A 55,721-nucleotide genomic window follows, 5' to 3' on the forward strand; every position below is an offset into this window, starting at 1 on the left:
ACGCCGGCGAGCAGGTCGTCGAGCTGCTCCATCGTGCGCGGCCCGAGCAGCGCGCTGGTCACGCCCGGATGGGCGATCGCGAACGCCATCGCGAGGTGGGTCATCGGCAGGCCCGCCTCTTCTGCGAGCGGGACGAGCCGTTCGACGACGTCGAGCCGGCGCTCATCGCTGAAGCTCGTGAGCATGGCGGCGCGGCGGAGGTCGGTCTGCCGGCCCTTACGGATCCGCCCGGTGAGCATCCCCTTCGCGAGCGGGCTCCAGACCAGCGTGCCCATCCCGTAGCGCTGGGCGACGGGCAGCACCTCGGCCTCGATGCCACGGCTGAGGATCGAGTAGGTCGGCTGCTCGGCACGGAACCGTTCCAGGCCGCGCCGCTCGGCTGCCCACCGGGCCTCGACGATGTCGGAGACGGGCATCGCGGACGACCCGATCACCCGGACCTTGCCGCTGTGGATCAGGTCCGAGAGCGCGGACAGCGTCTCCTCGATGTCGGTGTCGGGGTCGGGCCGGTGGATCTGGTAGAGGTCGATGTGGTCGGTCCGCAGGCGACGCAGCGAGCTCTCGACCGCGGTCATGATCCAGCGCCTGGAGTTGCCTCGCTGGTTGGGGCCATCACCCATCGGGAGATGCAGCTTGGTCGCGAGGACGACGTCGTCGCGACGCCCCTTGAGCGCCTTGCCCACGATCTCCTCGGACTCGCCGCGGGAGTAGGCGTCGGCGGTGTCGACGAAATTGATCCCCGCGTCCAGCGCCTTGTGGATGATGCGGATCGAGTCGTCCGTCTTCCGCCACGAAGTCGACGCGTGCGCAGCAGCCGCCTCCGCCCTCTCGGACCGGTACGAGCCGATCGAGGCCCTCGCCCGGTGGCTGCACCGCTTCGCGCACTTCGTCGCCACCAAACGCGGGCTCAAGACCGCCCTGCACTCCGGCGACCCCGCCTACGAGAACCTGCCCGCCTACTTCGAGCAGCGCTTCGTCCCCGTCGTGGCGGAGCTGCTGGACGCCGCCGCCGCGTCCGGCGGCATCCGCTCCGGCGTCGTCCCGTACGACCTGCTGCGCGCCATCAGCAGCATCGTCGAACCGGACGACGAGGCCTACACCCGGCGCATGATCGACCTGCTCGTCGACGGCCTCCGATACCAGACCGGGTGAGCTGCGCCGCCGCACAACAGGTGGTTGTGCGTCCGGCCGGATCGGTTGTTTGATCTCGCCGCCCACTTGTCGCTTTGATGCTTGCGGTTGTTCGGGGCGGGGCGGCGGGAGGCGGGTCGGGTATGACGGGCGGCAGGCGGGGGCTGGGGCGGCGGTTCGGGTGGTTGTGGGCGGCTTTTGCGGTCAGCTCGTACGGCACAAGCCTCGGGTTCGGGGCGTTCTCCTTCATCGCGGTCCTCGTGCTGCACTCGGGTCCGGCCGAGGTGTCGGCGCTGTCCGCCGCGGGGCTGGCGGTGGGGGCGGTGGTCGCGATACCGCTCGGACCATGGGTGGAGTTCCGCCGTAAGCGGTCGGTGATGGTGGCGATGGACCTGACCCGGTTCGCGGCGTTGATGAGCATTCCCATCGCGTTCGCGCTCGGCCTGCTCAGCTTCGTCCAGCTCCTCGTCGTCTCCGTGGTCGTCGCCGCTGCCAAGATCGCGTTCAACGCGGCCGGCGGGGCGTACCTGAAGGCGCTCGTGCCACCGGCGGACCTGCTCGTCGCCAACAGCCGGTTCGAGTCCACGACGTGGACCGCGACCGTCGTCGGGCCGCCGCTCGGCGGGGCCGCGATCGGGATGTTCGGCCCGGTGACGACGGTGGTGGCCGACGCGGTCAGCTACCTGCTGTCGGCACTGGGCGTCCGCGCGATCGGCGGACGCGAGCCGCGGCCTGAGCGAGCCGGCGGGCCGCGGCTGCGCGCCGGCGACCTGCTCGAAGGGTGGCGCGCCATCCTGGCCCACCGGGCGCTGCGCCGGCTGTTCTGCAACACCATTCTGTGCAACGGCCTGCTCCTGGCGACCGAGCCGCTGCTCGCCGTGCTCCTGCTGGGCAGCCTCGGGTTCGCACCCTGGCAGTACGGACTCGCGTTCGCCCTCCCGTGCGTCGGCGGCCTGATCGGGGCACGGCTGGCGCGCCGGCTCGTGGCGCGGTTCGGGCAGCACAAGGTGATGCTCGCCGCCGGGACGCTGCGCGCGTGCTGGCCGGTCGGCCTGGCGTTCGTCCAGCCCGGCGTCCCCGGGATCGTGCTCGTCATCGTCGTCCAGTTCGGCCTGGTGACCTGCATCGGCGTCTTCAACCCGGTGCTGGCCACCTACCGGCTCGCCCACACCGACCCCGGCCGGGTGGCCCGCACCTTGTCCGCGTGGGCGGTCAGCAGCAGCGCCACCACCGCGGCCCTGACCGCCGTATGGGGTCTGCTGGCCGCCGTCACCAGCCCCCGCGCCGCGATCGCGATCGCCGGAGTCCTCTTCCTGGCCACCCCGTTCCTGCTCCCGCGCCGCGAGAACGCGCCGCGGGTCGCGGGGGAACCCGCCGTGAGCCACCCCTGAGAGGGTGGACGGCGGGAGGTAGCCGGGTACGTAACGCGCGACAGGGACGAGCGGCGGCAGACACCGCGTCGATCTCACCGAGGAGCAGCGATGACGCAGACCGCATTCGACCGGATGCTCGCGGAGCTGGCCGATCGCCGTGCGGAGTTCCACGTCCAGGGCTACGTCTCCAAGGACTTCGTCGGCAAGCTCAAGGCGCTCGGCCTCTACAGGTCCGCGACGCCCGAGCAGTTCGGCGGCGAGACGATGCCTCCCGCCGTCTTCCTCGACAAGATCGAACGGATCTCGGCCGTCGACGGCTCGACCGGCTGGGTGGCCAGCTTCGGCTCCCAGCTGGTCTACCTCGGCTCGCTGCCCCTGGAAACCCAGGCCAAGCTGTACGCCGACGGTCCCGACGTGGTGTTCGCGGGCGCGCTCTTCCCGGTGCAGCAGGCCGCCCCGACCGAGCGCGGATTCCTGGTCAACGGCCGGTGGAAGTTCGCCAGCGGGTGCATGGCCGCCGACATCGTCTGCGTCGGCATCCCAGGGGACGACTCCACCCTCGGTAAGCCGCGTGGCGCGCTGATCCGCCCGGAGCGCCTGGAGATCGTGCCGGACTGGGACGTCGTGGGCATGCGCGGCACGGGCTCGTTCGACCTGGTCGCGACGGACGTCGAGGTCGAACGCGAGTGGACCTTCATCCGCGGCGGCGAGCCGGTCGTCGACGAGCCGCTCTACCGCTACCCCGCGATCACGTACGCCGCCCAGGCCCTCTCCGTCGTCTCGGCGGGGGTGGCGAGGGCCGCCCTCACCTTCGCCAAGGAGATCGGCAGCGGCCGGGCGAGCATCACCGGCGCTCCGAAGCTCGCCGACCGTGCCTACTACCGGGCCGGCATCGCCGAGGCCGAAGCCACGTTGAGATCCGCCCGCGCCTACTTCTACGAGGCCGCCGACGACGCCTGGCAGTCACTCGTCGCGGGCCGCCCGATCCTAGGAACGGTCAGCGACGAGCAGAACGCGCATCTGCGGCTCTCCGCCGCCTATCTGGCCCGGACGTCGGCGGACGTGGTGCACAAGGTCGTCTCGCTCTCCGGCACCGCCGCCATCTACCGCGATCATCCGCTGCAGGCGCTGCTCGCCGACGCGCTCGTGCCGCAGGAGCACGCTTTTCTCAGCCCGGCGATGTACGACGCCGCCGGAGCCGTGCTCATGGGCCAGCCGCCGACCGTCCCCGCCTTCCGCTGACGACCGATGCCCGGATCGGGCGGCTCCCACCCCGGCATGCCCGGCCGCCGGTCAGAGGTTGTGCCATTGCCGGACCGCGTCCAGGTGTTCACGGCGGCCGATGGCCACGAGATTGGAGCGGTAGAGGCCGATCGCGTCAGGGGCGTCGAGGTCGGCTCGCGTGCACGGACGCAGGACGTTGTTCAGCTCGTCCACCAGGAAGACCCAGCGGTAGTGGGCGAAGACGAGGTCGAGCAGGTCGCCCGCGTCTCCGCCGCAGTTCGCCTGGAGCTCGGGATGCAGCTCGAACAGCAGCGTCGGCGCGGAGGCGAGGGCCTGGGCCGCCCCCTGCAGCACGAAGCCCTCGTACCCCTCGACGTCGATCTTGACGACGTCGGGCGGGCCGAGGTCGTTGCCATCGAGGTAGGCGTCGATCGACGTCATGGGCACGGTGACGGCGCCGGCGGAGGTGCCCACGTTCGCCGCGGCGGCCGAGTGTTTGCCGGACTGCTCGCCTGACAGGTGGATGGTCAGCTCGCCGGACGCGGCTCCGACGGCCATCTGCTCCACGGTCACGCGGCCGCCGAGCTGGTTGTCCGCCACGTTGCGCCGCAGGTAGGCGACGTTCTCGGGCACCGGCTCGAAGGCGATCAGCCTGCCGTCCTGCGGCAGCCGCGCAGCGCCCGTGCAGGCATAGGCGCCGATGTTCGCTCCGACGTCGACGATCGAACGGCTCACCGAGGCCAGCCGCTCGAAAACCCGGACCTCGAACTCCTCGTAGTATCCCGCCGAGATCGACGGCATGATCGTCGCGTCCCACACCGGACCGGTCAGCACCACACCCCGGTATCGCGCCTGCACGTCTCGATCGCCGGCGGCGACGCCCAGCCGGAACACCGTGTGGTAGAGCCGGTTGACCAGCGGGAACCGCCGGACGCTACGGCCTCTCAGCACGGTGCGGACGAGCGGGCTCCTGTTCGCCGCCCTGGCCGCGCGCATCAGCCCGATGGCGAGGGTCTGCCGTAGTCGCTTCATAGAAGTGGGCATGGTCAGCTTCTCGATCGTCAACATAAAGGACTGAGCTTGCAGCTCCTCGCCGTCGATGGTTTCGACGGTCTGGTCCGCGTCAGGCGGCGTGACTCACTGCCCAGCCCGTCTCACCGCGCGCGGCGATGTTGCGGGCTGCCCCGGCCACCGACCAGATCGACACCGTCCGCGCGTCGATCTGCCAGGACAGGCAGCGGTCGTCGAACGGCTGGGCGGCGTCGGCGCGGAAGGTGATCGGCGTGGATTCGGCCCGCACCCGGCGGGCGGACCCCACCCTGCCCAGGATCCCGGCCCGGATGCTGGCGTGCAGGTGGTGGGCCTGTCGGGAGACCTGGCAGGCGGCCGCGTTGACCGCGCGCAGGGTCGCCTGCAGCGCCGCCGCCTGCTTGGGCGTCGGCAGGAGCTTCACCTGCACCGCTAGCTTCATCATCGAACATATATCATTCGGTCCATCTCGCCGCGACGGGAACCTGATTCCAGCATTTGTCGGGGTAACGCCCGGGTCGCCGTGGCCAGCTGGGGTCGGGATCACCGGCACCGAGGACCTCGCCCTGCTCGAACGGCTGCTCTCCGGAGGCTCGGCCACCGAGCTGGTCGTCAACGCCTGGAACGGCGGCGTCTCCCTCGCGAGCTCCCTGATCCTCCTGGCGCCCACACTGAGCTGGGTCGTCGTCGCCGTCGCGCTGGCCTTCCGGATCTTCCGCTGGGAGCCGGCACCCTGAGATCAAGGACGCGTATGAATGGCCGACGTACGCGTCAGAAAGGCGTTGCGACAGCGCTCGCCGGCCGCCGCGCGGCGCGATAGTGGGAGTGCGGTTCTCAGGAGGAGACATGGCACTGAGCACGGGTGATTCCGCCGACCCTTCGAATGCCGGGCGCTACTTCGACAGCGGCATGGAGCAATTCCATCACCCGCGTCCTGTCCGCACCGGCCCGGCTCCGACCCCGCAGCGGCTGCGGCTGATGGCCGGGCTGAGCGGGCGGATCCTGGAGATCGGAGCGGGCGACGGCTCCTGCGACGCCGTGGTGTGCTCGCTGGTGCTGTGCTGCGCCACGCGCGCCCAGGAAACCCTGGGAGAGGTACGCCGGGTGCTGACGCCCGGCGGCGAGCTGCGTTTCTACGAGCACCAGCGCTCAGGCAACCCGGCGGTGACGCTGGCGGAGAGCCTGGTGACGCCGTTCTGGTCGCGGGCCACCGGCGGCTGCCATCCCGCCCGGGACACCGTGGCCGCCATCCGGCAGGCCGGCTTCGACGTCGAGATCGTGGACCGCTTCACCTTCCGCCACTTCAACCACGTCCTCGGGGTCGCGCGCCGCCCCTGACCTGCGTAGCCCTTGCGGCGGCCAGGCCCGCAGCGGAGGCTCCGCCACCCTCCAGGCGACCTCGCCACCAGCCTGATCGACGCGATCGCCGGAATGTGGCAGGCCCCGCTGAAGGCGTCTCCCGCGCCGCGAGCGCCGGAATGAGCAACCCGCCTGCCGACATAAGATCTTTTCATCGCATATTGCCCGATTGTCGGAAGGCTTCCATGACCCACCCCCTCAGCCGGAGGTCCGCCCTGCTGGGCGCCGCGGTCGTGGCCGGCCTGGCCATGTGCGACAGGCCAGCCGCGGCGTCGAACGCGGCGACCGGCGCCGCCGCGTTCGACGCCGCGCGTGAGCGATGGGTGAGCCTGCTGGCCGGTGGGTCGTACGACGCCGCCTACACCGCCAAGACGCAGGCGGTCGAGGGCTCGGCGAACGCGGTGCTGCGCAAGCTGAACCCCGTCCCCGGCCGCCCGAGCCTGTGGCCCGACCTGCCGCTGGGTAACCCCGCGACGGGCAACTTCAACCGCTCCTACAACCGCATGCGCACACTGGCGCTGGGCTGGGCCACGCCGGGCACCGCCATGTACCGGAACGCGCAGGTCGCCGCGACCGCGGCCGGCGCGCTGGACTTCCTGTACGAGCACACCTACCACGAAGGGCTCGACCGGCAGGGCAGCAACTGGTTCTGGTGGGAGATCGGCGTCCCCCGGGCGCTGACCGACACCTGCGCCCTCCTGTACGACGGCCTGCCCAGGGACCGCCTCGACCGCTGGCTGCGCCCGTTGCGCCGCTGGTGCCCCGATCCGGAACGCCGCGTCAGCCACCCCGGCGTCGTCGAGACCGGCGCCAACCGGGCGGCCAAGGCCATGGCGGTGGCGATGCGCGGACTGCTCACCCACGACGCCCGCCTGCTCAAACGGGCCAGGGACGCGGTCTCCGACCTCCTGCGGCCGACCAAGGGCCCGGGCGACGGCTTCTACCGCGACGGGTCGTTCATCCAGCACGACGTCTACCCCTACACCGGCAGCTACGGCGTGGACTACCTGGAGCACGTGGCCAAGCTGATCGCCATGCTCGCGAAGTCGCCGTGGGAGATCACCGGCATCGAGAACGTCTACGACATCGTGGACCGCTCCTTCACGCCGTTCATCTTCGACGGGCTGATGATGGACTGCGTACGCGGCCGGCAGATCTCGGTGCAGGGCCATCGCGACTACCACTCGGGGCAGAAGTCGATCGAGGCCATCCTCACCCTGCTGGAGGCGGCGCCCGAGCGCTATGCCGTGCGCTGGCGGCCGCTGGTCAAGGGCTGGCTCACCCGCAACCAGGCCGTCCCGTACGACACGCTCGCGCCGCTGGCGAGCATCGCACGGGCCAGGGCCCTGCTGGCGGACCCGTCGGTGCCGGTCGGCCCGCGCACGACGGGCACGTACGTCTTCGCCGACATGGACCGGGTCGTGCACCGCCGTCCCACCTGGGCCTACGCGATCTCGATGAGCTCGGAGCGCATCGGCGCGGCCGAGGCCATGAACGAGGAGAACCTGCGCGGCTGGTACACCGGCGACGGCATGACCTACCTCTATACCGGTGACCTCACCCACTGGAACGACGAGCTGTGGCCGACGATCGACCCGTACCGGCTGCCGGGCACGACGGTCGACACCCGCAGGCGCGCAAAGCTCCGGCACGGCAAGCGCCGGCTGCCGCCCACCCCGTGGGCGGGCGGCGTGGCACTCGACGGCGAGTACGGCGTGGCGGCCATGAAGCTGATCGCCGACGGCTCCTCGCTGCGGGCCAGGAAGGCGTGGTTCCTCCTCGATGACGCGGTGATCGCCCTCGGCACCGGCATCGCCGCCTCCGACGGCCGCCGCATCGAGACCATCGTGGAGAACCGCAACACCCACGACGCGCATCCGCCCCTGACCAAGGGCGACGGCTGGGTCCATCTGTCCGGCGTGGCCGGTTACGCGCTGCTCGACGGCGTCGATCCGAAGGTGATCCGCAAGAAGCGCACCGGCCGCTGGCGGGACATCGACACCGGCGCCACCACCGGAGGCGACAAGACCAGCGTCACCAGGCACTACACGACGATCCTGATCGACCACGGCGTCGATCCGCGCAAGGGGCGCTACGCCTACGCCGTGCTGCCCGACGCCTCCGTCGCGCAGACCGCGGCGTACCGGGGGCGGATCGAGATCCTCGCCAACTCCCGGGCGGTGCAGGCCCTCACCCGCGACAACCTGTTCGCCGCCGTCTTCTGGCGCGCGGGGACCGTCGAGACCGCGGACGGGCCGCTCGCCGCCGACGGCCCGTGCACGCTGCTGATCCGCCGCGACCAGCAGCGGGTACGGCTCGCGGTCTCCGACCCGTCCAGGACCGCCGGCGAGGTGAAGATCACGCTGCCCTGGCCGGTGAGATCGGTCGCGGAGAGCGACCGCGGCGTGCGCAAGTCCAAGAGGGCGGTCAAGGTGGAGCTCGGCGGCAGCCGCGGGCACGCCCGCACCGCGGTGGTGCACGTCTGAGAGCCGCACCCGGCCCTGGTCCGGCAAGCCCCGGTCCGGCAAGCCCCGGTCCGGCAGGCCCCGGTCCGGCAAGCCCTGGTCCGGCAGGCCGCGGGACGGCGGCCTGCCGGGCCGGATGACGTCAGGAGACGGGCTCGATCCACACGTTGCGGAAACGGGGATTCTCGCCGGGATCGCCGTGGTCCTGAAGGCGGATCCCGCCCGACGCCGCGTTCTCCGGGATGTGGTCGCCGGTGCCGCCGTCGATGGCCACGTCGTCGTGCACCACCACGCCGTTCCAGGTGACCGTCACCCGTGCGTTGTCGGTCTTCACCCCCGCGCCGGTGTAGCGGGCCGCGCGGAAGGCGATCTCGTAGGTCTGCCACGTTCCCGGGGCCGTGGCCATGTTGCGGTCGGGCGCGCGCTTGGAGTAGATCGAGCCCGCCTCGTTGGCGGCCGGCGTGGTGTCACCGTACGACTCCAGGACCTGCAACTCGTAGCGTTCCTGGAGGAAGATGCCGCTGTTGCCGCGCTGCTGCCCGGTCACGTCCGGCGGGTAGTCCGGCTCGTACCATTCGACGTGCAGCCTGAAGTCGCCGAACGTCTGCCGGGTGCGGATGTCGCCGCCGTACGCCTCCACCGAGCCGTTCGCGATCGGCCAGGTCGCCGCCCCGCCGGCCCGTTTCTCCCAGGCCGCCAGGCTGGACCCGTCGAACAGCGTGATCCGCTCGGCCTTCGAGAGGGTGATGTGGTCGAGGCTGAGCTGCCCGGTGTCGCCGGAGTCGTACCGGTAGGCGATGCTGTTCGAGCCCCGCCTCAGGGTGAGCGCCTCGGTCTGGACGGCCCAGGAGTCCCAGCCGCCGGTGCCGGCCAGCCGCACCTGCCTGACCTTGGTCCCGTTGACGTACACGCTCACCGACGTGCCGGCCTCGGCCGCGTAGCGGAGCCCGACGTTGTGCGTGCCGGGGGAGTCCGTCCGTACGGTGAACGACGTGCTCGCGCCCGGGGCCGTGTAGCCGCTGACGAAGCCCGTGCCGGTGTGGCCCTGATGGTCCGTGCCGACCTTCGCGCCACCGCGCAGCACGGCGTTCTCCGCCTCCAGCACCGGTCGTGCGGACACGGTGATGGCGTCCAGGTTGACGTGGCCCGCGTCGCCGCTGTCGTAGGTGTAGGCGATGGTGTTGGCGCCGGCCTTCAGCACGAGTGGTTCGAGCCGGGTGGCCCACAGGTCCCATGTGTCCGTGGTGGGCAGCGGCACCTGCCTGACCTTGGTCCCGTTGACGTACACGCTCAGCGACTTGAGGCCGGGCGCGGGGTGCGGGCCGTTGGAGTAGCGCAGGCCCACGTGGTACGTGCCGGCCTCGGCCGCCTGTACGGCGAACTGCGTGGCCGCCCCCGGGGTCCCGTAGCCGGCGACGAAGCCGGCGCCCGAGTAGCCCAGATGGTCGGTGTCCATCCCGGTGCCGCCGCTGTGTGACGCGCTCTCCGCCTCGTAAAGGGTGTCCGTCGCCGGGGCGCCGACCAGCGAGTTGAGCGTGTACCAGGCTTCGGTGCTCCACAGCGGCGACCCCGAGGCCGAGCTGAACGGACGCGGTGACCGCAGATGCACCACGCGCCCCGCCTTCAGCCCCGCGATCTTGAGCGTGACCTTCTTCCCGCCGGAGCTCAGCTTCGCGGAGGTGACGGGCAGCGGCTCCTCGTCCACCTTGGGGCCGCCGTAGGTGGAGGCCGCGACGTACCGCCACTGGGTTGCCTGGTACTTGGCCGCCAGCGACGCGGCGGTCTCCGCCGACAGCGGCTGGGTGTACTCCAGCTCGAAGCCGCCCTCGATCGCGCGCATCTTCAGGATGTCGAACGCGTCGCTGCCGCTCAGGGTCAGCTTCTGCAGGCCGTAGGTGAGTTTGCCCGGCTGGCCCCAGTTTCCGCCGGCGCCCAGACCGCCGGCGTAGATGGCGCCGTCGGGCCCCAGGGTGATCCGGTTGATCCCCGCCTCCAGCCCCTGGGTGAAGCGGAAGACCGCGCCCTGGTACTCGCCGTTGACCTTCTCGAGGTAGGCCCGCTGGATCCCGCCGTAGGTGACGTCGCCGAACAGCATCTGCCCCGCGAACCTGCCCCGCCTCATGAGGAGCGGGGTGCTGGGGGAGTTGGCGATCTCGTTGTGCGGCAGCCACAGCACGGGCCGGCTCACCAGGTTGCCGTCGAACGGGCCGTCAGGGTTGGTGTAGTGGTTGAAGAACCGGTCCTTCTTGATGTGCACCAGTTTCGAGGCGGGCAGCCAGCCGCCCTGGTTGTCCGTGACGAACAGCTCACCTTCAGGACCCCAGCCGAGCCCGTTGGGCGTGCGCAGGCCGCCGGCGAGGTACTCGACCTTCCCGGTGGCCTTGTCGACCTTGATGGTCGTGCCCCTGTCCCGCGCCGGTTGCGGGTCGGTGGTGGCGCCGCCGTAGTTGATGGCGACGGAGAGGTTGATGTAGAAGTGGCCGCCGCGATAGAGCAGCCCGAACGCGAACTCGTGGAAGTTGCCGCCGAAGGGCCAGCTCGCCACGGTCCTGAGGTTGTCGGCGACCTCGTCGCCGTCGGTGTCGTTCAGCTCCACCAGCCGGGACTTCTCCGAGACGTAGAGCTTGCCGTCCACGTACTTGATGCCCATGGGCTCCTGCAGCCCGCTGGCGATCTTCTTGGCGGTCACCTGCGCGGGTGAGGTCGTGCCGGTGACGTGGTCGAGCAGGTAGACCTCGCCGAGCTTGGTCTCAGAACCGCCCCACGTGGCGATCGCCAGCCGGTCGTCCGGCAGCCAGTCCATCGCGGTGACCTGCGGCTCGAACCCGGCCGGGCGCAGGTCGGTGAGCGTGAGGTCAGGGTGCGCCGACGTCAGCGGCAGCCCGTCGCCGGGGGAGTCGGCGCCGCTCTCGCACTCCTTGCGCCCGGGGGCGGTGACCCGCACCACGCCCGCGTCCGTGCTCAGCACCGAGGTCGGCACGAGGACGAAGTCGGCGGATCCCGGCGGTTTCCATTCCAGCTTGAGCTGCTGGCCGTACAGGTGCTCGAAGTGGTCGACGCGCAGCGCGTGGTAGCCGGCGGTCAACGTGATCGTGCCGGCCACGGCGATCGGCGCGTGCCGCCCGTCGTTGGTGATCACCACGGTGTCGTCGATGCGCAGCCGGGAGCCGTCGTCGCTGGTGAGCCGGAACTCGTACGTGCCTGCGGCGGGGATGGCGATGTTGCCGACGGCCTCGGTGACGAACATGTCGGTCAGGCCGAAGTCGGCGTCGGAGGCCCAGTCGATCGTGGGCATCAGCTTGTCCACGTTGGGAGTCTGACCGGACTTGAGCGTGCAGAGCTTGGACAGCTCGACCTGGACGTCGTAGGTGCGCAGGGTGATGCCCGGCTCCTGCGGCGGCACGGCCGCGTGTGCTGGAGCGGGTGCGGCGAGGGAGGAGAGTGCGGTGATCAGTAAGACGGATAACAGGGGTAATTTCCGCATGACCTGTCCCATCTCGGCGAGGGGCCGCGTTCGGCGTGGCTGGGTACGGCATCCGCCGGGGCGGCTTGCGACCCATCGGCGGATGCCGGTCTCATTCGCTGGAACGTGCAGGGCTATTGCTGCTCTGCGCCGTAATATAAGGCGAGATCTTCAGCTTGCCCATAGCCTTTTGCCGAAAATCGGAGAAAGTCACGACATGTCGGGCGGAAGGGTCACGCCGCCTCGGGCGTCCACCCGGGGTCGCGGCCCGCGAAGCCGAGCGCACGGTCGAACGGCGGCGCGTCGTCGGCGACCTCCACCGCCGGTCCGAAAAGCCCCTCCCGCTGAGCCGCCTGTTCCGGCCGCGCCGCCGCGCTGGTGAACTCCAGGACGGCCGCCGTGTCGGCCAGACTGCACGTGAACGGCTGGCCGGTCGCGCGGGCCAGGTCCCAGCCGTGCAGGACCAGCTCGTCCAGCGCGACCACGGCCATCTGCCCGGCGGGCATCGTCACGCCGCCGGCCTCGGTCGTCCCCTCCCAGGCCTTCGGGTCCCGCCAGGACTCCACCAGTTCATCGAGCCGCTGCGGGAGCAGCGTGCGCCACTGCGGATCGAGTTGCGCGGCGGCCGTCGTCCCCGGCCCGCCGCCGGGCGGGGTCGTCTTGCGGGCCGCCCAGGTGAACGCCAGCGACAAGCCCATCAGGTGGTCGAGCAGCGCGGCGACCGGGGTGTCGGCGCACGGCGTCGGATCGTCCAGCCGGTCCTCGGTCACGCCGTCCAGCAGGCGTACCACCTCGTGGGCGGCGGACTCCAGATCGATCTCGGGCATGGCGGTTCCTCTCTGTCGTGCCTGACTAATCACTCCACCGTGCTGACTCCCCAGGATTGGGAAAGTAATCGCGGCTCCGGGAATCTCCGGTGCGCGCGGCCCGCCGGACAAATCCGGGCGACACCGCCTACGCTGGGGTCGTGCCCGACGATGACGGAGACCGGCCCGCCCGCGTCGAGGACGTGCACGAGCTGGCGCTGACGATGCCGCACGTGACCGTCGAGCACGGGACCGGCGACAATCCGATCTACCAGGTGGGCGGGAAGTCGTTCGTCTTCTTCCGCAACCCGAGGCCGGACGCGGCCGACCCGGACACCGGGGAGCGCTACGCGGACGTGATCGTCTTCTGGGTCGACTCGCAGGCGGACAAACAGGCGCTGGTCCAGGACGAGTCGTCCCCGTTCTTCACCACCGCCCACTTCAACGGCCACCCGTCGGTCCTGCTGCGGGCCGGCCGGATCGGCGAGCTCACCCGGCACGAACTGGCCGAGGTGATCCAGGACGCGTGGCTGTCCCGCGCGTCAGCGCGCAGAGCGGCGACCTGGCTCGCCGCACATCCCTCGTCGTGATCCGCGGCGGCCATCCGCCGCCAAAGCGACCCCGCGAGCAGGTGCCCGCCGGGTCGCGGGCCGCCGGTGGATGGGGTCGCGCTCCTCGTGGCCGCTCCGGATCAGCCCGGCGAGCCGCCGATTTCAGGGAACCGCTCGACCGGGAACGTCTCCACCTGCGGGCTGCGCTGCTGGACGAGGAGCCCGCCGTCCACCACGAGCGTGGCACCGGTGACGTAGGCGGATTCGTCGCCGGCGAGGAAGAGCGCCGGGCCGACCAGGTCCTGGGCCGCGCCGCTCCGGCCGAGAGGCACGGTCTCGTCCCGCAACCGGAGGGCCGCGGGCTCGAAGTGGGGCGGCCTCGTCGCGATCAGCCCGGGCACGAGGGCGTTCACCCGGATCCCGTACGGGGCGAGGTCGAGCGCCATCGAACGGGTGAGTCCCTCCACGCCCGCCTTGGACGCGTCATAGGCGACCATCCCCCGGTGCGCCCGGGTGGCCCCGCCGCTGGACATGTTGATGATGCATCCCGCCCGCCGGGGCGCCATCACGGCGGCGGCCCGGCGGCCGCACAGGTACTGGCTCTTGAGGTTGGTGTCCAGGAAGTGGTCCCACCACTGCTCGTCGGAGTCCAGGAAGTGCCGCTGGATGGTCACCTCGCCCGCGTTGTTGACCAGGATGTCGACGGTGCCGTGGCTCGAAAGCACCGTGTCGAAGAGCCGGTCCACGTCCGCCGAACGGCTGACGTCCGCGCCGACGCCGATCGCCGCCCCGCCTTCGGAGACGATCTCGCCGGCGGCCTTCTCCGCCGCGGCGCCGTCGATGTCCGCGATGACGACGCGGGCCCCCTCGTCGGCGAAGCCGACGGCGATGGCGCGGCCGATCCCGTGCGCACCGCCGGTGACGATCGCCACCCGGTCTGCGAGCCGTCCCGATGCACCGCTCATGACCACCCCTTCGGGGGTTCCCGATCTTTGGATCCCATATGAGCTTCGAGGGTATGGAGTCGTCAGGCGGGCGTCAAGATCAAAGCATGCTATATCGGCATTTAGCGTGCGATATCCATCTACCGCAACCACCAAGAGAGGCATGTACGGCGAGATTTCGGATCCGAGATGAACGCCGCCTCGCGCAGAAGCGGCGACATCGCCTGGATGTCAGGAGAGCGGCGTCCGCCACGCTTCTCGCGTCCGCCACGCGTCCGGCTTCGCGCGTCCGGGGTCCGCCACGCGTCGCGCGTCCCGCGTGCCCGGTGGCGCGGCGGCAAGGCCAGGCGACCCTGGCGTCGACTTCACACCGACGTGGTCGGCGCGCTCATGGCCTCGGCCGGGGCGGCCGCGTCCGGCCATGGTCCGCTCAGATCGGCCGCGCCCGGCCACGATTTGCTCAGATCAGCCGCGGGGGAAGCAGCCGGAAGCGTACCTGCTGCCCTGGACGGGCCTGGGCCATGAGATCGACGCTCTCGGGATCGGCCACGGCCACGACCGGATAACCGCACGTGGTGGGGTGATCGACATGAAGCATGATCGGCTGGCCGTCCGGCGGGATCTCTATCACGCCGCGGATCGCCGGTTCCGACGGCGACTCGGTGGTGATCGCGCGGGCCACCGGCGGACCCGTGAAACGGATGCCGACGCGGTCGCTGTCCGGGGTGACGGTATAGGGCGCGCCGCCCAATGAACGCAACCCATCCGGGGTGAACCAGTCGTGCCGTGGCCCCAGCGTCGCACGAACCCGGATCTCGACCGGCCATCCGGCGACCGGTGCCAGGTCGACGCGAGGATCGTGGTCGGCCTGGGCGCCGATGTGCAGCTCGTCTCCTTCCCCGAGCATGCCGGTGCCCAGGCCGGCGGCCAGGTCGGTGGCGCGGGACCCGAGCTCGCACGGTGTGTCGATCCCGCCGCGCACGCTCAGGTAGGTGCGCAGCCCTTGAGCCGGGCTGCCGAGCGCGATCTCGGCGTCCCGGGGCACCCACAGGACGGCGTTCATCCCGGCGGGCCGCCCGCCCACCACGATGGGACACGGCGCGCCGGTCAGGGCGACGGTGGCGGCCCTGGCGAACATGGCGGTGAACCCGCCGCACGTGATCTCGACGCAGGCGGCGGTCTCGGGGTTGCCGACCAGCCGGTTGGCCAGCGTGAAGCTCCGGCGGTCGGCTGCCCCGCCCGGAGCGATGCCCCACTCTCCGTAACCGGGCCGCCCGAGATCCTGTACGGTGGCCAGCGGCCCCGGCCGGATCACCTTGATCATCCGGGTTCCCGGAGGAACCGCACGCGTGTGCCCGGTGCCAGCAGGGCGGACGGCCTGCGCGTCAAGTCCCACAGCTCGTCTGAGGTATGCCCGATGACCTGCCAGCCGCCCGGGCCCGTACGCGGATAGACGCCGGTGAAGACATCCGCGAGGGCCACCGATCCCTTCGGCACCGAGAGGCGGGGGGAGCGGCGGCGCGGCACGCGCAACGCCGGGTGCCCGCCCGCGAGGAAGTAGAAGCCGGGCGCGATGCCGATCAGCGCGACGACATAGGAGCACGAGGAGTGACGCCGGATGACCTGCTCGGCGTCGAGGCCGGTCAGGCCTGTCACCTCGGGCAGGTCCGCCCCGTCGTAGCGCACGCGGATGACGGCCTCCGGCCCCGCACCCTCGCCTTCGCCTTCTCCCGAGCCTTCGCCGAAGACGTGCGGCTCGAAGTCGCGGGCGCGGATGTCGGCCGCGGTTATGGCCGCTGTCGTCACGGCCGGGTCGAAGCTCACCAGGAGGGAGCGGGCCGCCGGCACGGATTCGATCAACCCCGAGGGGGGATCGCGGCGCAGCGCCGCGTGCAGGCCGAGCACCTCGGACAGATCCGTCAGCTCGACGAGCAGAGCACTCGGACCATAGACGTGAACCCGCACGGGCACCACGTCTCAGGCGTCCGCCGGCGTCGTCACGTCCGCTGGCGTTGCCACGTCCGCTGGCGTTGCCACGTTCGTCGGCCAGGCCGCCACGACGGTGAAGTGGGTGACCGTCTGCTCGAAGTTCGTCAAGGCGGCCTGGGCCGCCGTCTCCACGACCGCGTGATCGAGGTCATCCCCTGCGAAGGCGCGGATCGTCTCCAGCGACTCCCAATGCGTGATGACCTGGATCTCCACCTGGTCTTCTGACTCGCGCGTGAGGAGATACGCCGCGCTGCAGCCGTCCAGCCGGCGCAGCTCGGGCAGGACGGCGGCGTCGAAGTGTTCGGCGTAGCGCCCGGCACCCTCAAGGGTGGCGGACGCCTTCCATACTCTGGCGATCATCGGATCTCCTGTCTGGATCGCGAACTTCGGGCCGTACGAGGTGCTCGGCGGAGAGCAGGACAGGTTCGGGCTCACGGGCCGGCCGAGCGCCAGTCGCGCGCGATGCCGCCGACGGGGGACTGCTTGAGGCCGATCTGTACGCCGGTGAGGTCCTCGAAGCGCAGGAGCTCCTCCGTGCTGGTCCCGATGTGGCCACCACCGATGATCACGACCCCGGCTGTCTGCATCCAGCCCCCAAATGGGATCCGCATCCAGCCCGCGAATGGGATCCGAAAAGACACAGCCGAAGCCTAGATCTATCCCGTCTGAGGTGTAAAGCGCTCAGGAAAGCCCAATTTGGGATCCGAGGCGACGACCGGGACTGGCTCAGGGACGAGGGCCGTAGGCTGGACGCACGCCATGGAAGGAGACCGGCACGTGACGGTGCACCGGATGCGGATCGACGCGCTCATAGGACGCCCGAGCCGCTCCCTCAGCTCTGACCTGCCTCGCCGCACCACGTGTGCGGCCCCTTCCGGCTCGGGCAGACGATGACGCCCGCCATGCTCGGCCGCGACGACCACACGCGGCCGATGCCCGCGATCGCGTCCGACGACACGGCGATCACCACGAAAGCCGACCAGATCGCGCAGGCCATCGAAGAGATGATCGTCGCCGGACGTCTGGCGCCGGGCACCGTGCTGCGCCAGGACGAGCTGTCGCACCGGTTCGGCGTCAGCCGTACGCCGATCAGGGAGGCGCTACGGCAGCTCGCGGCGGTGGGCCTGGTGTCGTTCACGCCCAATCGAGGCGTGCGGGTGCGCGCGCTCGATCGCGACGAGTGGGCTCAGACGTTCCTCGCCCGGGCGGCGCTGGAAGGCGCCGCCGCCGAGCTCGCCGCCCAGCACCTGACCGACGAATGCCTCGCCGAGATGGACGCGGCGAATGCGGAGTTCAGCCGGCAGACGGCGCTCCTGCGGGACCCTGGGGTGTCGGGGAGCGAGCGCGAGCGGGCATCGTTCGCGTGGGTCGCCGCGAACGAGGACTTCCACACCGCGATCATCCGGGCCGCGGGCGCGCCCCTGTTCGAGCGGCTGATCGCGGGGCTCAGGCGGGTCTTCTCCGGCGAGGCCCGGTGGTCGCCCGGCTCGCCGGCCGACAAACTGTACGAGACCAACCTCCGGCAGCACGAGGCGATCCGGCACGCGCTGGCCGTGCGGAACGGCCCGGCCGCCCGCATCCTGGTCCAGGACCACATCATGGACTCCTGGCATCTCCTTCAAGCCGTCCTGGACGAGCCCTCCTCATAACGGACGAGCCCTCCCCATAGCGCCAGCTCCGGAAAGCTGCCCGCACGAAGGCCTCATCGAGCGGGACGCCGCACGAAGGCCTCATCGAGCGGGACGCGTTTGTACCGGCGGACGGCTTCGATGACGGCTCCGGCACCAACCGCAGGCTGGACCAGACTGTCCCCGCGCTCGGCCCGTGGCCTTGCTGCGAGGCCGGACAGCTCGTCGTTCCCGGCCGCTGCCGGGAACCGGCCCGTACGGCGACACCGCGAGCCCGTGGCGGGCTCGTACAGGCGGCGTGGCTTGGCGGTCAGCGGCGGGGCCCAGCGGGGTGGCCCGGCGGTCAGCGGGGTGGCCCGGCGGTCAGTGGGGTGGCCCGGCGGTCAGTGGCGGGGCCTGGTGGTCAGTGGCGGCCGATGGAGCCGACCCAGCTCTCCGTGAGGACGTCCAGCATCTCGTCGCGCCCGGCGCCCCAGGTCCCCGGTTTCCAGTAGCGCGCGACGTGGTCGAGCTCGGTGATGGCGATGACGCCCCGGAGGTGGCGGGTGCCGGCGGGGAACCGGCCCGCACGGTCGAGCCCCTCCTGGATGTCGCCGATGGCCTCGTTCAGCCACTCGTCGAGGAGCGTGCGGATCTCGGGATCGACGGCCGCGGCCTCGAAGGCGGCCGTGGTGTAGGGGCGGATCGCGTCCCAGCGTTCCGAGGTCGACGCGAGCCACCCGCGGATCCGCTCCGGCGAGCCGTCCTCGACCACGGCGACCAGCTCACGCTCGGTCGAGCCGTGCTCGGCGGAGGGGAGCCGGTCGAGCGCGGCGTTGAGCCGCTCCGAGACGAGGGCCTTCATCAGATCGACCTTGGAGGGGAAGTACGCATAGAAGGTGACCCGCGTCGTCCCCGCCGCCGACGCGATGTCGTCGACCGTCGTCGTCGCATAGCCCTTCGACCCGAACAGGTCGAGGCCGGCGTCGAGCAGGAGTTTCCGCGTCATCTCCTTCTGTGCCGCACGAAGCGTCGCCATCCCGCCAGCATAGAGCACGGCGGATGCGTTCTGCTCTTACTGATCGTTCTAAATACGTACTGCTTAAACTCTTGATGTTGTGTCAAGTGATGTGACACCTTGCACAACCAACAGGGCTCTTCGGCAAGAAAGAACATCGCAATGACGCAGACCGCTGCACGCAAGCAGGGCTACACCGCCACGGTGGTCGCCGGCTGCTTCGCCGTGCTTCTCGCGCAGGTGGCGTACTCGCTGCCCGGCGCGCTCAACGGGACCCTCCAGCAGGAGTTCCAGACCACCGGCGCCGAATTGACGTGGATCACGGCCGCCTTCGCCATCCCCATGGTCGTCTTCGAGCTGACCACCGGCGTGCTCGGCGACCTGTTCGGCCGCAAGCGGCTGCTGCAGGCAGGCGCGTTGCTGACCGTCGCCGGCTCGCTCGTCAGCTGCGTCGCCGGAACGGTCCAGGTCCTGTGGGCCGGGCAGGCCGTCGCGGGTCTCGGAGCCGCGATCCTCTACCCGATCTCGCTCGCCATGCTGGCCGCGGTCAGCCCGTCGCAGGAGGCCCGGTCCAAGGCCATCGCCGTCTGGGCCGGCTTCCTCTCGATCGGTGCGGCGATCTCCCCGCTGATGGGCGGGTGGCTGGCCGCGCAGGGCCATTGGCGGACGTCGTACATCGTGGTGATCACGGCGGCGGTCGTCTCGATCGTCATCACGCAGTTCGCCGCCGACTCCTCGGCGCCGGAGGGGCGCAAGCTGGACATTCCCGGCCAGGTCACGCTCGCCCTCGGTCTGATCGCCATCCTCTTCGCCGCCACGCAGGGCTCCGAGGCCGGCTTCGCCCGGCCCGAGATCATCGGCGCCTTCGCCGCGGGCCTCGTGCTCCTCGGCGCCTTCGTCGTCATCGAGTTGCGGGCCGACGTCCCGCTGCTGCACCTCGGCATCTTCGCCAACCGTTCGTACGCGATCGTGGCGATCGCCACGGTGGTCGGCATGTTCGCGTTTCTCGCGATCTGCTACTCGATGAGCATCTGGCTCGGCGCGATCCAGCACCAGAGCGCTCTGAAGATCGGCGTGCTGTTCCTCTTCATCCAGGGCCCGGCCTTCGTGCTGATGACGGCCGTCTCCCACCTGATCAGGAACTTCTCGCCGCGCTGGGTGCTCACCGCCGGTTTCGCCCTCATCGCCGTCAGCGGCGTCTGGTGCTCGACGTTCGACGTCCGCGACCTGGACTGGACGCAGTTCATCGGCCCGATGCTGGCCCTCGGTGTCGGCTTCGCGCTCACCGTCGGCTCGATCACGGCCGTCGCGATCAACACCGTTCCGCTGCGGCTGGCCGGCATGGCCAGTGCCACCACCAACCTGCTGCGCGACTTCGGCTTCGCCCTCGGTCCTGTGCTCATCGCCGCGTTCGCGGTCAGCCGGGCGAACGGCGACCTGAGCGCCGGCTTCGGCGGCGCGATCGGCGCGTCCGGGCTCGAGCCGCCGTACGCCGGCGTCGCCGGGGGCATCGCGCACGGGAGCGGCGCCATGGCGATCAACTCGATGCCGGTCGTGCCCGGCGCCGGTCCGGGCCTGCCGCCGGTGCCGATGCCGGAGAGCCTGCGCGTGCTCGCACTCGAATCGCTCGGCAGCGCCTACAGCCTCGCCTTCCTGGTCGCCAGCCTGTGTGCCGCCGCTGCCGCGGCGCTGACGCTGTTCGGGCTCTTCGGCTCGCAGCGGGCCGGCGCCGAGGCTTGACCCGACCTATACGGGTAGATTATTAACTTAATCCCTTGGATAATTGGTTTACATCATGTTAAATCTACGTGACCGCGGTCGCGCGCCGCGATGGAAAGGAGGGGCAGCGATGGGTGCCCACACCGCCGTCAACACCGTCCTCGGCCCCGTTCCCGCGCAGGAGCTGGGGGTCGTCGCGATTCACGAGGCCCTGCTGTCGGTGTTCCCGGGAGCGGAGCACGCGTTCGACGTCACCATCGACCGTGCCGAGATCTTCGAGACCCTGGCCGGGAAGCTGCGGGACTTCCGCAGGCACGGCGGCGGGACGATCGTCGACAGCACCGGCATGTTCCACGGGCGCGATGTGCGGCTGTACGAGGCCCTCTCGCGCACGACCGGCGTGCACATCGTCGCGTCGACAGGCCAGGGCCCCGAGGAGCTGCTCGGCGGCTACTTCCTGACGCCGCAGACCAACCCCCCGACGCCGTGGCCGGCTGAGAAGTTCGCCGACCTCTTCGCCAGGGAGGTCACCGAGGGCATGGTGGTTCCCCGCGTCGGGCGGCGGGGCGCCGCGGGCCTCGTGGCCACCGCCGCGACCGTCACGGGCATGACCGCGACCGACGAGAGCCTGTTCCGGGGTGCGGCCCGCGCCGCCCTGGCCACCGGTGTCCCGGTCTCCATCCGCTACGGGGACGATGCCGTGCGCGACCTCGAGGTCGTCCTGGACGAGAAGCTGCCGGCCGGCCGCGTCGCCGTCGGCGGGCTCGACCGTAAAGACGCCGTCGCCACGGGCGCGCCGCGCGACGTCGCCGCCCGCGGCGCGTACGTCGCCCTCGACCACGTGGGCGCCGAGGACGACACCCACGTCACCGGCGCCGAGCGGGCCGCCCTGGTCGCCGAGCTGATCGAGGCCGGGCACGGCGACCGGATCCTGCTGTCGAGCAACGCGACCGGCGTCGCCAAGGGCCACCCGCCCCGCGACGTGCCCTACCGCCACGTCCTGACCACGTTCGTCCCGCTGCTCCAGGCGCAGGGCCTCAGCGGCGAGGACGTCCGGCGGATCCTCGTGGACAACCCGCGCGACCTGCTGTCGGTGCGCTGAGCGCGCGCCAGCCCAAGACCATCAAGCTTTCCCGCAAAGGTGAACGTCGTGCCGAGAGTGAACACCGTCCTGGGGCCGATCCCGACCGAAGAGCTGGGTCTCGTGGCCGTCCACGAGCACATCGGGTACGGCATGCCGGGCTCCGAGCTGGACACGAAGTGGTGGAAGACCCCGGAGCAGCGCTACGAGGAGACCGTACCGAAGCTGCGCCGGTTCCATGAGTACGGCGGCGGCACGTTCGTCGACGCGACCGGCATCTGCAACGGCCGGGACGTCGACTACTACCGGTCGCTGTCCGCGAAGACCGGCGTGCACATCGTGGCGAGCACCGGCTTCGTCGGCGGCGACACGGCGCTGCCGTTCTTCGCCCGGGCGAGCGTGGACTACCTGGCCGGGCACTTCGTCCACGAGATCACCGCCGGCATCGGCGGCACCGGCGGCCGCGCCGGCGTCATCAAGGTCGGCGTGAGCCGCGGCGGCCGGATGACGGACCTGGACAAGCGCATCTACCGCGCCGCCGCCCGCGCCGCCCTGACCACCGGCGTCCCCGTCCTGACCCACCTCGCGATCGACGCCGAGAACGCGATCGCGATCTTCGAGGCGGAGGGCCTGCCGCTCGACCGCGTCCTGTTCGGGCACGTGGACGACGGGGTGAACGCCGATAAGACGCGCGACACCTGGATCGCGGAGCAGGGCGGCCGGGTCGGGTTCGACACTTTCGGCTACGAGACCGAGCTGGAGGACCCGCCCTTCTGGGCCCGTCCGCGCAAGGAGCGGCTGGAGCACTTCCTCCGCTTCATCGGTCAGGGGCACCTGGGCAAGGTGCTCGCGTCCGCCGACGCCAACTGCAGCCCGCTGGGCTGGCCGGGAGTGAAGGGCCACACCGTCAACTACATCTTCGAGGACCTCATCCCCGACCTCCGCGCCGCCGGTCTCGACGAGGCCGCGATCCACACCATCTTCGTCGGCAACCCCGCAGACTTCCTCACGATCCAGAACTGACAAGGACACCAAGCGCATGCGGTCCTCAGACCTGAAGAACCTGAACATCGTCGTCGTCGGCGCGGGGTACGGCGGCGCGGCCGCGGCCAAGGCCCTGGACCTGCTCGGCGCCACCGTCGACGTCTACGAGCAGGCGAGCCGGATCCGCGAGGTCGGCGCCGGCATCGGCCTGCGGCCGTCCACCATGGACCGGTTCCGCCAGTGGGGCGTCTTCGACGCGATCGCGAAGGTGAGCTCGCCGAGCGACTACTTCGAGATCCTCACCGCCACCGCCGACCCGATCATGAAGGAGGTGTGGCCGGAGATCGACACCTTCGGCGAGAAGACCCGCCTGATCCACCGCGGGGACTTCATCGAGGCTCTCCTGGGCGTGCTCCCCGAGGGCATGGTGCACCTGGGCCACAAGCTGGAGAGCGTCAGCGACGAGGGCGACAGGGCGACGCTGACCTTCGCCAACGGCCGGTCGGTCACCGCCGACCTGGTGGTCGGCGCCGACGGCATCAAGTCGGTCGTGCGCGGGCAGTTGTTCGGCGGCAACCAGCCGGTGTTCTCCGGCGAGCACGCCTACCGCGCGGTGATCTCCGTCGACGACGCCTGCGGGATGGCCGTGGACGACAACCTCCGGATGTACATCGGCCGGGGCACGAAGGTCTACCTCCTGCCGCTGCGCCGGCGCGGCCAGGTCTCGTTCGACATCACCGCCCTGTGCGCGGACGGCACCTGGACGCCGGAGGTCACCAAGGACGACCTGCTGAAGACCGTCGAGGGCTTCGACGAGCGGATCGTGGAGATCACCCGCGGCCTCGACATGGACGCCGTCAACTGCCGCGGGGTCTACGACATCGACCCGGTCGGCACGTGGCACTCGGACTCCGTCGTCCTCGTGGGCGACGCGGCCCATTCGATGCTGCATCACCAGGGCCAGGGCGCGAACTCGGCGATCCTGGACGCCGGCGCCCTCGCCGACGCCCTCAAGGAGGCCGGCTCCGTCAAGGAGGCGCTGGCGCACTACCAGGCCACCCGCAAGCCGGTGACCGACGAGCTGCAGCGGATCTCGCGCCAGGGCTGGACCGATGACGAGATCGACGACGTCTTCCCCGGCCAGAAGCCCGCGTATCAGAAACTGGAGGCCTGACGCCCATGCCACTGCACCCCGACATCGCCCAGGTCCTCGCGGCACTGCCGGCGCCGCCGCCCGGTCCGCTGAACCCGGAGGCGATGCGCGCCGGCGAGGAGTCGCAGGTCCCGCCCGTGGCCGAGCGCCTGCCGCTGCACTCCGTCGAGGACGCCATGGCGGGCGAGGTCCCCGTACGCGTCTACACGCCGGTCGAGGCCGCCGCGTACGGCCTGCTGATCTACTTCCACGGCGGCGCGTTCTTCCTCGGCAGCCTGGAGACGCACGACCACGTCGCGCGCGCCCTCGCCAAGGAGACCGGGCTCAAGGTCGTCTCCGTCGGCTACCGGCTGGCGCCCGAGGACGCCTTCCCCGCCGGTCTGGAGGACTGTCACGCCGCGGTCCGCTGGGCCGCCGCGAACGGCGAGACCCTGGGCTGGGACGGCACGACGCTGGCCGTCGCCGGTGACAGCTCGGGCGGCACTTTCGCCGCGGCCGTCGCCGCCATGGCCCACGACGAGGGATTCGGCCGCATCACCCACCAGGTCCTCCTCTACCCGTCGCTCGACCTCGACTTCGACGTGGACCGCTACGCCTCGCTGCGCGAGAACGCCGCCGGCTACGGCCTGGAGACCGCGGGGCTGAAGCCGTTCAACGCCTTCTACCTCGACGGCGGCGCCGACCCGGCCGATCCGCTGGTCTCGCCGATCAAGCGGGCCGACCTCACCGGACTGCCGCCGGCGCTGATCGTGACCGCGGAGTGCGACCCGCTGCGTGACGAGGGCGAACAGTACGGCCGGCGCCTCACGGAGGCCGGAGTCGAGGCCACGGTGAGCCGCTACGAGGGCGCCAACCACGGGTTCGTGGCGAACTTCTCCTGGATCCCGGCCTACCACCGGGTCTTCGAGGAGACGGCCGCCTTCCTGAAGGGCAGGTCATGACGCAGGTTCATCCCCTGGTCTCGCCGTGGGGCCGGTTCGGTCTGTACAGCTTCTTCGTCGACGCCCCCGAGCCGGCCATCGTCGACACGGGGATCGCCTCCTCGCCCGCCGAGGGCATGGCCCCCGCGCTGGAGGCCATCGGGCGCCGCATCGAGGACGTGCGCTGGATCCTGCTGACCCACGGTCACATCGACCACGTCGGCGGCGCCCACGCCCTGTGGGAGCTCACCGGCCGGCGCGCGCAGGTGGTCATCCACGAGGCCGACGCCCCGCTGCTGCGCTCGCGCCGGGCGCACGTGGAGGAGTACCTCCACGGCCGGGCGCGATACCTGAACGACCCCGAGGGCGCGGCGAAGGTGTCGGCCGCCGCCGACGCGGTCATCTCCGGCGAGATGGAGCCGGCCATGCTGCTCAAGGGCGGCGAGACCCTTTCGCTCGGCGGCGACGTCACCGTCTCCGTCCACTCGGTCCCGGGTCACACGCCCGGATCGGTGGCCTATGTGATCGACGGTCAGCGCGCGGTGTTCGCCGGCGACGCCGTCCAGGTCCACGGGGCCGCCAACGGCTTCCCCGGCTACGCGGACCCGGTCGCGTACCGTGCCGGCCTGCGGTACCTGCGCGACGAGGTCCGTCCGCGGCACCTGTACCTCGGGCACCCGTACCGCCGCGCGGACGGCAGGCCGTACGGCGTCGAGCTCGACGCCGGCCAGGCCAGGGAGGCGCTCCAGGAGAGCCTGGACATCGAGGCCGGTGTCAGCGAGGCCGCCTGCCGCTGCCTGCGGGACGGCCTGGCGGAGACGGACTCGCCGTACTCCCCGTTCGCCCCCGCCGCCGAGACGCTCGGCTACACCGGCGACCCCGCGCTGGAGCCGTCGCCGTTCTTCACATCGATGCACGGCTACCGCACACGCGTGGACCACACAGGACAAGGAACTTCGCACTCATGACCGACTTCCAGACGATCCGGGCGGGCGAGCAGACGATCGCCGTCCGCAAGGACCTGCGGGTGCCGATGCGCGACGGCGTCACCCTCGCCGTGGACGCCTACCACGGTACGGAGGACAGGCCGCGCCCGGCACTGATCGCGATGAGCGCCTACGGCAAGGAGCTGCAGGCCCTCGCCCTCACCACGCCGCCGCAGCGCCGCCCCAGCCCCATGTGGGACGGCTGCATCGAGGCCGGTGACATCGCGCGCGTCGTCCAGGAGGACTACGTGCACGTCATCGGCGACATGCGCGGCACCGGCGACTCCGGCGGCGTGATGATCGGCAACTACAACGCCGGCGGCGTCCCCCAGGGCCAGGACCTGTACGACCTCATCGAATGGGTCGCCGGGCAGCCGTGGTGCGACGGGAACATCGGCATGATCGGCATCTCCTACTTCGGGTCGATGCAGGTGCTCGCCGCGGCCGAGCGGCCGCCGCACCTGAAGGCGATCTTCGTCAGCGGCGGCCATTTCGACTTCTACGAGACCACCTACCACGGCGGCGTCATGTGGTTCATGCCGCGCGCCGCCCGCGAGGGACGCGGCGGCGACTCCGGCATCGCGCACACCGACGTCAGGTCCCGCATGCGGGAGGTCCACTCCCCGGAGGAGCTTGAGAAGCTCGTGGACGAACGGCTCCGGGACCCGGACGTGGCCGCGTGGCCGAACCTCGTGCACGTGCTGAGATACCCGAACAACCGCGAGCTCTGGTTCGACATCGTGATGAACCACCTCGACGGGGAGTGGTACGAGGAGCGCAACCCCGTCGCGCTGGCCGCGAACATCGACATCCCGGTCTATCTGCAGATCGACCAGGGGCGCGGCTGGACCGTGGACGGCCACATCGAGCTGTTCGACGTGCTGAAGGGGCCCAAGAAGCTGGACATCGGCTCCTACCCGCCGATGCAGTCGCGGCCCTGGATCGAGGAGCACGACAAGATGTTCCGCTGGTACGCGTACTGGCTGAAGGGCATCGACGACGGCATCATGGACGAGCCGGCCGTGAGCGTCTTCGTGGAGGGCACGCGTGAGGTGGTCACCGCGGAGCGGTGGCCGCCGAAGAAGATCGAGTACAAACCGCTGTACCTGCGCCCGCGTCACAAGCTCGCCACCGAGCCTGAGCTGATGGGCGCGGAGCACGCCGCCCCGGACGGCTTCTACCAGGCGCCGCTGACGGTGACCGACAGGGTGGAGATCGTCAGCTGGAGCACCGCGCCGTTCGAGGAGCCCGCGGAGCTCATCGGCACCGGTGCGGCGCACCTGTTCGCCGAGATCGACCAGGATGACACGAACTTCATCATGCGGCTGTGGGACGTCGCCCCGGACGGAGGCCGCCGGCTGATCACCACCGGCTTCCTCAAGGCGTCACACCGCGAGCTGGACGACCGGACGAGCGATGGCAATCCGTACCATCCGCACACCCGCGCCGTGCCGGTGCAGCCCGGGAAGATCGAGGAGTACGTCCTGCGGCTCTACCCGTTCGCGGCGACGGTCGCCCCCGGTCACCGTCTGCTGGCGGAGCTGTCCAACGACGAACCGCCGGCCGACGCGCACAACGCGCTGCTGCCGCCGGACGCGTTCCACCTGCCGGTGGGCCGCCCCGTCACCCACAAGATCTATCGCGACGCCGCTCACCCGTCCCGGCTCGTGCTGCCGTTCACGAAGGGGTAGCCGATCACGGGGTCCGCGTGCCCGGCTGGAGATCCCGCCGGCTTCAGCCGGAGCGGGCGAGATCGGCCTCGACGGCGCCCGCGGCGCGGGAAAGGGCGTCGACCAGGGCCGGCAGCCGGAGCCGGTGGTAGCGGCCGCTCGGCATCGACACCGACAGGCCGGCGAGGGCCTGCCCGTCGGGGGCCCGGAGCGGCACGCCGAGCGCCACCACACCGCGCTCCGAGCGGCCCTGGTTGAGCGCGAACCCGTTGCGCCGCACCCGGGCCAGCTCGGCCCGCAGCCTGTCCAGATCGGGCCGCTCCACGGGCCGGCCGGCGTACCGCTCGGCCGGGTAGACCGCCGCGAGCTCCTCGCCGGTCAGCTCGGCCAGCAGGAGCAGCCCCGCCGTGGTGCGGTGGGCCGGGAACACCATGCCCTCGCGGGAGCCCACCCGCAGGCTCTGCGAGCACTCGACGCTGGCGATGAACCGGACCGTGTCCCCGGTGCGCACCGCCACGTTGACGGACTCGTCGAGGACGCCGGCCAGCCGGTGCAGGTGCGGCAGGGCCGCCGCCCGCAGCCGGGACGCGACCGAGGGGGAGTGGGCGGCCAGCTCCAGGACCGGACCGGCCCGGTAGAGGCGCCGATCGTCCTGGACCGCGAAGTCGCGGTAGACCAGCATCGCGAGCAGCCGGTGCGCGGTGGAGCGGGCCACGCCCAGCCGCTCGGCCACCTCCGAGACCGTCAGCTCGCCCTCCAGCTGCAGCATCGCGGCGATCCGCAACGCGTGATCGACACTGTTGATCAGATAGGTCGGCGGGCTCTTCAGCGGCTTGTCCATGACCTCCCTCGCGATTCTGCACAGCAGAATTAGCAGTTCTGCACAGCACGACAGGAGCAAGATTAGCCGTATGAGCACCCCTGTGACCACGCCCGATTCCCCGGTGCGGCTCCGTGCGACCGACGCGCCGGGCCAGCCCGACGTCACCCCCGCGCTCGACCGCCTGTACCGCGGTTTCGAACGGGAGCTGCTGGTGCCGCTGTGGACGGAGATCGGCGACCTGATGCCGGCGCATCCCCGTTCGCACGCGGTGCCCCACCTGTGGCGCTGGGAGAGCCTGCGCGCGCTCGCCGAGCAGGCCGGAGGCCTCGTCCCGGTCGGCCGCGGCGGCGAACGGCGGGCGATCGCGCTGGCGAATCCGGGCCTGGGCGGCCGTCCCTTCGCCACCCCCACGCTGTGGGCCGCGATCCAGTACCTGATGCCCGGCGAGGACGCCCCTGAGCACCGCCACACCCAGCACGCCTTCCGCTTCGTCGTCGAGGGCCAGGGCGTGTGGACGGTCGTGAACGGCGACGCCGTCCCGATGCGCCGCGGCGACTTCCTGCCGCAGGGCGGCTGGAACTGGCACGCCCACCACAACGCGACCGACCAGCCGATGGCCTGGATCGACGGGCTCGACATCCCCTTCCAGTACGCCTCCGAGACGCAGTTCTTCGAGCTCGGCCGCGACGAGATCAGCGACGCCGAGCGGATCACGCCCGAACGCTCCCGTTCCGAGCGGCTGTGGGGCCATCCGGGGCTGCGTCCGCTGTCCGCCGGCGAGCTCGCCCCGGGCACCCCGCTGCTGTCCTACAAGTGGGAGTTCACCGACCGCGCCCTGATCGACCAGCTCTCCCTCGAGTCCCAGGGCTTCGGCGGCACCGTCGAGCCCGGCCACGCCGCCGTCCGCTACACGAACCCGGCCACCGGTGCCGACGTCCTGCCCACCATCCGGGTCGAGATGCACCGCGTCGTCCGCGGCGCGGAGACCGCCCCGGTCCGCGAGACCGGATCGTCGGTCTACCAGGTGTTCGACGGCTCCGGCAGCGTCACCGTCGGCGACAGGACCTGGTCGGTCACCCGCGGCGACCTGTTCGTCGTCCCTTCCTGGCAGTCCTTCTCCGCCCGGTCCGAGTCCGGCGCCACCGACTCCGACTCGGGCGCGCTGGACCTGTTCCGGTTCAGCGACGCCCCGATCCTCGAAGCCCTCCAGCTCAACCGCACCCGTATCGAAGGGACCACCCGATGAAGCTCGCCACCCTCCGCGTCAACGGCTCGACCCGGGCCGTGCGACTCGACGGTGACCGGCTCGTCGACCTCGGCGCCACCGACCTCGGCGAGCTCTTCTCCCGGGACGGCTGGGCCGAGCGGGCCGCGGCCGCTGACGCCCTCAGGACCTATCCCGTCGAGGGCGCGGACTTCGCGCCGGTCGTCCCGCGCCCCTCGAAGGTCGTCTGCGTGGGACTCAACTACAAGAACCACATTCAGGAGATGGGCCGCGACCTTCCGCAGTACCCCACCCTGTTCGCGAAGTTCGCCGACTGCCTCATCGGCGCCACCGACCAGATCGCCCGCCCTGAGGAGACCACCGAGTTCGACTGGGAGGTCGAGCTCGCCGTGGTGATCGGCGCGCCGGTCCGCCGTGCCAGGGGCGCCCAGGCCGAGGCCGCGATCGCCGGCTTCACCGTGCTCAACGACATCACCTGCCGGGACTGGCAGTTCCGCACCCGCGAGTGGCTGCAGGGCAAGATGTGGGACTCCTCCACCCCGGTCGGCCCGTACGTCGTCACCCCGGACGAGCTGCCCGGCGGCGTACGCCCGCGACTCGATGTCAAGCTCAGCGTCGGCGGCGCGGTCATGCAGCACGACAACACCGGCGACCTGCTCTTCGACCCGGTCTCGCTGGTGGAGTACATCTCGACGGTGGTGCGCCTCAACCCCGGCGACATCATCGCCACCGGCACCCCCGGCGGCGTCGGCCACGCCCGCGACCCCAAGCGCTACCTGACCGGCGGCGAGCGCGTCGTCTCCGAGATCCAGGGCATCGGCCGGCTCGACAACACCGTGGCAGAGGAGGGCACAGCCTGATGCGCCGTACCTTCGAGGATGCGCTGAGCTGGAGCGCGGCGGGCACCGGACGGCTGCTCGGCGCCGTCGCCGGGTGGGGTGAGGAGCAGTACCTCGCTCCGTCCGGGCTGCCCGGCTGGACCCGCAAGCACCTGGTGGCGCACGTGGCGGCGAACGCCGACGCGCTGGGCAACCTGGTGCGCTGGGCCGCGACCGGCGAGAAGACCCCGATGTACGCCTCGTTCGAACAGCGCGACGCCGACATCGCGGCCGGTTCCGCGAAGCCGGCCGCCGAGCTGGCCGCCTGGCTGCACGAGTCCGCGGACCGGCTCGCCGCCGGCGCCGCCGCCCTGAGCCCAGGACAGTGGGCCGCCGAGGTGGTCACTGCCCAGGGCCGTGCGGTCCCCGCGACCGAGATCCCGTGGCTGCGGTCGCGCGAGGTCTGGGTGCACGCCGTCGATCTGGCGGCCGGTGTCCGCTTCGCCGACCTTCCCACCGGTTTCCTCGCCGCGCTGGCCGACGACATCGCGGGCAAGCGCCGCAACGCTCCCGGGCCCGCGGTCGTCCTCACCGCCGCTGACACCGGCGACCGCTGGGAGCTGCCCGGTGAGAACGACGTCACCGCGATCACCGGTTCGCTCGCCGAGGTCACGGCCTACCTCGCCGGCCGTCCGCACGCCCTGACGACGACCGGCGGCGGGCCCGCTCCGACACTGCCGGCGTGGTTGTGAACGAGCACGACACCGAGGAGAACGACGTGACCACCCGGACGTCCGCGAGCCCCGTCGACGTCCTGATCGTCGGAGGCGGCATCGGCGGCCTCAGCGCCGCCTTCGCCCTCGCCCGCGAGGGCCTGCGGGTGCGCGTGCTGGAGCGGGCCGACGAGTTCGGCGAGGTCGGCGCCGGTCTGCAGATCGCGCCCAACTGCACCCGCATCCTGCACGACTACGGCCTGCTCGACGAGGCCAAGGACCTCGGCGTGCTGCCGGGGAGCATGGTGATGCGCGACGCCGTGGACGGTGGCGAGCTGACCCGCCTGGACCTGGCCGACCTGGAACGCGAGTACGGCTTCCCGTACATGGTCATCCACCGCAGCGACCTGCACGGCATCTTCCTGCGCGCCTGCCGGCGCACGGGAGTGGACCTGATCACCGGCGCCCGGGTCAGCGGCTACGAGAACACCGCGACCGGTGCCCGGGTGCTGCTGGCGGACGGCCGCGCCGACGAGGCCCGGGTGGTCATCGCCGCCGACGGCCTGCACTCCGTGGCACGCGGGCTCCTGGCCGACGACGAGCCGGTCAGCTCCTCCTACGTCGCCTACCGCGCCGCCATCCCCATCGAGCAGGCCGGCCGCGAGGTGGACCTCGGCGAGGTCTCGGTCCACGTCGGCCCGCGCTGCCACTTCGTCTGCTACGGGCTGCGCGGCGGCGAGATGCTCAACCAGGTCGCGGTCTTCCAGTCTCCCAAGGCCCTCGCGGGCGAGGCTGACTGGGGCACTCCGGACGAGCTCGACGACGCCTTCGCCGCGACCTGCCCGGACGTCCAGGCCGGCATCCCGCTGATGTGGCGCGACCGCTGGTGGCGGATGTTCGACCGCGACCCCATTATGACGTGGGTCGACGGCAACATCGCGCTGCTCGGCGACGCCGCCCACCCGCCGCTGCAGTACATGGCGCAGGGCGCGGTCATGGCCATCGAGGACGGCTGGGTGCTCGCCAAGCACGTCGCCGCGCGCCGCGCCGCGAACGGCCCTGCCGACTGGCAGGGCGCCCTCGCGGCCTACGAGGCCGTCCGCCCGGAGCACTGCCGGCGCGTCCTGACCACGGCCCGCGCCTGGGGCGAGCTGTGGCACCTGGACGGCGTCGCCCGCCTCCAGCGCAACGCGCTCCTGCGAGCCCGCGACACCTACGACTACTCCTTCATCGATTGGATCTACGGCCCGACGGCGCTGACGCCGGAGGAGGAGCCGCCGATGTTCGCGCCGATCCCACTGGATTCCGCCGACGTCCGCGACCCGGCCGGCAGGTCCGATCCCTCCCCGATGCCGGCCGGACACCGGCCAGGAGCCTGACGAGCCCGAACCGTGTTCCGGGCGTGATCCGATCGCGGCAGGATCATCATCATGAGAAGGCTGATCACGGCTTTGGTGGTCTGTGGCGCGCTGCTGACGAGCGCGGCTCTCGCGCAGGCGGAGGCCAAGGACCCCGTCCAGGCGCTGCGGGCCGTTCTGGCGGCCGGCCGCGGCGTGCAGTTCAGCGAGACGTCCACCCTTGCTGACGGCGCGGGTGAACGCCGGCGCAGAGGGGTCTTCGAGCTCGACGCCAAGGGCGCCGTCAAGGCCCTGGACGTCACCATCACCGGGGGCGAGCACGGTCCCGAACGGGCCATCGGCTTCAACCACGACATCGGCGGCACGGCCTACCGATCCGGCGGCCGCATAGGAAAGTGGCTGAGGAAGGGCAAGACCTGGTGGAAGGATGCCCACCAGCTTCACCTCTGGCATACCGAGCTGCTCGGCCACGACGAGCAGGTCGTCAACCCGGCCGAGCCCGCGGTCCTGGCCGCCCTGCTGAAGAACGGGCAGCGAAGCGGGAATGCCGTCACCGGCGCGATCACGCTCAAGCAGCTTGAGCAGGTCTCCCGCTGGGCTGAGCACTCGACCCACGCCGGCTGGGATCCGGACGTCGAGCTCGTCTACACTGTCACACTGACCCCCGGGAGCCTGGTCAGCAGGGTGCAGAGCACGTTCACCTTCGCCGGCGGGCTCGAAGAGCTGGAGGGCAAGACCCTCGACGTCGACACCCACTACAGCCGATGGGGCGGCAAGGTGTCGATCAAGGCGCCCGACCGGCGAGAGACGACCACCGAGCTCTGCGTCGAGGGCATCTGCAAGTGGCGCCTTCCGGGCTGACGACGATTCGACAGGAGACATCATGATCTTGGTGACCGGTGCCACCGGCAACATCGGCTCGCCGTTGGTGGCCGCGCTGGCCCAGGCCGGGCAGCAGGTACGCGCCCTGGTACGCGACCCTCGGCGCGTCACCCTGCCGCAAGGTGTCGAGCCCGTCACCGGCGACCTGAACGCGCCCGACAGCCTGACCGGCGCGCTGACCGGCGTACGGGGAGTGTTCCTGCTGCCGGGATACGCGGACACTCCCGCCTTGCTGGCCCACATGCGCCAGGCCGGGGTGGAACGGGTCGTCCTGCTGTCGAGCGGCTCGGCCGCGCTCGCGGACATGGGCAACGCCGTCTCCCGCTACATGACGCTGGCCGAGCGCGACGTGCGCGAGTCGGGCCTGCCGTGGACGTTCCTGCGGCCCCGGGCGTTCATGTCCAACGCCCTGCGCTGGCTGCCGCAGCTCCGGGAGGGCGACCTGGTACGCGTGCCGTTCGCCGGGGTGGCCGCGGCCGCCATCGACCCCGCCGACATCGCGGCCGTGGCCGCCCTGGCGCTGACGGGCGACGGGCATGCGGGCCGGATCTACGACCTGACCGGCCCGGACTCGCTGCTGCCCGCCGACCAGGTCGCCGTGCTGGCCGACGTGCTGGGCAGGGACCTGCGCTGCGAAGCCCTGCCGGACGCGGAGGCCCGCGCCGAGATGGAGGCGAGCATGCCGGTCGAGTACGTCGACGCCTTCTTCAGCTTCTACGCCGACGGCACGCTCGACGAGTCGCAGGTCCTGCCGACCGTGCACGAGGTGACCGGACGCCCGTCCCGCACGTTCGGACAATGGGCGCAGGCACACGCCGAAGCCTTCCACTGACCTCGTACGGGGCATTTCGTCCTGCAGCGGCTCGTCTACGAGGGGACGTCCCCCGCGTCGTCGACGATGCCCACGCCCTCTCTCCCCATCAGATCGCGGACCGCTTCCACGCCGACGCCTGTACTTATCCGGGAGAGAGGGAAAGGTGCCCAGGCCATGTTCCTACGGCGTGATCGTGCTGGAGCTCCACACCGCCTGATCGGCACAGGGCCGGCTACGCCCAGGGGCGGGGGAAGCTCTCGCCGTCCAGCCGGTCGCCCGCGGCCAGCCCGAGAGGATCGGTCACGACGTGCCCGGTCCCGCTGTAGCGGGTCGCCTCGTCCATGTAGATGGTGACGTGCGCGAGCCGCGCCTGGCCGGTCCGGTTGGGCAGCGCCATGTGGCCGGTGTAACCGCTGTGGAAGGTGCAGTCGCCGGCGCGGAGCGGCACGGTGACGCGGGGGATCCAGCGCAGGGACGGGTCCATCTCGAACAGGTCCTCCTCGTGGTGGAGGTCCTGCGGGCGCAGGCCGGTGCGATCCTGGGTGCCGGGCAGGAAGGTCATGCAGCCCCGCTCCGGTGGCACGTCGACCAGCGCGATCCACGCCGAAAGCGGAAGCCGGTCGCCCGCGTGCGGCCAGTACGGGCGGTCCTGGTGGAACTCCGTGGCGGCGTTGTTGTGCGGCTCCTTGACCAGCATCTGGTCGTGCCAGAGCCGCAGCGGGAACCCGGCGAGCTGTTCGGCGATCCGGCCGAGCCGCCGGTCGAGCGTGAGCTCGCGCAGCGTCTGGTCGCGCTGCCAGACGTTGACGAGCTGGCTGAAGACGCCCTTCTTCTCCAGACTCTCCGCGCGATGCGTCTCCAGGAACGCCTCGGCACCGGCCCGGAAGCGCTCGATCTGGCCGGGCTCGAGAACGCCCCGCACTCGAACAAAACCGGATTCGCGGTAAGCCGACACCAGCTCGCCGGGCACCAGGCCGTCGGTGCCGACGTCGCTCCTGGGCTGCTCGGCCGTGGTCGTTGCCATCATTGACCTCCAAGGTTCGTGCCGTGGTGACACCACAAGCCTCGCCGTGACGCGCCGCCCGGGGCTAGGCCGATCCCGGCGAGCAGTCGTACGATCCCGACATGCTTGCCACGCTGCACGAGCACGCGCTGTTCGCCGGAGGCCCCGTCCTGGGGGGCGTCCACCACGTGGATCTCGACATCGAGTCGCACGCGCACGACTTCCTCGAGATCGCGGTGATCGGCACCGGCCACGGCCGGCACGTGACCAGCCTGGGCGAGCAGCCGCTGAGCCGCGGGCAGGTCATCGTGCTCCGCCCCGGCGCCTGGCACGGGTTCCGCGACTGCGCCGGCCTGGTCGTCGCCAACTGCTGCCTGTCCGCCCAGGCATTGCGGGCCGAGCTGGCGGCGTTGTATGACATCCCGATGCTGCGCCGGATGCTGTGGACCGATCCGGTGGCCTCCGGCACGCACGGCGTGTCGGTCACGACGGTCGATCCGGCCGCCGCCGAACAGGCCATCGCGGAGATCCGCCTGCTCGAACAGGATCTCGCAGCCGACCGGAGCCGGCCGGGCCGGGTGCTGGGCCGGCTGGTCACCGTGCTCGGCGTCCTGGCCGACGGCCGCGATCCCGGACGAGAGCCGATCGCGTCCGCCCTCCACCCCGCGGTCGCCGCCACCGTCGCCCGGCTGGAGGCGGAGCCCGCCCGGCCGTGGCGGCTGGACGACCTCGCCCGGGCGGCCAACCTGGATCCCGCCTATCTCGGCCGGCTGTTCGTACGGTATGTCGGGTTGACGCCGCTGGGCTTCCTCGCCCGGCTGCGGGCCGAGCGCGCCGCCACGTTGCTGGCACACTCGGCTCTGCCGGCCGCCCGGGTCGGCGCCGCCGTGGGCTGGGACGATCCGACGTACTTCGCCCGCCGCTTCCGGGCGCTGGTCGGGCTGACGCCCACCGAGTACCGGCGCCGCAGCCGTTCAGGCGGCATGAACGCCGAGGTCATGGACGAGGGGCGGTCCGCGGCTGGGTGCGGATGAGCTCGGTGCCGAGCGCGGTCGCCTGGTGCAGGGCAGTGACAGTTCACCGTCAGGGTCCGTGTCGCGTCAGCATGATTCGACCGTGCGGAGAACACCGAGGTCACAGCCGGGCTGCGGCTCAGCTTAAGCGGGGCGGGTGTAGGCGGGGTGGCGGGCGACGGTGCCGGGCCGCCGCGGCGTCGCCCCGCCGGTCAGGGCCTCCACGAGCCGGTCCCGTACGGCGCTCAGCTCGGCGATCCGCTCCTCCAGGGCTTCGACCTTCCTGCTCACCGCTTCCACACTGGGCGGGCAGGCCGGGCCCAGCGAGACCTCGCCATCGTCCAGGCAGGGCAGGAAGCCGCGTACGTCCTGAGCCGTGAAGCCGTTCGACAACAGCAGCTGGATGTTGCGGACCTTGGCCACCGCACCGCCGTCGTAGCGCCGGTAGCCGTTGGCGGCCCGCTCCGGCTGGAGCAGCCCCTCCTGCTCGTAGTAGCGCAGGGCACGGACGGTGACGCCGCTCGCTCGCGCCAGCTCCCCGATCAGCACGGTCGCAGTTTACGCCTTCGGTCCCGCCGCCACGGAGAGCCCGCCGTCGACGCGAACCACCGTGCCGGTCAGGTACCCGGCCTCGGGCCGCGCCACGTTCACGATCCACCAGGCGATCTCACCGGGCTGGGCGATGCGGCCGAGCGGGATGCGTCCGAGGAGTCCCGCGCCCGCGGCGGCGATCTGCTCCTGGGTGAACCCGGCGTGCGCCAGCACGGGTGTGGCGGTGATGCCGGGCGCCACCGACACGACACGCACGCCCTCGGGGGCGAGCTCCACCGCCCAGGTGGCCGTCAGGAAATCGAGGGCGACCTTGGTCGAGCCGTACACCGAGTTGTCCGGCCAGCCGCCCCAGGGCGGGTTGGAGGACACGTTCACGATCGTCCCCTTCGCGGAGACCAAATGCGGGAGGGCGGCCTGGGCCAGGAAGACGGGTGCGAGGAGGTTCGTGGCGATCTGCTCCTCGGCGACACGGCGATCGATCGTCCCGAGCGCGGCGGGCCGGGTGATCGCGGCATTGTTGACCAGGACGTCGATCCGGCCCAGCCGCCGCACCGCCGTCTCGACGATCCGCTCGGGCCCATCGGCGGCCGCGCCGTCGGCGGCGAAGGCACTGATCGAGGGGTACGCGGCAGCCGTCTCCTCCAGCCGCGCGGCGGTGCGGCCGACGACGAGCACCTGCGCGCCCTCGGCCGCGAACTGGTGAGCCGTGGCCCGGCCGATCCCCGTGCCGCCCCCCGTGATGACCACGCCCTTGCCTGCCAAGCCGCCCATGAGTGTCTCCGTCCGCCAGTGAGTGAACGTGACGCTAAAGGCTGACCTGGGCGTCAAGGTCAAGGCGCGCCTCCACCCGCCGGTCTCCCGACCGCGCAGGGACGAATGGTCAGGGGCGGAAGTCGCCCGCGTGGTCCCGCGCCCACTCGGCGAAGGTCTGGGCGGGCCGCCCGGTGAGCTTCTCGACGATGAGGGAGGTCTCGGGGGCGGCCTGACCGTGGTGGCCGCCCGCGCCCGTGAGATGAGCGACGCGGACCTCGTCCAGGTGCTGCTGCCGGACCCCACCGGACAGACGCTGATCGTGGAGGTCGCCGAGGGAGAAGGCTCGGACGAGCTGCTGGGCGCCGCCCTCTACGTCCCGGCGACGCCGGCCGGCCTGGTGCCGGAGCCGGTGATCGAGCACGTGCTGGCGGTGCTGCGCGAGGCCCTGTCCAACGTGGTGCGCCACTCGCACGCCACCCGGGCGGAGGTCTCCGTCGTGGTCACCGCGGGCTCCTTCGCCCTCGTCGTCACCGACGACGGAGTCGGCCCTGGCGAGAGCGGCCGCCGCAGCGGCCTGCGCAACATCGAGGAACGCGCTGCCCGGCTCGGCGGCACCACCCCGGGTGGAGTCGCCCGATGGGGGAGGGATGCGGCTGCTCTGGTACGTCCCCCTGCGACGTACGGCCGCGCATCGTTCCCCGGGCAGGCGGCTGGAAGGAGCCGGCCGGAAAGATCCTCGGCCTCCGGGATTTACCGACAACGGACCTGTGCCAGGCGTGCCGGTCACCCGGCCGCGACCAGCGGTGGGTAGGTCCGACGACAACCGTCGACGAGGAAAGACACTGTCATGCGAGCAACCCTGATCTACGGAGCCGGTGACGTGCGCGTGGAGAACGTGCCCGACCCGGTGCTGCGCGAGCCCACCGACGCCCTGGTCCGCGTGCTCCGCTCCTGTGTGTGCGGCAGCGACCTGTGGCCCTACAAGTCCCGCCCCGCCACCGAGCAGGGCGAACGCATCGGGCACGAGTTCCTCGGCGTCGTCGAGGACGTCGGCTCGGAGGTCTCCGGGCTGCGGCGCGGCGACGTCGTGGTGGCGCCGTTCGTCTGGTCGGACAACACCTGCGACTTCTGCCGCGAGGGCCTGCAGACCTCCTGCCGGCACGGCGGACTGTGGGCCGCCGACGGGGTGGACGGCGGCCAGGGCGAGGCGGTACGCGTCCCGCAGGCCCAGGGCACGCTGGTCAAGCTTCCGGCCGGCGAGGACAGCGCGCTGCTTCCGTCCCTGCTCACTCTGTCGGACGTGTTCCCGACCGGGCACCACTGCGCGTTCACCGCCGGGGTCGGCCCGGGCACGACGGTGACCGTGATCGGCGACGGCGCCGTCGGGCTGTGCGCGGTGCTGGCCGCCAAGCGGCTCGGCGCCGAGCAGATCATCCTCATGGGCCGCCACAAGGACCGTACCGACCTGGGCCGTGACTTCGGCGCCACCGACATCGTCGCCGAACGCGACGAGGAGGGCGTCGAGCGCGTACGGGAGCTGACCGGCGGCGACGGCACCCGCGCCGTGCTGGAGTGCGTCGGCACCGAGCAGGCCATCGGGACCGCGTTCGCGGTGGCCCGCGACGGCGGCACCGTCAGCCGGATCGGCGCGCCCCAGTACGAGAAGGTGGCGATGGGGTTCGGCGAGTTCTTCCGCAACCTCACCCTCACCGGCGGCGTCGCCCCGGCCCGCGCCTACATCGAGGAGCTGCTGCCCGAGATCCTGGACGGCACCCTGGAGCCCGGCCGCGTCTTCGACCGCACCGTCGGCCTGGAGCAGGTGCCCGACGGCTACCGCGCGATGAACGACCGCACCGCGCTGAAGGTCCTCATCCAGCCTTGACCAGCCCGCGTTTCACGGGTGAAACCACCGCCCGGCGACACCGTCTACACCCCGCCCGGCGAGTGGCACCGGCACGGCGCCGCCCCCGACCACTTCATGGCCCACCTGGCCATGTGGGAGGGCGCCGGGGAAGCGGGCGTACCCGGGGTGCAGCCAAGGTACGGCGGAAACCGGCAATAGGCGGGTAGTGGGTGCGGGTTTGGGCTACTGGCCCGCGGCGTTGGAGTACCTGAGCCTGGAGGCGGTCGTGGAGCTCGGCTTCCTCGGGTGTTTCCGGCTCGCTGCGCTGCCGGATCGGGGTGGGCTTGGGTCGCAGCGTCACGCGGTCGTTCGCGGCGGCCTGTTCGATGGCTAGCTTGGGTCTTGACCTCTTCCTGCCGGGACCGGCCGGGTAGCGTCCGCGCCGGCCGTGTCAGCGGCCGTGTCAGCGCGACACCGGCCGGGCGTCAGAGCGGTCCGCGATCGTAACGACCATGAACGGTTCAGTGATCGCGGCCACGACGCCGCGTAAGGCGTACGAGGGCAAGATCGTCCTGGACGGCATCGGCTTCCGCCACACCATGCGCGGCCCGCTGGCCCGTTACGACGCCATGCTCGGGAGCCTCGTGGCCCTCGGGATCATCATCGGGCTCGTGCCGGCCGGCAAGGAGAGGCCGGGAGTGCGGCCATTGACTCGGCACCTGTCGTTCACCCCGCTCATCGAGACCCTGCGCGGCCTGTTGTCCAGCCCGCCGTCGGCAGGCCTGGTCATCATGGCGATCGCCGGGTGCGCGGGGCTCTTGTTGCTGGGCTACCTGTGGGTACGCGCGCAGTTCACCATCGCTTCGTCGCGACCGAGCGAGGCCTGACCGTCCGCATCCCGGTCACCTGGCAATCTGACCTGGAATGGGGTGTCGGGCCTCACAGCGCAGACGACGGAACCCCGGCGGACCCCGAATTCCGCCTTCCCCACGTGGGCGATCTGACCGGTGCGGTCGTGATGGTCGCGGAGTTGTTCGAGCCCGGCCGTTTTGAGCCGGTCGGCTTCATCCACGATCAGGAGCTCGGCACCGGTGGAGGGTTGACGCCGTTGCCCCGGCCGGGCCGATGTAGCGCGACCCCGGGTACGTGGGCGGCGCGCTTGAGCTCGGCCAGTTCCCGGCGCACGCGGACGGCTTCCTCCCGCTGCGGCCACGATGATCGTGTCTACAGCGTTGCGAAGCTCTGCATGCCGGAGATCTTGAGTAGTTCTGCTCGGATGTCTGGGCATTCTTTCTGGGTTTGGTCGTCGATCTGGGCTCCGGTGGGAACGGCGCCCTGTTTCTCGTACCAGGAGTAGAGGTTGACGGTGAGGTTGCCCATCCTGCCCACGTCCGAGTCGATCGCGCGCAGGGCCGGTAGCCGGCCCCGTAGGTAGCCGCACAGATCGGCGGCCGAAACGGTAGTCGCGTCGTTGGACGGCCGGGCCTTCGCTGTCGCTGCGGCCAAGGTGCTGGAGTCGGGATTGTGCGCGGGCGCGGCAGTTTCGGTGCCGGAGCACGCAGTGAGAGCCAGCGCGCTGCACAAGAGCATCGTCGTGGACGTACGGCTGATAGACGTTCGCGTCACGATGTATTCGTCCCGGGAAGTGGTGGTCGGAATAGGACAGGTTGCCGGTGAAGTCCCGGCGGCGGGACGGGATCATTCAGCTGGAGTCGATCGCGGAGTCAGCCGGGATCGGGGGTCCGACGACGCGGAGACCGTAGCGGGGGGCGACCTCGTTCCAGCGGCGGATCTCCTCCTCGGCCGGGGTGGCATCGCGGCCGGGCAGGCGGCGCTCGCGGGCAGGGGCGCCGACCTCGTCGTAGAGCGCCATCAGCCCGCCCGGCACGGTCAGGCCGAGGAAGCGCACCGGGATCGCGCCGGTGACACGGAAGGCGTGCGGGATGCCGGAGGGCAGGTAGATGAACGACCCGGCCGACAACTCGTGGCGCACCTCGCCCGCCTGGTAGGTCATCGTGCCGTCGAGCAGGTAGAAGGCCTCGGCCTCGTGGGTGTGCACGTGCAGGGGGGTCGCGACGCCCGGTGGCTGGGTGATGAGCGAGACCCCCAGGGTGCCGCCTGTCTCCTCCCCCGAGGCCAGCCGTTCGAACAGCGACTCCATCGCCCAGGTCGCGGGCCCCTCGCCGGCACTGCGGATCACTACACCGTCCATAATTTGTCCTAAGACTATTCGGATGAATACTGGTAAGGTAGGGCGCGTGACCGACCACGTCAAGGCCCGCCGATACAGCTCTCCCAAGCGTGCCGAGCAGGCGCTGCAGACCAGGAGCGCGATACTCAAGGCCGCGCGCGCGGTGTTCGTCGAGCGGGGGTACGCGGCGGCCACCATCCCCGAGGTCGCGCGGGCGGCCGGCGTGGCGGTCGACACGGTCTACGCCGCCGTGGGCCGCAAGCCGGTGCTGTTCCGGCTGCTCATCGAGTCCGCGCTGTCGGGCGGTGACCACCCGGTCGAGGCCGAGCAGCGCGACTACGTGCAGCGGATCAGGCAGGCGACCAGCGCGGGCGAGAAGATCGCCATCTACGCGGCGGCGATCCGGCCGATCCAGGAGCGGATCGCGCCGCTCTTCGTCGCCCTGCGTGACGCGTCGGCGCAGGACGCGAAACTGGCAGCCCTCTGGCGGGAGATCGCCGAGAGGCGTGCGGCCAACATGCGGCTGTTCGCCCAGGATCTCGCGGCGACTGGTGAGCTACGCACCGACCTCACGCTCGACGAGGTGGCCGACGTGGTGTGGAGCACGAACGCCCCGGAGTACTACCTGCTGCTGGTCCACGACCGGGGCTGGACGCCTGAGCGCTTCGAGACATGGCTGGCCGACACTTGGCGCCGGTTGTTGCTCGCCTGATCGATGTCCGCGACGGGACACCTGGTCACCGTGCACAGGCCGACGGCGATGGCCACGGGTTCCTCGTCGTCGAACAGCACCGATGGCGTGGCGGTGCCTGCCGCCAGGGCGGCCGGTGCGGCTTTGGCGGAGTCCGCGCCGCCCGCGCTGGCGGCGCCGAGACGGCACCGGCCCTGGTGGACAGGCTGAATCGCGGCAACAGCAGACTGGAGGTCGGCGCGGTCCCGATGTCCGCCCGTACCTTGGCTGCATCCCTACCCGAGACCGAATGGGGTGAGCTGGTCACCGACGGGGAGTATCGCGCCCATCCCGCCATTGGCTGACCTGCTGTTCTCTGATGATCCGGCGGCCGGACACCTGCTCGGCCAGCACCACGATGTAGTGGTCGCGGCTGCCCGGCGCCCACGCGATCAGCGGCAGCGCCGCCAGCCTGGCGATCTCGGCCGGATCGCGCACAGCTCGCGCGTGCCCCACGGCGGTGACGGACCATCCCGTTCTCTCGTGCGGGTCGAACTCGTCGGCCTCGAAGGCCACCACGGCGTCGCGCGTGGCGGCGGCCAGCTTGGAGCCGATGCCGGTGCGGATCACGATGCGCTCGCCGTCCAGGCAGAACGCCACCGGCTGGACGGCCGGCAGGGCCCGGTCGGTGAAGACGATCCGTCCTATCGGCGTGGAGGACAGCAGGCGCAGGCACTCCGGGCGCGAGAGCACCTGCAGGCCGGATGAATCGAGTTGCACCTTTGCAGGATGTCCGGTCGCCTCGGCTGGCATTAGAGGCGAAGGTCCTGACATTTCCGCCGACCAGGAATGGCTTCTTCCGGCGGCGGAGCGGGCTCTGATCTTCTCGTGAATGTTTCATCGGATGCCGCCGAAAATGACCGCTCGGCGCTGCCCGTGGCCATTCATCGCAGGTCGGCCCGCCGTGATTGACCCCATTATCCGGGCTATCTAACGTCCCCTTAGCCGCGATCGAGGAAGGACCGGTCGCCGGTGTGACGCGCCAATTCTCGGGAGTAATGGACGATGAGAAGTTCTCGACGGCGAAGAATCTGGAGTATGGCCGCCGCCGCAGCCCTCGCCACGGGGCTGAGCCTGGCCGCCGTGACGGTGCCGGTGACCGCCGCCACGACCGCCGGCAGTCTCGCCGGCACCTGCACCGCCACGTACCGGCAGATCGGCAGCTGGAACGGCGGGTTCCAGAGTGAAGTCGTCGTGACCAACCCCGGCACCACCCCGCTGACCGGCTGGACGGTCACCCTGACCCTGCCGGCCGGAGCGGCGATCAGCTCGCTCTGGAACGGCGTCAACAGCGGCACGACCGGAACGGTGACCGTCGCGAACGCCGGTTACAACGGCGCGGTCGGCGCCGGCCAGTCGACCTCGTTCGGCTTCACCGGAACGGGCAGCGGATCCGGCGCGACCGCGTCGTGCCCCACCGGCTCGTCGCCCACGCCCACCCCGACGCCGCCGGGCTCCGTCCTGGCCCAGGCCCACACCACGGGACGGGTCAAGGATCAAGGCGGCAGCGTCCAATACACCTGGCCGGGCGTCTCCTTCGAGGGCCGCTTCCACGGCACCGGAGTCGGGATCGTCCTGAACGACGCCGGCAACGACTACGACATCCAGATCGACAACGCCACCCCGGCCACTCTGCGCGCCCCCGGCAGGACCACCCACTGGATCGGCAACCTCGGCAACGCCGACCACACCGTACGCATCGCCAAGCGTACGGAAGGCCCCTGGGCGGCAGGCGAGTTCGGCGGGTTCGTCGCCGCCTCCGGCGGCAGCATCCTCGCCAAGCCCGCCCCGCGAACCCGGCAGATCGAGTTCATCGGCGACTCGTGGACCGCGGGCTACGGCAACATGTCGACGAACCGCGACTGCGGTGGCAGCGGCGGCGTCAACCCGAACTCCAACGCCGACCAGACCTTCGGCGCGCTGGCCGCCCGCGGCCTGAACGCCGATTACCAGATCACGGCATGGTCCGGAATGGGCATGGTCCGCAATTACAACGGCGGCAACGCCGGAACCGATTTCCGCACCTACTACGACCGGACCCTGCAGGCCGTCGACACCTCTGTATGGCAGAAACCCAGCAGCTGGAAACCCCAGGTGATCGTGATCGGCCTGGGCATCAACGACTTCTCCACCGCACTCAACTCCGGCGAACCGTGGGCGAACGCCGACGCTCTCGCCGCGGCCTATCGCAGCGCCTATCTCGGCTTCCTGGACAAGCTCCGCACCCGGTACGGCTCCAACGCCTACATCGTCCTGACCTACCCGACGCTGTCGAACACCACCGCCATGGCGGACTCCGTCCAGCAGATCGTCCAGCAGCGCAACAGCCAGGGCGATTCGCGGGTGAAGTCCCTGCACTACGACAACGCCGCCCTGGGGCTCGACCTCCTCGGCTGCGACTGGCACCCGTCCCTGCACGATCACAGGATCCTGGCCGGCTCCGTCACCTCCTTCCTCGGCACGCTGGCCGTCACGTGGTGACGGCGCCCTGACCCGTTCGACGACCGGTGCGGGCGGCGTTCCCGCCGTTCGTGCGTCCGTATCCTCGGGGCTATGAGCACGGCCGCGGACACGAACGCCGTCACGCACGGAGCGCCAGGTCCGGATCCACCTGGTCGGCGATGTCAGCCGCCGCCTGCGCGCCTAGCCGCCAGGCCCAGTCTGGTCGAGCGCAGTCTGGTCGGGCGCGGTCTGGTTCGGCTCGGTCGGCTGGATGAGGTCGGGGAGCGGGGGCCGGGTGCGGTAGCGGTGGCTCTGGTAGCGGAAGAAGAGGACGAGGTACGCGGCGGCGGCGAGCAGGCCGAGCGTGATCGCCGCTCCGAGCGGGAGGACCTGGACGATCAGGAGGGTGATGCCCGCGCCGATCACGATGCCGTTGATCGTGGTGATCATCATGGCGATGGTGAAGAAGCCGATGAGCCAGTCGCGCCGCCGCCCGATTCCTAAGGTGGCGGTGGCCGCGGCGACCGGGTCGTCCTCGGCGGGGCCGGCCCAGGGGATGATGTAGGCCGCGGCCTGCGGCGACAGCTGGCGGTAGTAGTGGCGGATGCGGGCCATCGCGCTGCGGCACTGGATGTTCTGCAGGCCGGTGTCGACCAGCCGCACGCCGGTGAACAGGCCCAGGATGGCGATGGCGGGCAGGAGCGTGGCCGCCAGCGGGGTGAAAGCGGGTGAGGGCGGGGCCGCGAAGCCGAGTGCCACCAGCGAGCTGGACAGCGCCATGACGTACAGGGTGGCGCGGGACGACTCCTCGCTGGTGGCGGTGCTGGCGGCGGTCTGCAGGACGAAGTGCTCCGTGGTGAGCGCGGACATCAGGGCGGGATCATCGTTCGCCATGCCTGCAGTGGTTCCCCCGGGGTCACGACGCGATGCCGGAAATTGGCGCTTAAAGCATGATCGGTGGGCCGGGACCGCTCACTTCGCCAGAACGACGCTGCATCCGCTGTCGGCGCCGATCTCGGCGGCGATCCGATCGACGGCGTCGGCCGGGATGGCGGAGTCGACCGTGAGGGCGATGAGCGCCTTGCTCCCCTTGGCGTAGCGGGAGACCTGCATGGAGCCGATGTTGATGCCCTGCTCGCCGAGGATGTGCCCGACCGCGCCGACGATGCCCGGGCGGTCGCTGTAGGTGAAGAACGCCAGGTGGCAGGTGGGCTCGATCTCCATCTCGTACCCGTTGACCTCGACGATCTTCGGGATCTGGCGCGGGCCGGACAGCGTTCCCGAGACGGAGACGATGCCGCGGTCGGCAAGGACGCCGCGCAGGGTGATGACATTGCGCCAGAGCGGGCTTTCCGCGGTGGTCAGCAGCTCGACGGACAGGCCGCGGTCCTTGGCGATGCGGGGCGCGTTGACATAGGTGACCTGCTCGTCGATCACGTCGACGAAGACGCCTTTGAGCGCGGCCAGTTCGAGCACGCGCACGTCTTGGCCGGCGAGCTCGCCGCGCACCTCGACGTCGAGCTTGGTCGCGGTCCGCCCGGCGAGGGCGGTGAAGACGCGGCCCAGGATCTCGGTGAGCTGCAGGCCGGGCTTGAGGTCCTCGGAGACGGCGCCGCCCTGGACGTTCACCGCGTCGGGGACGAAGTCGCCGGCGAGCGCGAGCCTGACGCTGCGCGCGACGTGGGTGCTGGCCTTCTCCTGGGCCTCGTGTGTCGACGCGCCGAGGTGCGGGGTCACGACCACCTGATCCAGCTCGAACAGCGGGCTGTCGGTGCAGGGCTCCGTGGCGAACACGTCCAGAGCGGCGCCGGCGACGCGCCCTTCCTTGATCGCGATGTAGAGCGCGTGCTCGTCGATGATGCCGCCGCGCGACACGTTGATGATGCGGACCGACGGCTTGACCAGGCGCAGCTCCTTGTGGCCGAGGAGCCCGACGGTCTCCTTGGTCTTCGGCGGGTGCAGCGTGATGAAATCTGATCTTTTGAGCAGTTCTTCGAAGCCGACCAGCGTGACGCCGGCCTGGTCGGCGCGGGCCGGAGGCAGGTAGGGGTCGTAGGCGATGATCTCGACGCCGAAGGCCCGCAGGCGGTTGGCGACGAGCTGGCCGATCTTGCCGAAGCCGACGATGCCGACGACCTTCCCGTCGAGCTCGACGCCGGTGTAGGCGGATCGCTTCCACTCACCGCGCTTCAGGGCCCCGTGGGCTTGAGCCGTGTTGCGCGCGCAGGCGAGCAGGAGCGTGACGCTCTGCTCGGCGGTCGTGACGATGTTGGAGGTCGGCGCGTTGACGACCATGACCCCGGACGCGGTGGCGGCCTCGACGTCGACGTTGTCCAGCCCGACGCCGGCTCGGGCGACCACGCGCAGCTTCGGTGCGGCGGCGATGACCTCATGGTCCACCTGCGTGGCGGAGCGGACGATCAAGGCGTCCGCGTCCGCGACGGCGGACAGCAGCTTCGGGCGATCCGCGCCTGCGACGTGCCGGATCTCGCAGTCCGTGCCCAAGGTGGCAAGGCCGGCTTCGGACAGTTGGTCGGCGACTACAACGATGGGCTTGGGCACGTGTGAGGTCCTCCCGAAGATCCGATGGGTCAGCGGCCCCATCTTAGATTTTCAGGGGGCTCATGCCATCGGATATCCCGATGATGCCGGGGAGGCTCCGAAGCGGCCTCCCGGGCCGGATATGATCCACCTGCCGCGTGGCACCGGTCCCCTGAGCGCTGTCGCAGGTATGGGACCATCGAAAACAAGCACCGTCGCGGTGGCGGCCGGAAAGCGAAGGACATGAACCGGGCACCAGGCATGGTGGACGTGGCGCGCGAAGCCGGCGTGTCACACGTCACCGTATCCCGCGTGCTCAACGGTCACCCCTCCGTGCGACCGGAGACGCGGGCTCGTGTCGAGGCCGCCATCGAGAAGCTCGGCTATCGCCGCAACAGCGTCGCCCGCGCGCTCAAGAGCCGCCGTTCCTCGACGATCGGCGTGGTGCTCGCCGGGGCCGAGCTGTACGAGCTGCCCCGCATCCTGCGCGGCGTCCAGTCCGCGGCGCAACGGGCCGGCTACTGGGTCAACCTGGCCAGCTGGCAGGGCGGCACCACCCTCGACCTGGCCGAGACGCTGCAGCGGCTCACCGACCAGGCGGTCGAGGCGATAGCGGTCATCGCCGACCGGCCCATGGTGGCGGACGCCCTGGCCGACATCGTCACCGGTGTGCCGATGACGGTGGTCATGTCCGGCAACGTGCCCAACCCCGACCTCGGCTTCGTCGAGCTCGACCAGGAGCTCGGCGCGCGCCTGGCCGTGCGTCACCTGCTGGAGCTGGGACATCGCCAGGTCATCCATCTGACCGGCGCGCTGCGGACGTTCGACGCGCGGGCCCGGGTCGACGGCTGGAGAGCCGCGTTGGAGGAGGCGCCCCAGGCCGGCGGTGAGCTGCTCGAAGGCGACTTCACCGGCAACAGCGGCTACCGGCTGGCCAACTATCTCGTCACCCGCCACGCGGACGGGCCGCCGACGGCGATCTTCGCCGGTAACGACCAGATGGCCATGGGGGTGCTGGCGGCGTTCGCCGAGCTCGGCGTCAAGGTTCCCCGCGACGTGTCGCTGGTCGGCTTCGACGACATCGCCGGGACGGCCTATCTGGTGCCCGCGCTCACCACCGTCCGCCAGGATTTCGTCAGCCTCGGCGAGCGGTCCATCGAGCAGCTGCTGCGGATGATGCGGGGTGAGGCGGCCTCGTCCGAGCGGATCGCTCCCGAGCTCGTGATCCGGCGCAGCACCGCGCCGCCCCGGCGTTAGCCGCGAGGCTCATACTCGAACCAATGGACGCGCGCGCGGCCCTGGCCGGCACGGCCGTTGCTCGTGCCGTAAAGGCCGAGGTAGACGCCCACGAACCCGCCCGCGCGCTCGGTGCTGAAGAAGGATCGCTCGACCGTGGCCAGGTTCGTCCACTGCTGGTCGCCGAAGAGGCGGAAGGTGTAGCCGTCCTCGTCCGCCTCGACCGCGACCAGCGCCTCGCCCGCGTCCACCGGCGCGCACGCCAGACGGGTGTCCGTGCCGGCGTCCCGGACCGTCAGCACCACCTGTGGGCTGCCGTTCTCGTCCACGGTCAGGGCGAGCGTGGCGTAGTGGTCCTGGTTCTGGAAGACGGCCAATCCGGCCTCTTCCGCCGGGTGCGCCGCCATGAAGCTGATCCGCGTCCGAACGTGGCAGCGGACGTGCTGCTGGCGTCGCGCGATGAAGGCCGGCACGCCGGTGGAGCTCAGCGGCTCCGTACCGAGGTCGATGGCGAGCCCGCCGGCCGACGGCCTGACGCGGTCGCCGAGCGGGCCGCGCAGGCTGTACCACTCCGGGCCGAGCGCCTGCTCACCGAAGTGCACCCGCGCCGGCGCGGCATCGCCACTGCTTGACGGCCCCATCGATCGGCCGGTCGCCATCGACGGCAACCGTTCCGACAGGCGGACGCCGCCCGACTCCGGCGCGAACACCGGCCCGTGGGCGGTCCAGCTGACGGGCACCAGGAACACCTCGCGGCCCAGCGTGTGCGTGCCCGCGATCGGGCGTACCCCTAGGGTCACCGCCCAGGTCTCGCCGTCGGGGGTGTCCACCAGGTCGGCGTGGCCGACGTTCTGGATGGGCTCGTCCACGTCGCGGTGCCGGTGGGTGAGCAGCGGGCTGCGCGGGTCGGTGACGTACGGGCCGGTGATGGTGCCGGCGCGGGCGGCGGTGACGCCGTGGTTGCGCTCGGTGCCGCCCTCGGCGGCGATCAGGTGGTACACGCCGTCGCGCTTGTACAGGTGCGGCGCCTCCACCCAGGCTCCCCGTACGGCGCCGTGCCAGAGCACGTGCGTGGGGCCGACGAGCTTGAGCAGCTCCAGGTCGAGCTCCCGCATCCACAGTTCGCCCGGACCGCCCTCGCCCACGGCGTCGCGGCAGGCGGTGAGCCAGCACCGGCCGTCGTCGTCGAAGAACAGCGACGGGTCGATGCCCTCGGCCTCCAGCGGGATCGGATCCGACCACGGCCCGGCCGGATCGTCGGCGGTCACGACGAAGGTGAGATGGCCCTGCCGGTTCACCGCCAGCGTGGAGACCACGTAGAACGTCCCCTCGTGGTGGCGGATGGTCGGCGCCCAGACGCCGTCGGAGACGTCCAGGCCGTCCAGCGCCAGCTGCCCAGGCCGGCTCAGCACGTGCGTGAGCTGACGCCATTCGACCAGGTCACGGCTGTGGAAGAGGGGGATACTCGGATAGTAGGCGAACGACGAGGTGACCAGGTAGAAGTCCGTGCCGGCCCGGCAGATCGACGGATCGGGATGACAGCCGGGCAGGACCGGATTGCGGAAGGTGGGCACGCGGTGCGCTCCGAGGCGGTGTCGGCTCTGTTACGAGCAGGGGCTTGACAGGATGACAACGTTAACATCAGGTTAGATCCCAACGCACGGCCCGGCATTCCGCCGCGGTGCACCACCCGTCCGAGGAGTTCGCCATGACCTCACCGCCCCTTACACCGCCCCGACGCCGCCAGCGCCGGACCATGTTGACCGCCGCGCTGGCGGTCGCTCTGGCGGCGTCGCTGGCCGCCTGCTCCTCCGGTGACAGCGCCTCCCCGGGCACCGCGAGCGCGAACGGGCCGGTGACGCTGGAGTTCTGGACCTGGAGCCTCAAGGGCAGCGACCCGGCCGCCAAGGCGATCGTCGACAAGTACCACCAGCAGCATCCGAACGTCACGGTGAAGCTCTCGGAGGTCGGCGGGACCGCCGACACCGCCTCCAAGCTGCTGGCCGCCGACCAGGCCGGCGACACCCCCGACGTCGTGCAGATCGAGTACCGCGGCGTGCCCGCCCTGGTGGTCGCCGGAGCCGTCAAGGACATCAGCGCCGACGTGGCCGGCGTGAAATCGGGGATCGCGCCCAACATCTGGGCGCTGACCACCTTCAACAACCAGGTCTACGGCGTGCCCCAGGACATCGGGCCGATGGTGCTCACCTACCGCGAGGACCTGTTCGACAAGTACGGCGTCGAGGTCCCCGCCACCTGGGCGGACTATGCCAAGGCCGCCGAGCAGATCCACAAGAAGGACCCCGACGCCTACATCGCCAGCTTCTCCGCCGCCCAGCTCGAGTTCTTCGCCGCGCAGGCCGCCCAGGCGGGGGCCCAGTGGTGGAGCAACGACGGCAACGCCTGGAAGGTCGGCATCGACAGCGAGCCCTCGCTCAAGACGGCCGACTTCTGGCAGGACCTCGTGCAGCGGGACCTGGTCAAGGTCGAGCCGCTGCTCACGCCGGAATGGAACGCTCAAGTCAACGACGGCAAGATCCTCAGCTGGGCCGCCGGGGCCTGGGCGCCCAGCGTGATCCAGTCCGTCGCGCCCGACACCGCGGGCAAGTGGGAGGCGGCGCCGCTGCCGCAGTGGACCGCCGGCGATCCCGCCGTCCCGTTCCTGGGCGGCTCCGCCTACCTGGTGCCGGCCAAGTCCAAGCAGGCCAAGGAGGCCGCGGCCTTCGCCGCCTGGCTGGGCGCCTCCGACGAAGGCAGCAAGCTGCTGCTCGACCTCGACATCTTCCCCGGCGGGAACGCCGGCCGCCAGGCGACCCTGACCGCCGAGCCGCCGAAGCTGATGCCGCAGCAGAAGGACTTCTACCAGGTCACCGAGCAGGTGATCAAGAACACCACCATTCCGGTCACCTGGGGGCCCAACGTGAACGTCGCACAGAGCGCCTTCGGAGACGCGCTCAACAAGGCCGCGCTCGACAAGACCTCCTTCCGGGCGGTGTACCAGGCCACCCAGCAGGCCGTGGTCGCCGACCTGCAGAAATCCGGCTACACCGTCACCAAGTAGACGCGGCGGGCCCGGCGCACCCGCCGGGCCCGCCGCTCGACCCCTTCTGGACGTCTCATGCCCGCCACCTCCACCGGCCTGCGAACGCGCCTGCGCGCCGTCGCTCCGCCCTGGCTGTTCGCCTCGCCCGCGATCGTGCTGTTCACCCTGTTCATGATCATCCCGATCGGTTACGCGATCTACCTGAGCTTCCGCGGCTTCCGCATCGAAGGCGGCGGCGCGTTCGGGCGGCGCGTGCAGACCTTCATCGGGTTCGACAACTACACCGCCGCGCTCAGCGACCCCGAATACGTCGCCGGGCTCGGGCGGGTGCTGCTGTACGGCCTCATCTCCATCCCCAGCGTGCTCGGCCTGGCCCTGCTGTTCGCGCTGCTGCTCGACACCCCCAGGGTGCGCGCCCGCGGCTTCACCCGTACCGCGATCTTCCTGCCGTACGCGGTGCCCGGCGTGATCGCCAGCCTCCTGTGGGGCTTCCTCTACCTGCCCAGCACCAGCCCCATCACCTACATCGCCAAGCAGCTGAACGCCGGGCCGCTGGACTTCTTCGGCTTCCCCGCCCTGTACTTCTCCCTGGCCAACATCGCGCTGTGGTCCGGCGTCGGCTTCAACATGATCATCATCTTCACGTCGCTCCGCGCCATCCCCACCTCCGTCTACGAGGCGGCCCGCATCGACGGCGCCAGCGAGCTGCAGATCGCCTGGCGGATCAAGATCCCGCTGGTCGCCCCCGCGCTTGTGCTCACCGGCCTCTTCTCCGTGATCGGCACCCTGCAGCTGTACAGCGAACCCGCCACGCTGCGGCCGATGACCCCCGCCATCAGCTCCACCTGGGTGCCGCTGATGAAGATCTACCAAGAGGCGTTCATGAACGACAACCTCGGCGGGGCCGCCGCCGCGTCCGTCGTGCTGGCCTTCGGCATCCTGGTCATCTCGCTGCTCCTGCTGCGCTTCTTCCAGCGCCGCACGTTCGGGGACACCGCATGACCGCCGTCACCCGCACCGGCGACCGCCAATTCCGCCACCGCAAGCGGCCGGGCGCACCGCGCGGACGCCGGCTGCCGCTGATCGTGCTGCTGCTCGGCGCCCTCTACTGCCTGGCCCCCGTGATCTGGGTCGTCATCGCCTCCTCCAAGACCTCGCGCGAGCTGTTCACCACCTTCTCCTTCGCCCCCGGCAGTGGCTTCTTCGACAACCTCGCCAACCTCAGCACCTACGCCGACGGCCAGTTCTGGCGCTGGGGACTCAACTCGCTGCTCTATGCCGGCCTCGGCGCGACCCTGTCCACGCTGGTGTCGGCGATGGCCGGGTACGCCCTGGCCAAGTTCCGCTTCCGCGGACGCCAGCTGCTGTTCTCCGTGATCCTCGCCGGTGTGCTGGTGCCCGGCATCGTGCTGGCCGTTCCGCAGTATCTGCTGCTGGCCGCCGTCGGCCTGGCCGGAACCCACTGGTCGGTGCTCCTGCCGGTGATCATCAACCCGTTCGGCATCTTCCTGTGCCGCGTCTTCGCCACCGCGGCGGTCCCGCAGAGCACGCTGGAGGCGGCACGCCTGGACGGCGCCGGAGAGCTGCGCATCTTCGCCCACATCGTGCTGCCCATGATGACGCAAGGGCTCGTCACGGTGTTCCTGCTGCAGTTCGTCGGCATCTGGAACAACTTCCTGCTGCCCTTCATCATGCTGTCCGACCAGGACAAATATCCGATCACCCTGGGCCTGTACACGTTCATGGGCAAGGGGGCGGGCGACGGCGACCTGTACTCGCTGGTCATCATGGGCTCGGCGGTGTCGGTCATCCCGCTCATCATCCTCGTCCTGATCCTGCAGCGCTTCTGGCGCGCGGACCTGCTGGCCGGCGGGCTCAAGGGGTGAATCCTCCGTGACAGCAGGCGCGCCTCGGAGCCTGCCGGCCCTGTTGACCCGCGGCGTGCGGATCGGATCGTGATGCCGGGCGCCCTGCCGGCCGTCAACGTAGGGGATCGCCGTTGATCGGCTCGAACGTGTATCGTCGGGAAGCATGTTCCGCCCCTTACAGGCCGGCGAGCCGACCAGGCTGGGTGACTACCGGATCGTCGGGGGCCTTGGTGAGGGCGGGCAGGGCGTCGTCTATCTGGCCGAGCACACCTCGGGCGAGCGGGTGGCGATCAAGGTGCTGCACGCCAGGCTGGCGGGGAGACGCGAGGCGCGCGAGCGTTTCTTACGCGAGGTGGACGCGGCCATGCGGGTGGCGGCGTTCTGCACAGCCCGCGTGCTGGACGTGGCCGTCGACGGTGACAGACCCTACATCGTGTCGGAGTTCGTCGACGGCTCGTCACTGGAGGATTCCGTCCGCGAGCACGGACCCAGGTCTGGAGGCGCGCTCGACCGCATCGCGGTCAGCACAGCCACCGCGCTGGCGGCCATCCACCGGGCCGGGATCGTCCACCGCGACTTCAAGCCGTCGAACGTCCTGCTGGGCTCCGACGGCCCCCGGGTGATCGACTTCGGCATCGCGCGCGTGATCGACCTGACCGCCACCGGCGGCTGGGTGGGCACTCCGACGTACATGGCTCCCGAGGTGATCGGCGGTGAGCCGGCGCGGGCCGCGTCCGACGTGTTCAGCTGGGCGGTGACCGTGGGTTTCGCCGCGACGGGGCGCCCGTCTTTCGGCCGGGACACATTGCCCGCGGTGATGTACCGCATCCTCAACGCCCAGCCGGATCTGGACGGTGTCCCCGAACCTCTGCGCGCCCTTCTCACCCACTGTCTGGCCAAGTCTCCGCGGGAACGTCCCACAGCAGCCGAGGCCCTGCACCTCCTTCTCGGTCGCGGTCAGGACTCGGCCACTCCACCGGCTGGAACGCCGCACGCCTGGACTCCTTCCACCGGCATGCCGCCGGCCGGACCGCCCTTCGCCGAGCCACCTGCTTTCGGAACACCTGCTTTCGGGACACCTGCTCTCGGAACACCTGCTTTCGGAACGCAGCCCACGGATGGCCCGCCGCCCGCGGAATCACGCCGTAAGCGGTCCAGGCTCCTGGTGGTGGGCTCGGCCGCCTCCGTCGCGGTGCTCGTGAGCGTGATCGTGGTAGCCCTGCGAGGGGGAGGGAGCAACGTTCCATCAACCCCCAGACCCTCGACGACGACGGGTATTCCGTCGGCGGCGACCAGCGTCGCCGCCCGGCCGTACGGCAAGAGGATGGCGAAGGTCACCCTGGGCGGCGAGGCCAACAGCCTGGCGGTGAGCACCTACATGGGACAGCGCGTGGTGCTGGCCGGCAGCACCAAGGGGGTGGCCAAGGTGTGGAAGGTCGACGCGCGCCCCAGCGAGCTCGCCAAGCTGGAGCGCTCCGGCGGCGAGGAGACGGATGCCGCCATCGACGTGGGCGAGGTGGACGGGGAGGCGGCCATGTTCAGGCGGCTGCAGAACGGCGGGGTCGTCGCCTCACTCGCGGAGAGCGCCGAGCCGCTCGGCCCCACGTACAGGGGCCACCAGAAAATGGTCTACACGATCGCTCCCGCGCAGGTGTCGGGCAAGACGGTGCTGGTCAGCGGCGACGAGGCCGGAAGGGTTCACGTTTGGGACCCGAAGACGGGCAAGGACTCCGGGCCCCAGCCGAAGGCGGTGGGCAGCGACCCGGTGTTCGGTGTCGCGACCGGCACGACTGACGGGCGTCCGTTCGCGGTGACCGTGTCGGCCGACGACACCGCGCACGTGTGGAACCTGGAGACCGGCGCTCTGGGCGCCACCTTCCGCGGCCACAGCGGTGACGTCTTCGCTGTGGCGACCACCGTGATGGACGGCGCGCCGGTCGGGATCAGCGGCGGCTCCGACCGCAAGGTCCGCGTCTGGGACCTGCGCAACGGCCGGGAGCGGACCTCGTTCTCCGGCCACACCGCCGAGGTCGCCGCCCTGGCGGCGGGCAGGGTGGAAGGCCGCGCGGTCGTCGCCTCCGGCGGGTTCGACGGAACCATCCGCGTCTGGGACCTGCGCAGCGGCAAGCAACTCGGCGACCCGCTGAAGTCTCCCGGTGGGCGCGTCTACTCGGTGGTGATCGCCGAGGATGAAGGGGAGTCCTGGCTGGCCGCGGGCGACGCCAAGGGCAACATCACCGAATGGAGCCTCGGCCCGGCATCCCCCTAGATGGCTCTGACCCGTTGAACTGCCGGATCAACGCCACGACCGGCGGTTCCTCCCCGCGCACGGAGACCCGGCGGCTCGCCGGATCGGTTAGCAGTACCTGCACCGGCGGACGGCCGTTCATGATCAGAAGTT

General features: G+C 70.9%; 53 protein-coding genes (1 of these 53 cut by a window edge). 32 read left to right on the forward strand and 21 right to left on the reverse strand.

Annotated elements, in window-relative coordinates; genetic code table 11:
- A protein-coding gene (locus ABEA43_RS39375; protein ID WP_345570301.1) for an aldo/keto reductase crosses the window boundary here: on the reverse strand, positions 1-770 show its 5' portion. Its footprint begins 157 nt before the window's first position; only the first 770 of its 927 coding nucleotides appear in the window; it begins with the start codon at positions 768-770; its stop codon lies beyond the left edge, outside the window.
- Between ABEA43_RS39375 and ABEA43_RS39380 the strand changes: the two genes are divergently transcribed.
- The 3 genes from ABEA43_RS39380 (at position 721) to ABEA43_RS39390 (ending at position 3,746) form a co-directional block, all read left to right on the forward strand.
- Positions 721-1,152 (forward strand): SbtR family transcriptional regulator, encoded by a 432-nt coding sequence (locus tag ABEA43_RS39380; RefSeq protein WP_345570152.1) that lies wholly within the window; start codon positions 721-723, stop codon positions 1,150-1,152. The two genes, ABEA43_RS39375 and ABEA43_RS39380, sit on opposite strands and share 50 nt — an antisense overlap.
- A gap of 122 nt (positions 1,153-1,274) precedes the next feature.
- Positions 1,275-2,522, forward strand: coding sequence for an MFS transporter (locus ABEA43_RS39385; RefSeq protein WP_345570153.1), 1,248 nt, complete (start codon positions 1,275-1,277; stop codon positions 2,520-2,522).
- 90 nt (positions 2,523-2,612) lie between these two features.
- Complete coding sequence (locus ABEA43_RS39390) at positions 2,613-3,746, forward strand: acyl-CoA dehydrogenase family protein (protein WP_345570154.1); 1,134 nt, start codon at positions 2,613-2,615, stop codon at positions 3,744-3,746.
- Between the two features lie 51 nt (positions 3,747-3,797).
- Here ABEA43_RS39390 and ABEA43_RS39395 read toward each other — a convergent pair whose 3' ends face one another.
- Both ABEA43_RS39395 and ABEA43_RS39400 read right to left on the reverse strand, forming a co-directional pair.
- A complete protein-coding gene (locus tag ABEA43_RS39395; RefSeq protein ID WP_345570155.1) occupies positions 3,798-4,772 on the reverse strand; it encodes an FkbM family methyltransferase in 975 nt (324 codons plus the stop codon).
- Between the two features lie 79 nt (positions 4,773-4,851).
- Positions 4,852-5,202 (reverse strand): hypothetical protein, encoded by a 351-nt coding sequence (locus ABEA43_RS39400; RefSeq protein WP_345570157.1) that lies wholly within the window; start codon positions 5,200-5,202, stop codon positions 4,852-4,854.
- Positions 5,203-5,603: 401 nt separating this feature from the next.
- Between ABEA43_RS39400 and ABEA43_RS39405 the strand changes: the two genes are divergently transcribed.
- Both ABEA43_RS39405 and ABEA43_RS39410 read left to right on the forward strand, forming a co-directional pair.
- Positions 5,604-6,095 (forward strand): methyltransferase domain-containing protein, encoded by a 492-nt coding sequence (locus ABEA43_RS39405; protein WP_345570158.1) that lies wholly within the window; start codon positions 5,604-5,606, stop codon positions 6,093-6,095.
- Positions 6,096-6,301: 206 nt separating this feature from the next.
- The gene (locus ABEA43_RS39410) at positions 6,302-8,602 is read left to right on the forward strand and encodes a polysaccharide lyase 8 family protein (protein WP_345570159.1); all 2,301 of its coding nucleotides are present in this window, start codon (positions 6,302-6,304) and stop codon (positions 8,600-8,602) included.
- 121 nt (positions 8,603-8,723) lie between these two features.
- On the opposite strand, the gene ABEA43_RS39415 is transcribed toward ABEA43_RS39410, so the two are convergent.
- Both ABEA43_RS39415 and ABEA43_RS39420 read right to left on the reverse strand, forming a co-directional pair.
- Positions 8,724-12,065 (reverse strand): 3-keto-alpha-glucoside-1,2-lyase-like domain-containing protein, encoded by a 3,342-nt coding sequence (locus tag ABEA43_RS39415; RefSeq protein WP_345570160.1) that lies wholly within the window; start codon positions 12,063-12,065, stop codon positions 8,724-8,726.
- 212 nt (positions 12,066-12,277) lie between these two features.
- Positions 12,278-12,871, reverse strand: coding sequence for a TIGR03086 family metal-binding protein (locus ABEA43_RS39420; RefSeq protein ID WP_345570161.1), 594 nt, complete (start codon positions 12,869-12,871; stop codon positions 12,278-12,280).
- Between the two features lie 140 nt (positions 12,872-13,011).
- On the opposite strand from ABEA43_RS39420, the gene ABEA43_RS39425 reads away from it, so the two are divergent.
- On the forward strand, positions 13,012-13,440 hold the full coding sequence (locus ABEA43_RS39425; protein WP_345570163.1) for an MmcQ/YjbR family DNA-binding protein: 429 nt from the start codon (positions 13,012-13,014) through the stop codon (positions 13,438-13,440).
- A gap of 101 nt (positions 13,441-13,541) precedes the next feature.
- On the opposite strand, the gene ABEA43_RS39430 is transcribed toward ABEA43_RS39425, so the two are convergent.
- The 5 genes from ABEA43_RS39430 to ABEA43_RS39450 all read right to left on the reverse strand — a co-directional run bounded on the left by ABEA43_RS39430 (position 13,542) and on the right by ABEA43_RS39450 (position 16,921).
- On the reverse strand, positions 13,542-14,366 hold the full coding sequence (locus ABEA43_RS39430; RefSeq protein ID WP_345570165.1) for an SDR family NAD(P)-dependent oxidoreductase: 825 nt from the start codon (positions 14,364-14,366) through the stop codon (positions 13,542-13,544).
- Positions 14,367-14,805: 439 nt separating this feature from the next.
- Positions 14,806-15,669: a 5-oxoprolinase subunit C family protein gene (locus tag ABEA43_RS39435; RefSeq protein WP_345570167.1), complete on the reverse strand. Its 864-nt coding sequence runs from the start codon at positions 15,667-15,669 to the stop codon at positions 14,806-14,808.
- A complete protein-coding gene (locus ABEA43_RS39440) occupies positions 15,666-16,310 on the reverse strand; it encodes a 5-oxoprolinase subunit B family protein (RefSeq protein WP_345570168.1) in 645 nt (214 codons plus the stop codon). The genes ABEA43_RS39435 and ABEA43_RS39440 overlap by 4 nt, the downstream gene beginning before the upstream one ends.
- Before the next feature lie 12 nt (positions 16,311-16,322).
- Positions 16,323-16,694 (reverse strand): antibiotic biosynthesis monooxygenase family protein, encoded by a 372-nt coding sequence (locus ABEA43_RS39445; RefSeq protein ID WP_345570170.1) that lies wholly within the window; start codon positions 16,692-16,694, stop codon positions 16,323-16,325.
- 71 nt (positions 16,695-16,765) lie between these two features.
- Complete coding sequence (locus ABEA43_RS39450; protein WP_345570171.1) at positions 16,766-16,921, reverse strand: hypothetical protein; 156 nt, start codon at positions 16,919-16,921, stop codon at positions 16,766-16,768.
- 273 nt (positions 16,922-17,194) lie between these two features.
- Between ABEA43_RS39450 and ABEA43_RS39455 the strand changes: the two genes are divergently transcribed.
- Positions 17,195-17,983: a GntR family transcriptional regulator gene (locus ABEA43_RS39455; RefSeq protein WP_345570173.1), complete on the forward strand. Its 789-nt coding sequence runs from the start codon at positions 17,195-17,197 to the stop codon at positions 17,981-17,983.
- A gap of 382 nt (positions 17,984-18,365) precedes the next feature.
- Here the strand turns inward: ABEA43_RS39455 and ABEA43_RS39460 are convergent, their stop codons facing one another.
- Positions 18,366-18,980, reverse strand: coding sequence for a TetR/AcrR family transcriptional regulator (locus tag ABEA43_RS39460; RefSeq protein ID WP_345570175.1), 615 nt, complete (start codon positions 18,978-18,980; stop codon positions 18,366-18,368).
- Between the two features lie 141 nt (positions 18,981-19,121).
- Between ABEA43_RS39460 and ABEA43_RS39465 the strand changes: the two genes are divergently transcribed.
- The 7 genes from ABEA43_RS39465 (at position 19,122) to ABEA43_RS39495 (ending at position 27,493) form a co-directional block, all read left to right on the forward strand.
- A complete protein-coding gene (locus ABEA43_RS39465; RefSeq protein WP_345570177.1) occupies positions 19,122-20,699 on the forward strand; it encodes an MFS transporter in 1,578 nt (525 codons plus the stop codon).
- 109 nt (positions 20,700-20,808) lie between these two features.
- The gene (locus ABEA43_RS39470) at positions 20,809-21,780 is read left to right on the forward strand and encodes a phosphotriesterase family protein (RefSeq protein WP_345570179.1); all 972 of its coding nucleotides are present in this window, start codon (positions 20,809-20,811) and stop codon (positions 21,778-21,780) included.
- Between the two features lie 48 nt (positions 21,781-21,828).
- Positions 21,829-22,782: a phosphotriesterase family protein gene (locus tag ABEA43_RS39475; RefSeq protein WP_345570181.1), complete on the forward strand. Its 954-nt coding sequence runs from the start codon at positions 21,829-21,831 to the stop codon at positions 22,780-22,782.
- Between the two features lie 16 nt (positions 22,783-22,798).
- The gene (locus ABEA43_RS39480) at positions 22,799-23,917 is read left to right on the forward strand and encodes an FAD-dependent oxidoreductase (RefSeq protein WP_345570183.1); all 1,119 of its coding nucleotides are present in this window, start codon (positions 22,799-22,801) and stop codon (positions 23,915-23,917) included.
- A 5-nt stretch (positions 23,918-23,922) separates the two neighbouring features.
- Positions 23,923-24,837: an alpha/beta hydrolase gene (locus ABEA43_RS39485; protein WP_345570184.1), complete on the forward strand. Its 915-nt coding sequence runs from the start codon at positions 23,923-23,925 to the stop codon at positions 24,835-24,837.
- Entirely contained in the window at positions 24,834-25,784 is a 951-nt protein-coding gene (locus ABEA43_RS39490) for an MBL fold metallo-hydrolase (RefSeq protein WP_345570185.1), read from the forward strand. The genes ABEA43_RS39485 and ABEA43_RS39490 overlap by 4 nt, the downstream gene beginning before the upstream one ends.
- A complete protein-coding gene (locus ABEA43_RS39495) occupies positions 25,781-27,493 on the forward strand; it encodes a CocE/NonD family hydrolase (protein ID WP_345570187.1) in 1,713 nt (570 codons plus the stop codon). Before ABEA43_RS39490 ends, ABEA43_RS39495 begins: the two co-directional genes overlap by 4 nt.
- A 43-nt stretch (positions 27,494-27,536) precedes the next feature.
- On the opposite strand, the gene ABEA43_RS39500 is transcribed toward ABEA43_RS39495, so the two are convergent.
- A complete protein-coding gene (locus tag ABEA43_RS39500) occupies positions 27,537-28,313 on the reverse strand; it encodes an IclR family transcriptional regulator (protein WP_345570188.1) in 777 nt (258 codons plus the stop codon).
- Between the two features lie 70 nt (positions 28,314-28,383).
- On the opposite strand from ABEA43_RS39500, the gene ABEA43_RS39505 reads away from it, so the two are divergent.
- The 6 genes from ABEA43_RS39505 to ABEA43_RS39530 are packed head-to-tail and all read left to right on the forward strand — an operon-like array spanning position 28,384 to position 34,123.
- Positions 28,384-29,541, forward strand: coding sequence for a cupin domain-containing protein (locus ABEA43_RS39505; protein ID WP_345570189.1), 1,158 nt, complete (start codon positions 28,384-28,386; stop codon positions 29,539-29,541).
- Positions 29,538-30,380, forward strand: a complete 843-nt coding sequence (locus ABEA43_RS39510; protein ID WP_345570191.1) for a fumarylacetoacetate hydrolase family protein — start codon at positions 29,538-29,540, stop codon at positions 30,378-30,380. The genes ABEA43_RS39505 and ABEA43_RS39510 overlap by 4 nt, the downstream gene beginning before the upstream one ends.
- Positions 30,380-31,090, forward strand: a complete 711-nt coding sequence (locus ABEA43_RS39515; protein WP_345570193.1) for a maleylpyruvate isomerase family mycothiol-dependent enzyme — start codon at positions 30,380-30,382, stop codon at positions 31,088-31,090. The genes ABEA43_RS39510 and ABEA43_RS39515 overlap by 1 nt, the downstream gene beginning before the upstream one ends.
- Positions 31,081-32,430, forward strand: coding sequence for an FAD-dependent oxidoreductase (locus ABEA43_RS39520; RefSeq protein ID WP_345570195.1), 1,350 nt, complete (start codon positions 31,081-31,083; stop codon positions 32,428-32,430). The genes ABEA43_RS39515 and ABEA43_RS39520 overlap by 10 nt, the downstream gene beginning before the upstream one ends.
- A gap of 51 nt (positions 32,431-32,481) precedes the next feature.
- Entirely contained in the window at positions 32,482-33,270 is a 789-nt protein-coding gene (locus ABEA43_RS39525; protein WP_345570197.1) for a LolA family protein, read from the forward strand.
- A gap of 22 nt (positions 33,271-33,292) precedes the next feature.
- Positions 33,293-34,123: an NAD(P)H-binding protein gene (locus ABEA43_RS39530; protein WP_345570198.1), complete on the forward strand. Its 831-nt coding sequence runs from the start codon at positions 33,293-33,295 to the stop codon at positions 34,121-34,123.
- Between the two features lie 214 nt (positions 34,124-34,337).
- Here the strand turns inward: ABEA43_RS39530 and ABEA43_RS39535 are convergent, their stop codons facing one another.
- Positions 34,338-35,132: a phytanoyl-CoA dioxygenase family protein gene (locus tag ABEA43_RS39535; protein ID WP_345570200.1), complete on the reverse strand. Its 795-nt coding sequence runs from the start codon at positions 35,130-35,132 to the stop codon at positions 34,338-34,340.
- Between the two features lie 98 nt (positions 35,133-35,230).
- Here ABEA43_RS39535 and ABEA43_RS39540 point away from each other — a divergent pair, with 98 nt between their 5' ends.
- A complete protein-coding gene (locus ABEA43_RS39540) occupies positions 35,231-36,142 on the forward strand; it encodes an AraC family transcriptional regulator (protein WP_345570202.1) in 912 nt (303 codons plus the stop codon).
- 123 nt (positions 36,143-36,265) lie between these two features.
- On the opposite strand, the gene ABEA43_RS39545 is transcribed toward ABEA43_RS39540, so the two are convergent.
- Together ABEA43_RS39545 and ABEA43_RS39550 are read right to left on the reverse strand one after the other, a co-directional pair.
- Complete coding sequence (locus tag ABEA43_RS39545) at positions 36,266-36,670, reverse strand: MerR family transcriptional regulator (RefSeq protein WP_345570203.1); 405 nt, start codon at positions 36,668-36,670, stop codon at positions 36,266-36,268.
- Between the two features lie 9 nt (positions 36,671-36,679).
- Positions 36,680-37,444, reverse strand: coding sequence for an SDR family NAD(P)-dependent oxidoreductase (locus ABEA43_RS39550; RefSeq protein WP_345570205.1), 765 nt, complete (start codon positions 37,442-37,444; stop codon positions 36,680-36,682).
- Between the two features lie 28 nt (positions 37,445-37,472).
- Between ABEA43_RS39550 and ABEA43_RS39555 the strand changes: the two genes are divergently transcribed.
- The 4 genes from ABEA43_RS39555 (at position 37,473) to ABEA43_RS39570 (ending at position 40,156) form a co-directional block, all read left to right on the forward strand.
- Positions 37,473-38,237: a sensor histidine kinase gene (locus ABEA43_RS39555; RefSeq protein WP_345570207.1), complete on the forward strand. Its 765-nt coding sequence runs from the start codon at positions 37,473-37,475 to the stop codon at positions 38,235-38,237.
- 36 nt (positions 38,238-38,273) lie between these two features.
- Positions 38,274-39,308, forward strand: coding sequence for a zinc-dependent alcohol dehydrogenase family protein (locus ABEA43_RS39560; RefSeq protein ID WP_345570209.1), 1,035 nt, complete (start codon positions 38,274-38,276; stop codon positions 39,306-39,308).
- An 18-nt stretch (positions 39,309-39,326) separates the two neighbouring features.
- Complete coding sequence (locus tag ABEA43_RS39565; RefSeq protein WP_345570210.1) at positions 39,327-39,488, forward strand: cupin domain-containing protein; 162 nt, start codon at positions 39,327-39,329, stop codon at positions 39,486-39,488.
- Between the two features lie 293 nt (positions 39,489-39,781).
- Entirely contained in the window at positions 39,782-40,156 is a 375-nt protein-coding gene (locus tag ABEA43_RS39570; protein ID WP_345570212.1) for a hypothetical protein, read from the forward strand.
- Positions 40,157-40,493: 337 nt separating this feature from the next.
- Here ABEA43_RS39570 and ABEA43_RS39575 read toward each other — a convergent pair whose 3' ends face one another.
- Both ABEA43_RS39575 and ABEA43_RS39580 read right to left on the reverse strand, forming a co-directional pair.
- Positions 40,494-40,859 carry a hypothetical protein gene (locus tag ABEA43_RS39575; protein ID WP_345570213.1) on the reverse strand — a complete coding sequence of 122 codons (366 nt, stop codon included), beginning with the start codon at positions 40,857-40,859 and terminating at the stop codon, positions 40,494-40,496.
- Positions 40,860-40,971: 112 nt separating this feature from the next.
- Positions 40,972-41,481, reverse strand: coding sequence for a cupin domain-containing protein (locus tag ABEA43_RS39580; RefSeq protein ID WP_345570214.1), 510 nt, complete (start codon positions 41,479-41,481; stop codon positions 40,972-40,974).
- A 46-nt stretch (positions 41,482-41,527) separates the two neighbouring features.
- Between ABEA43_RS39580 and ABEA43_RS39585 the strand changes: the two genes are divergently transcribed.
- Positions 41,528-42,172 carry a TetR/AcrR family transcriptional regulator gene (locus ABEA43_RS39585; RefSeq protein WP_345570216.1) on the forward strand — a complete coding sequence of 215 codons (645 nt, stop codon included), beginning with the start codon at positions 41,528-41,530 and terminating at the stop codon, positions 42,170-42,172.
- Positions 42,173-42,454: 282 nt separating this feature from the next.
- Here ABEA43_RS39585 and ABEA43_RS39590 read toward each other — a convergent pair whose 3' ends face one another.
- Positions 42,455-42,910: a pyridoxamine 5'-phosphate oxidase family protein gene (locus ABEA43_RS39590; RefSeq protein ID WP_345570217.1), complete on the reverse strand. Its 456-nt coding sequence runs from the start codon at positions 42,908-42,910 to the stop codon at positions 42,455-42,457.
- A 318-nt stretch (positions 42,911-43,228) separates the two neighbouring features.
- Between ABEA43_RS39590 and ABEA43_RS39595 the strand changes: the two genes are divergently transcribed.
- Positions 43,229-44,671, forward strand: coding sequence for a cellulose binding domain-containing protein (locus ABEA43_RS39595; protein ID WP_345570219.1), 1,443 nt, complete (start codon positions 43,229-43,231; stop codon positions 44,669-44,671).
- Positions 44,672-44,833: 162 nt separating this feature from the next.
- On the opposite strand, the gene ABEA43_RS39600 is transcribed toward ABEA43_RS39595, so the two are convergent.
- A complete protein-coding gene (locus ABEA43_RS39600) occupies positions 44,834-45,526 on the reverse strand; it encodes a hypothetical protein (RefSeq protein ID WP_345570220.1) in 693 nt (230 codons plus the stop codon).
- Positions 45,527-45,604: 78 nt separating this feature from the next.
- Positions 45,605-47,194, reverse strand: a complete 1,590-nt coding sequence (gene serA, locus ABEA43_RS39605; RefSeq protein WP_345570222.1) for a phosphoglycerate dehydrogenase — start codon at positions 47,192-47,194, stop codon at positions 45,605-45,607.
- A 222-nt stretch (positions 47,195-47,416) separates the two neighbouring features.
- Between serA and ABEA43_RS39610 the strand changes: the two genes are divergently transcribed.
- Entirely contained in the window at positions 47,417-48,430 is a 1,014-nt protein-coding gene (locus ABEA43_RS39610) for a LacI family DNA-binding transcriptional regulator (RefSeq protein WP_345570224.1), read from the forward strand.
- Here ABEA43_RS39610 and ABEA43_RS39615 read toward each other — a convergent pair.
- Entirely contained in the window at positions 48,427-49,983 is a 1,557-nt protein-coding gene (locus tag ABEA43_RS39615) for a glycoside hydrolase family 43 protein (RefSeq protein ID WP_345570226.1), read from the reverse strand. The two genes, ABEA43_RS39610 and ABEA43_RS39615, sit on opposite strands and share 4 nt — an antisense overlap.
- A 182-nt stretch (positions 49,984-50,165) precedes the next feature.
- Between ABEA43_RS39615 and ABEA43_RS39620 the strand changes: the two genes are divergently transcribed.
- The 4 genes from ABEA43_RS39620 (at position 50,166) to ABEA43_RS39635 (ending at position 55,589) form a co-directional block, all read left to right on the forward strand.
- Complete coding sequence (locus ABEA43_RS39620; RefSeq protein WP_345570228.1) at positions 50,166-51,470, forward strand: ABC transporter substrate-binding protein; 1,305 nt, start codon at positions 50,166-50,168, stop codon at positions 51,468-51,470.
- 57 nt (positions 51,471-51,527) lie between these two features.
- Positions 51,528-52,454 carry a carbohydrate ABC transporter permease gene (locus ABEA43_RS39625; RefSeq protein WP_345570230.1) on the forward strand — a complete coding sequence of 309 codons (927 nt, stop codon included), beginning with the start codon at positions 51,528-51,530 and terminating at the stop codon, positions 52,452-52,454.
- Complete coding sequence (locus ABEA43_RS39630; protein ID WP_345570232.1) at positions 52,451-53,338, forward strand: carbohydrate ABC transporter permease; 888 nt, start codon at positions 52,451-52,453, stop codon at positions 53,336-53,338. Before ABEA43_RS39625 ends, ABEA43_RS39630 begins: the two co-directional genes overlap by 4 nt.
- Before the next feature lie 145 nt (positions 53,339-53,483).
- On the forward strand, positions 53,484-55,589 hold the full coding sequence (locus ABEA43_RS39635; RefSeq protein WP_345570234.1) for a WD40 repeat domain-containing serine/threonine-protein kinase: 2,106 nt from the start codon (positions 53,484-53,486) through the stop codon (positions 55,587-55,589).
- The last annotated feature ends 132 nt before the right edge of the window (positions 55,590-55,721 follow it).

The sequence above is a fragment of the Nonomuraea rosea genome, assembly GCF_039539705.1.
Taxonomy (GTDB): Bacteria; Actinomycetota; Actinomycetes; order Streptosporangiales; family Streptosporangiaceae; genus Nonomuraea; species Nonomuraea rosea.

Coding starts and splice junctions, on each gene's coding strand:
- ABEA43_RS39385 (WP_345570153.1), top strand. CDS start 1,275: ATGACGGGCGGCAGGCGGGGGCTGGGGCGGCGGTTCGGGTGGTTGTGG.
- ABEA43_RS39390 (WP_345570154.1), top strand. CDS start 2,613: ATGACGCAGACCGCATTCGACCGGATGCTCGCGGAGCTGGCCGATCGC.
- ABEA43_RS39395 (WP_345570155.1), bottom strand. CDS start 4,772: ATGCCCACTTCTATGAAGCGACTACGGCAGACCCTCGCCATCGGGCTG.
- ABEA43_RS39400 (WP_345570157.1), bottom strand. CDS start 5,202: ATGATGAAGCTAGCGGTGCAGGTGAAGCTCCTGCCGACGCCCAAGCAG.
- ABEA43_RS39405 (WP_345570158.1), top strand. CDS start 5,604: ATGGCACTGAGCACGGGTGATTCCGCCGACCCTTCGAATGCCGGGCGC.
- ABEA43_RS39410 (WP_345570159.1), top strand. CDS start 6,302: ATGACCCACCCCCTCAGCCGGAGGTCCGCCCTGCTGGGCGCCGCGGTC.
- ABEA43_RS39415 (WP_345570160.1), bottom strand. CDS start 12,065: ATGCGGAAATTACCCCTGTTATCCGTCTTACTGATCACCGCACTCTCC.
- ABEA43_RS39420 (WP_345570161.1), bottom strand. CDS start 12,871: ATGCCCGAGATCGATCTGGAGTCCGCCGCCCACGAGGTGGTACGCCTG.
- ABEA43_RS39430 (WP_345570165.1), bottom strand. CDS start 14,366: ATGAGCGGTGCATCGGGACGGCTCGCAGACCGGGTGGCGATCGTCACC.
- ABEA43_RS39435 (WP_345570167.1), bottom strand. CDS start 15,669: ATGATCAAGGTGATCCGGCCGGGGCCGCTGGCCACCGTACAGGATCTC.
- ABEA43_RS39445 (WP_345570170.1), bottom strand. CDS start 16,694: ATGATCGCCAGAGTATGGAAGGCGTCCGCCACCCTTGAGGGTGCCGGG.
- ABEA43_RS39450 (WP_345570171.1), bottom strand. CDS start 16,921: ATGCAGACAGCCGGGGTCGTGATCATCGGTGGTGGCCACATCGGGACC.
- ABEA43_RS39460 (WP_345570175.1), bottom strand. CDS start 18,980: ATGGCGACGCTTCGTGCGGCACAGAAGGAGATGACGCGGAAACTCCTG.
- ABEA43_RS39465 (WP_345570177.1), top strand. CDS start 19,122: ATGACGCAGACCGCTGCACGCAAGCAGGGCTACACCGCCACGGTGGTC.
- ABEA43_RS39470 (WP_345570179.1), top strand. CDS start 20,809: ATGGGTGCCCACACCGCCGTCAACACCGTCCTCGGCCCCGTTCCCGCG.
- ABEA43_RS39480 (WP_345570183.1), top strand. CDS start 22,799: ATGCGGTCCTCAGACCTGAAGAACCTGAACATCGTCGTCGTCGGCGCG.
- ABEA43_RS39485 (WP_345570184.1), top strand. CDS start 23,923: ATGCCACTGCACCCCGACATCGCCCAGGTCCTCGCGGCACTGCCGGCG.
- ABEA43_RS39490 (WP_345570185.1), top strand. CDS start 24,834: ATGACGCAGGTTCATCCCCTGGTCTCGCCGTGGGGCCGGTTCGGTCTG.
- ABEA43_RS39495 (WP_345570187.1), top strand. CDS start 25,781: ATGACCGACTTCCAGACGATCCGGGCGGGCGAGCAGACGATCGCCGTC.
- ABEA43_RS39500 (WP_345570188.1), bottom strand. CDS start 28,313: ATGGACAAGCCGCTGAAGAGCCCGCCGACCTATCTGATCAACAGTGTC.
- ABEA43_RS39505 (WP_345570189.1), top strand. CDS start 28,384: ATGAGCACCCCTGTGACCACGCCCGATTCCCCGGTGCGGCTCCGTGCG.
- ABEA43_RS39510 (WP_345570191.1), top strand. CDS start 29,538: ATGAAGCTCGCCACCCTCCGCGTCAACGGCTCGACCCGGGCCGTGCGA.
- ABEA43_RS39515 (WP_345570193.1), top strand. CDS start 30,380: ATGCGCCGTACCTTCGAGGATGCGCTGAGCTGGAGCGCGGCGGGCACC.
- ABEA43_RS39525 (WP_345570197.1), top strand. CDS start 32,482: ATGAGAAGGCTGATCACGGCTTTGGTGGTCTGTGGCGCGCTGCTGACG.
- ABEA43_RS39530 (WP_345570198.1), top strand. CDS start 33,293: ATGATCTTGGTGACCGGTGCCACCGGCAACATCGGCTCGCCGTTGGTG.
- ABEA43_RS39535 (WP_345570200.1), bottom strand. CDS start 35,132: ATGATGGCAACGACCACGGCCGAGCAGCCCAGGAGCGACGTCGGCACC.
- ABEA43_RS39540 (WP_345570202.1), top strand. CDS start 35,231: ATGCTTGCCACGCTGCACGAGCACGCGCTGTTCGCCGGAGGCCCCGTC.
- ABEA43_RS39550 (WP_345570205.1), bottom strand. CDS start 37,444: ATGGGCGGCTTGGCAGGCAAGGGCGTGGTCATCACGGGGGGCGGCACG.
- ABEA43_RS39560 (WP_345570209.1), top strand. CDS start 38,274: ATGCGAGCAACCCTGATCTACGGAGCCGGTGACGTGCGCGTGGAGAAC.
- ABEA43_RS39570 (WP_345570212.1), top strand. CDS start 39,782: ATGAACGGTTCAGTGATCGCGGCCACGACGCCGCGTAAGGCGTACGAG.
- ABEA43_RS39575 (WP_345570213.1), bottom strand. CDS start 40,859: ATGCTCTTGTGCAGCGCGCTGGCTCTCACTGCGTGCTCCGGCACCGAA.
- ABEA43_RS39580 (WP_345570214.1), bottom strand. CDS start 41,481: ATGGACGGTGTAGTGATCCGCAGTGCCGGCGAGGGGCCCGCGACCTGG.
- ABEA43_RS39595 (WP_345570219.1), top strand. CDS start 43,229: ATGGCCGCCGCCGCAGCCCTCGCCACGGGGCTGAGCCTGGCCGCCGTG.
- ABEA43_RS39600 (WP_345570220.1), bottom strand. CDS start 45,526: ATGGCGAACGATGATCCCGCCCTGATGTCCGCGCTCACCACGGAGCAC.
- ABEA43_RS39610 (WP_345570224.1), top strand. CDS start 47,417: ATGAACCGGGCACCAGGCATGGTGGACGTGGCGCGCGAAGCCGGCGTG.
- ABEA43_RS39620 (WP_345570228.1), top strand. CDS start 50,166: ATGTTGACCGCCGCGCTGGCGGTCGCTCTGGCGGCGTCGCTGGCCGCC.
- ABEA43_RS39625 (WP_345570230.1), top strand. CDS start 51,528: ATGCCCGCCACCTCCACCGGCCTGCGAACGCGCCTGCGCGCCGTCGCT.
- ABEA43_RS39630 (WP_345570232.1), top strand. CDS start 52,451: ATGACCGCCGTCACCCGCACCGGCGACCGCCAATTCCGCCACCGCAAG.
- ABEA43_RS39635 (WP_345570234.1), top strand. CDS start 53,484: ATGTTCCGCCCCTTACAGGCCGGCGAGCCGACCAGGCTGGGTGACTAC.